Origin of the sequence: Sphingomonas sp. GlSt437 (assembly GCF_048015635.2) — a bacterium.
GTDB lineage: Bacteria > Pseudomonadota > Alphaproteobacteria > Sphingomonadales > Sphingomonadaceae > Sphingomonas.
Genome location: NZ_JBPGYA010000004.1, coordinates 1 through 54021, shown reverse-complemented (window position 1 = coordinate 54021; position 54021 = coordinate 1). Strand labels below are relative to the sequence as shown.

The following is a 54021-nucleotide window of genomic DNA, read 5'->3' as shown; positions in this document are numbered from 1 at the left end:
CTCCCGCCGCGTACTCCACCTTGATATCGACGCCGGCGGCGTTCCAGTCGAGCGTGTCGACCAGGTCGGCGCTGTAGAGCTCGAAGCCTCCAGCCGGCGGCGGATAATGTTCCTCGCCATCAAGCCGCGACCAGTCGTCGAGCGTAAAGGCGACCGGGTCATCGTTCAAATAGTCTGCCAGATCGACATCATGACGCTGCCAGTCGAGAACCACCCGTGGCTGGACATCGTCGAGATAGCCGAACAGGGGGCCGCCGCCTTCAAGCCTGAAAATCAGGTTTGTCGCCACGAGATCATTGGCAAGGCAAATGGCGATATGATGATCGCCCCAGCCTGTGACGTCGAGAGAGAATTCGGTCAGCGGCACGGAATGGTGGGCGCCGGAAGTATCTTGGAAAATCGCCTGCGGCGGCTCTATGTAGATATCGTTGGACCAGATCGCGAACAGCGGCCTGCCGGGGATTTTCCGCACCGTTTCACCGGTCTGGAGCATATCGAGCTTGCTGCCAGTTACCGCCGCCTTCTTGTCATTGATCTTGCGGGCGAGTGTCCGGCACCATCCCAGTAGCTCGGGCAGACTGAGCGTTCTGTTGCTCCAGATCTTCGACGAACTGCTGAGGCCGATCGTCAATCGCTCCTCGCCATCGTAGGCGCTGCCGAAACAATGCCCGCGATCATAGAGACGCGCGTCTTCGTTCCGGATGGCCTCATCGGCATGGGATCCGGCCATTATGCGGTAGGACTCCGCGAGACTGGCTGCCTGCCGCTTCTTCATACCGACCTGGAAGAAGCGCGGATCGCCAAGCTCCTTCAGCGCGCGGCTCACATGGCTGAGCGGAAGGATGCGAGGATCATACCCGGTCAAGTTTCGTGCCAGCGTGCGGTAATAGCCATCGGCGCGTTTCGACGCACAGATGAACAGGAGATTCGCCGCTTCGTCGTAGTAAAATACGAAGATGTCGAACCGAACGTCGAGCAGCCGATCGTCGCTAGCCCATCGCACACCGGTGACTTGCCGGGTGATGTGCACGCTCGCGCGCTGACTGTCGCTCGTCCAGGAAAAGACCGTTTCCCGGTCGCCTCCAAAATTCATGGGCGTTGCTAGATCCGGGGCTTCCCGCAATCGATAGATCTTGACGTGCGCGTACAAGGACAATCCGTAGAGCGAAAGGTCCGCGAGGTCCGGGACGCTCGTTTGCGGCTCGAACGCCTCAAGCGTTTCTCGCACGTCCACTTCGCGGCGAATTCGCGCCTCGCTCAGATTGGGAATGATCTCGGCCCAAACGGCGCCCTCGGCATACAATTGCCGCGCTTCGACTTGAATGGCTGACATCGGAGCGAGGAAGGTTGCACTGCCTAGTCGCTCGCCGACGGTCCGGGCGAAACGACCGATAAATTGAAGTGTCACCGCCAGCGAGCGATGCGGTGCATGGACCGCGGCAATCTTCAGCCGCGGCATGTCGAACCCTTCTCCCATCATATTGACGCAGATAATGCCATCGAGCTCGCCGGTATCCAGCTTGGCCAAAACACGGCGAACATGCGCGAGTGATTGGTCACCCGTCACCAGTTTCAATCTTAGCTCGGTATTGACCGCATAAATGCCCTCAAGCTCCTTCGCGCGCGCTCGGCTATCGGTGCGAACCATCAAAAGATGATCTAGGTTTGCTGCCCGGTCAGCCTTGAATTTGGCTTCCGCAGCAAGGGCAACGGCGCGATCTTCAGCTTCGCGGCCGGTATCACCGGCTTCGGGCTCTGCCGGGATATAGTCGATGTGCCCAAATACACCGTCATCATAGGCTCGCTTCAGATCATAACTATAAACGAAACGACCCTTTATTTCCCGGTCATCTCTACGAAATGGTGTGGCAGTAAACAACACCTTGAGCGCATCTGGAAATCCCTCGATAAGAGTTCGCCACGTCAGAGCGGGACTGTGATGCGCTTCGTCGACCAGGATCAGATCGAACAGGTCGGCTGGTGGTGCCGGGACATCTTCCAAGGACGGGCTGATGCTTTGTACGGTCGCGACGACAACATCGAAGGCCCTCATGGCCTCCCAATCGTCGGCAGTTTTGACCCGTGCGTTGGTAGCCATGACTGCCGGCGCGGCGAGATCGTTCGGTAAGGCATTCAGACGCTTCAGGACTCGCAGTTCGCCAAAATCCTCGGCAATTTGTTCGCGAACAAGGCGGCTCGGAGTCAAGACGAGCACGCGGCTCGCTCGAAGGAGAAAGGCACTCGCCTGCAACACCGCTGTCTTGCCCGATCCCGTCGGCATGGTCACGATTGCGGGATCGGTCCGTGAGGTAAAGTGCGACGCTATAGCAAATAGCGCACCGCGTTGCGCCTCGCGAAAACCGGGCTCCGGAATGTCGTCGCCGCGTTCAACGGGAAAGCGCAGATCTGAATAATGCGATGCGAAATAGGTCACGAGATTTCTGCGATCTCTAACGATGGGATGGGGAAAACTGAAAATCGTCTAGCGAAGCGACGTCCTCGTGTTGGCCTCCGGCAATAAGACCTTTGTCGGAACGGCTACGAGACTTCGACATAGCGGCGATCAACGAATTGCAAGGCTCTGTTGCAAAAATCGTGAAGCTTGAGCATGCTTGGCGGAGATTGGACGGACGGAACGATGACGGATTTCAAGTGGCGCCATTTCCAGGGTGATGTGATCCTGTGGGCGGTGCGCTGGTATTGTCGCTATCCGATCAGCTATCGCGACCTTGAGGAAATGCTGGCGGAACGCGGCATTTCGGTCGACCATACGACGATCTATCGCTGGGTCCAGTGCTACGCCCCGGAGATGGAGAAGCGGCTGCGCTGGTTCTGGCGGCGTGGCTTTGATCCGAGCTGGCGCCTGGATGAAACCTACGTCAAGGTGCGGGGCAAGTGGACCTACCTGTACCGGGCAGTCGACAAGCGGGGCGACACGATCGATTTCTACCTGTCGCCGACCCGCAGCGCCAAGGCAGCGAAGCGGTTCCTGGGCAAGGCCCTGCGAGGCCTGAAGCACTGGGAAAAGCCTGCCACGCTCAATACCGACAAAGCGCCGAGCTATGGTGCAGCGATCACCGAATTGAAGCGCGAAGGAAAGCTGGACCGGGAGACGGCCCACCGGCAGGTGAAGTATCTCAATAACGTGATCGAGGCCGATCACGGAAAGCTCAAGATACTGATCAAGCCGGTGCGCGGTTTCAAATCGATCCCCACGGCCTATGCCACGATCAAGGGATTCGAAGTCATGCGAGCCCTGCGCAAAGGACAGGCTCGCCCCTGGTGCCTGCAGCCCGGCATCAGGGGCGAGGTGCGCCTTGTGGAGAGAGCTTTTGGCATTGGGCCCTCGGCGCTGACGGAGGCCATGGGCATGCTCAACCACCATTTCGCAGCAGCCGCCTGATCGGCGCAGAGCGACAGCCTACCTCTGACTGCCGCCAATCTTTGCAACAGAGCCCGACGCGGCACGTCCACCCGCCCCGCTGACTGCCGGCGTGCTTGCGCGCGATGCGATACAGCGCCCGTTCAAGCCCGCCTGTCAGCAGGAAATAATCGGCGTGCATGGTGAGCAGCGAACGCTCGCTGACAATTCCCTCATAGACCCAGTTCGACAGCGTGATGGTCATCCCGCGCGGCTGTTCGGTCGCCGGATCGACCTCCAGGCTCCACCCGTCCAGCCACCCGAATTGCGCTTCGGTGCGGCGCTTGGGCGCGCGCAGCGACGTGCGGATGGAAGTCGTCTCCAGGCGCGAAAGCGCCGCCTGCAGCTCGGTATAGTCGCGCCCGCCCGTCCCGCGCCGGATGGCGCGCAACAGATCGTAGGTGGTCGTGGTCAGCGTCCTGGGCAGGTCGTTGACCCCCTGTTCTTTCATTCGGTTGAGGACCGACGCGGCCCATATCAGAATATCGGCGTCCCATATCGTCGCCATGCCATAGGCGGGCATCGCCTCGACCTTCACCCACGCCTCGCCGTCCGGGCTGCGATATTCGATCGGCTTGAGGCGCTTGCGTTTCTGGAGCGAGAAAAATGGCCGCTCCATCACCTCCCGCTGATCTTTCAGCGGGAGGTCGTTCATCAGCGGAATGAACAGGTCGAACGTGGGATTGGGATCGCGGCGCTTGCTCACGGGGCGAACCGGGTATGGCCTCGCGACACGAGATATTGCCGCAATAGTCGCTCGGTGACGACGGTCAGCGGCTCGCCCCCTTCCTCGACGCTCAATTGCCGCAGGGTGCGGTGCATATCCTCGGGGATATGGATCAGCACGGGTTTCTTGCCGGGGTGACTGCTGCGCCGTGCCGGCGCAGCGTTGGATGCGTCGCGCGCGCCCTCCCCTGCCCGCTTAGGCCGCGATCGGGCTGCGGGTTCCGGCATCGGGGCCACCGGCTCGGGCGCTGGAACAGGCGCGGGCGCTGCCTCGGGTTCGGGATCATCGAAGATTCCGGCCAGGGCTGAGGATTTCTTGGCCATCAGGCTACCTCGCTTAGTGGCTTATTCGCAAAACCGCTTAGTCGCTTAGCCTCCGCAAAGGCGGCGCGCAACTCGGCCGCCGCCTTGCTGTCCGGCTCCAGCTCGACCGCCGTCTTGCCGATCGGCGTCGCCTTGTAGAAGTCCTTGCGGAAATGAAGCACGCTATCGAACACGGCGACGCCCTTCGCCGCGAAGCCCGCGCGGGCCTCTGCCCCCTCCCCGCCCTGATGCGGCACTTGGGTCAGGATCACGGCGAATGGCGTTCCCGCCTGCTGGACCTGCTTGACGGTTTGCAGCACCGAATGAACGTCGAGGCCGCGCGGCGCGACCGGGATCACCACGAAATCGGCCTGCTCGGCGGCCAGCATGGCGATGTCCTTGGAGTTCGCCGGCGTGTCGATGATGATAAGGTCCAGCTTGCCGCTGTCGCGGCCGCGCGAGACGTGCAGCGGCAAGCCCGCGACGCTGCTGTCCTTCACCATCACATCGTCGGTGTCGCGCCGCTCCGACCAATAGAGCGCGGACCCCTGCCGGTCGTCGGCATCGAGGATGACAACGGCCGCCCCTTCGCGGGCGGCCTCGACGGCGAAGGCGGTGGCGATGGTCGTTTTCGACTGCCCGCCCTTCTGCGCGATGATGGCCCAAGTTTGCATGACGGCTCCTACTAAGCGACTATGCGGCTTATATCGCTTAGTCGCTTAGTAGGCAAGTCGCGCCGCTTAGCAGGTTAGTCGCTTAGTCACTTAGTCTTCGCCGTCACTCTCGTCGTCGTCCAGTGGCTCATGCTGCATCCGCCCATGATCCTCGATCGGGCATAGTGGCGCGCCGGCCTGCTCAAGCCATTTGCGCGCGGTCCTGACGGTATAGCCGCACGTCGCGCACTCGCATTTGAGCATCCGGGCTTTCTGCTTCTTGGGCGCGGTGGATTCGCCGTCCGTGTCGAGGCGGGCATGGGGGAGGGGGCCGACATCGGCGAGGATCGGCGCGACGGCCGCAAGGAAGGCGTCGCCGGGGGTGGTGGCGCGCATCGGCCCGACAAGGCCCAGCCCCAGCGCAACCCGTTTAAACGCCTTCCCGTGCCCTGCCGGGATGCCGACGGCGGCATGGACCAGCTCGTGCGCGAGGATGGCCGCGATCTGCGTCGGCATGGCGTCGGCCGCGTGGGCGAGGTCCGGACGAATGAAGATTTCAAAATGTCCGTCCGCGCTCAGCCGGTTATCCCAGCACTCGCCGATCGCCTTGGCCTTCGCGCCCCTGCTGGTGAAGCCGATCGCCACGCGGACACGCGAGGGCAGTGGAGCGTCCAGCGCCTCGAATAGCGGAGCCATGCCCATCGCCACCGCATTGAGCCAGCTTTCGCGCGTTTCGTGGACCATCTGATTTTCCTCCTTCAAATCGCCTGTCCGGCGATGGCCATGCCATCGGCCGGAACACGGACGCCCAAGAACGCCGGCGAGAGAGGGGGGCAGCGGGATTCGACGGGGGTGGAGCGGCCGCAGCGCAGCGAGGCACGGCCCCGTCTAATCCCGTTGCGGGGGAGAGGCGGCCGGGACCGCCTTTCCCCACTGAACGAACATCGACGCCGGCGCGCGCCGGCACATCGCCCGCGAGATCCGCGCAGCGATCTCGCCCGCCATGTGGATCGTCACCTTGGGCCAAGACCGCTCGCGGGCTTGGGGAGCGAAGCGAGTAGAGCCACGGTGCCGCGCCAGCGGCAGGCGCTTAATCGCTTAGTAGCTTAGTAGCTTGGTGGCTTAGTGCTTAGGCTATCAGGATTTCGGCCTTGAAAATAATGCTATTATGCATTACCTCTGCTCGATACGGAGGTAATAGCCATGACGACTTTAAGCGTAACCGCGCGGGGCCAGGTAACTTTCCGGAAGGATGTTTTGAAGCATCTCGGTATCCGGCCCGGTGACAAGATCAGGCTCGACCTGCTGCCCGATGGCAGGGCGGAGCTGAAGGCCGATGAACCCGATGGCTCCTGGGACGATCTGCGAAACTTTTTCGCCGGAAAGACGAATGGCGCGCGGCTGTCGATTGAAGAAATCAACGACGCGATCGCCGACGCGGGCGCTGCCGCCGGCATGGCCGGCATGGGCAAGAAATGAAGATTACCGCTGATACGAATGTGCTGCTGCGCCTTGTCGTCCCCGGCGATGAGGCGCAACAAAAGCTCGCGATCGAAACACTCAAGGAAGCGGATTCCGTGGCGATCAGCGTCCATTCCCTCTGTGAACTCGCATGGGTGATGGAACGGAGCTACGATGCGGCGCGGCCCGACGTTGCCGCCGCGATCCGCCGTTTTATGAACACCCGCAATGTCGTGGTGAACCGTCCTATAGTCGAAGCGGGCCTTGCTGTCCTCGATGCTGGCGGCGACTTCGCGGATGGGGTGATCGCGTTTGACGGCCGATTCCACGGCGGCGAAACTTTCGTGTCGTTCGACAGGAAAGCGGTGAAGCTGTTGAAAGGGCAGGGGACCGACGCCCTGCTACTGAAATAGCCATGCGGGCCATATTCATCCGCCACGGCGAAAGCACCGGCAACGCCGGCGTGCCGTGTCACGATCTGGCGACGATCGAGCTGACGGAGCGCGGCCAGGAACAGGCGCGTCATGTCGCGGCGAGCTGGGCCGAAGCGCCGTCGCTCATCGTCACCTCGCCCTATACCCGCACCCGGCAGACGGCCGCGCCGACGATCGCCAGATTCCCCGCCGTGCCGGTGGAGACGTGGCCGATCGAAGAGTTCACTTATCTGCAACCGGCGCGCTGGAACGGCACGGCCAGCGCCGAACGGATGCCGCACCTCGAACGCTATTGGAGCGCGGCCGATCCGGATGGCTCTGTTGCAAAAATCGTGAAGCTTGAGCATGCTTGGCGGAGATTGGACGGACGGAACGATGACGGATTTCAAGTGGCGCCATTTCCAGGGTGATGTGATCCTGTGGGCGGTGCGCTGGTATTGTCGCTATCCGATCAGCTATCGCGACCTTGAGGAAATGCTGGCGGAACGCGGCATTTCGGTCGACCATACGACGATCTATCGCTGGGTCCAGTGCTACGCCCCGGAGATGGAGAAGCGGCTGCGCTGGTTCTGGCGGCGTGGCTTTGATCCGAGCTGGCGCCTGGATGAAACCTACGTCAAGGTGCGGGGCAAGTGGACCTACCTGTACCGGGCAGTCGACAAGCGGGGCGACACGATCGATTTCTACCTGTCGCCGACCCGCAGCGCCAAGGCAGCGAAGCGGTTCCTGGGCAAGGCCCTGCGAGGCCTGAAGCACTGGGAAAAGCCTGCCACGCTCAATACCGACAAAGCGCCGAGCTATGGTGCAGCGATCACCGAATTGAAGCGCGAAGGAAAGCTGGACCGGGAGACGGCCCACCGGCAGGTGAAGTATCTCAATAACGTGATCGAGGCCGATCACGGAAAGCTCAAGATACTGATCAAGCCGGTGCGCGGTTTCAAATCGATCCCCACGGCCTATGCCACGATCAAGGGATTCGAAGTCATGCGAGCCCTGCGCAAAGGACAGGCTCGCCCCTGGTGCCTGCAGCCCGGCATCAGGGGCGAGGTGCGCCTTGTGGAGAGAGCTTTTGGCATTGGGCCCTCGGCGCTGACGGAGGCCATGGGCATGCTCAACCACCATTTCGCAGCAGCCGCCTGATCGGCGCAGAGCGACAGCCTACCTCTGACTGCCGCCAATCTTTGCAACAGAGCCCATTTTAGGCCAGCCTGAACAGCGTCAAAAGCGAGACTAGAGGCCATCCCTTCGGAATAGCGTTAATATCGAGCGCAAGCGGCTCGGTTTGTCGGGAGCTGCATGGGCCGGGGCCGGGGCCTCCGTCGCTGCGGGGTGGGCCTCATCCCATAGAGCTTTCCAACGCTCCGCCTCAATGCGGCGCGCCATTGCGCGGTTCTCAACCGCGTGCAGCCTTCGCGCTTCTCCGGGATCGCTATCCATGAATCTTGCGCTGCACGATGAATGGTAAGTTTCCGTTGCACACCATGATTAACAGCCTGCCGACGATAAAGGCTGGGCATATCGCGCGGGCGCAGCTCCTTCGCCTTGCCAGCGCCGTGCCTGCCCGATACGGTTCTGCAACAACTCTGCTTTCGGGTCGCGCACAACCCGCCGTTGTATCCGAAAGTGCGAAAGCCCGGCCCTGTGTCGGGCTTTCTTATATTCGTGCTAGACCACGCTCCAACAAATAGTTCTGGTTCTCATAGACGCCTGCGTCTATGCCGGATCTGACAGAGGAAGCGGGATGGCATTGGAACCTATCAGGGTATTGGAGTTCGCGGACGCCGATCGCGCGGACGTGCAACGGCGCGTGGTCGATGCCGTGCAAGCTGCGCCCGAACGGTTCCTGACAGACTATGCGGCCCGACCCGGCACTTTCGGAGGGCGCTACGTCTGTGCGGACGCCATGAAGGAGCTGCTTCCCGAATATACCGCCTCAAGAGAGGCCCGCGGCCGATACAACGCGCCCGTCCACAATGCCGCGGCCGTTCTGGCGGCCGAACAATACCGGCGCGTAGTAGCCGATAGCTCCGATCCGGCCCGCAACCTGGTGCTGTTCGTAACCGGGATGCCGGGGGCCGGGAAAACCTCTGAAATCCAGTATGCGGCGCTGCATGAAGGAAACCGGCTCGGCCGTGACGTGCGCGCGATCTTTGAGGGCCAGCTTGTCGATCCGCAAGCGAGCATCGCCAAGGTCGAACAGGCATTGAGCGCCGGATGCAGAGTCGGGGTAATAGCGGTGCTGCCTCGGCCAGAGGAGGCGCTTGCGCACACGTTCCAACGCTTTGAGGAGCTAGGCAGGGGCGCGAGCGCGGCCGTGATGGTGCGTATTCAGGAAGGCACGCCTGACGGCCTAGAGGCCCTTCTAGGTCGCTTTGGCGATCAGATTTCGGTTGCGGTCCATGACGTGCGCGATCGTGCGAATGTTCATCGCCTAGAAGGCATGGACGGTGTAAATATCTGGCAGAAGGAATTGGAAAATGGACCTGTCCAAGAAAGGCTTGAAAGAGAGTTCGACCGGCTCAACCAGCTCGGCCGCGTCAGCGCCGATTGCGCCCTCCAATTCAAAGGACAGTCTCCCCACGGGCAACTTTACGCGATTGGAGGCCCTGATGTTGGTGGGAGCCTCGCACATGGCGACGGACGAAAAGCTACGCCGGAAAGTGGCCGAACGTCTCTCCTGAACGCGGCGCGGGGAAGCTCGCTCGCCGGACTCTCCGACGCCCTCAAGACAGGCCAGAGCGAAGGCGACGGCAAAACCAAATCCAACGAAATCGGCCACGGCCTGCCTAAGCCGCCGTCGCCCCGGCGTTCCAGATGAACGCCCCCAGCCCGAACCTTCCGTTTGGTGTTAGCCGGGGAGCGTTGCGAGGGGCTGGCCCCTTGCTGTGGGGGTCGAGCGGGACGCTGGGCGGCCCGATCGCAGGGGGACGCTTCCCCCGCCTGCTCCTTCTTTTCCAGTAGGTGCCATGACCGGCTATCTCGGCTCGAAACAGGTTTCGGGCGCATATCAGGCTGTGATTGCCAATATGCCGCCGCACGATACCTACATTGAGACGCATCTAGGCTCCGGCATCGTCCTCCGGCGCAAGCCTCCCGCTGCCCGCTCGATCGGCCTCGAAATTGATCCGGCTACCTTTGAGTGCTTCGGCTCGATCGCGGCAGAGGAATCGAGCGCGTTCGATGGCGCGGCCGTCGAAACCTACAACGTCGATTGCCTCGCCTTCCTGCGCGATTTCGACTTTTCGGCCGCTGGGCGCGTGCTGATCTATGCTGATCCGCCCTATGTCCTCGCCACGCGCTCCCATCCGGGCACGCGCTACCGCTATGACTATACGGAAGCGGACCATAGGGAACTGCTGGCCGTCCTCGATGCGCTGCCCGCCTCGGTGATGATTTCAGGCTATCCCTCGTCCCTGTATAGCGAGCTGCTGCCCGCGCCGCGCTGGCGCGTCCTGTCCTATCAGGCCATGACGCGAGGCGGGCCGCGCACCGAATGTCTATGGATGAACTATGCGCCCGACGCGGCGCATTGGGCCACACATGCCGGGGTGGATTTCACCGATCGCCAGAGGATCAAGCGCAAGGCGGCACGTTGGAAACGCATGTTTAGCGAGCTGCCTGCGGGCGAGCGAATTGCGATCCTCGCCGCGCTGCTGGAAGTGGACTCATAGCAGGCCAGCGCCGCACTCGTTGCCGTTGTGAAATGATTAACCAAAGCATCCTAGATCAGCCCTGCGACCCGAAGAACCTTTCTCGATCATTTAGGTTCTTTCACTGGACCCGGCTGCATTAGCTGTCGGGTCCATCTTTTTGCGCCGCCAGCTCGTCCACCAACATTTAACCAAGGCGGGCAAGGGTCCGATTACCGCTCCTGTGTCAAAAGAGGCGATGAACGGCGATAACAACAGGCCCTTTTCGCGCGGCGATTTGTCGGCGCTTCTGCTGCTGCTGTTCACGCTCGCCATGATGGCCTATAATTATTCGCATCCAGCGTGGGCGAGCCAAGGCGGCATATGGGCCTACATTGTTCCCCGCCACGGGACAGCATCATAGGCGTGCGCGCCTATCCGATGACTGAACGGACAAAGCGGACGATCGGCGGCCCAACGCCCGCGAGGAAGGCAAGCCCGGTAAGCGCCAGCAATCCCCAAAACTCGATGTGGATAAGCAAGTCGCTGCCGGAATCGTCGTTCGGATCGGGCCAGTCCTTCATGGCACCGGATGATTACGGCTCCGGCTCGATGCTGCAACCTCCTAAGCCAGCAAGGGGCTTCACCGGCCAACATCATAGACGGGAACGTCTATGCCACCGGCGACATAGACGCGGGCGGCTATGCTGCAGCGCATAGACAGCGGCGACTATGCTTCAGCGGCCAACATTTCCGAGACAGGGCAACCGATCGCGTCCGCGAGCTGCGCCATAACATCCAAGGTCGGATTGGCCTTCCCGTTCTCGATAAACGAAATGTAGGAGGCCGTGACGCCGGTTTGCTCATGCAGCATCGCTTGCGACATTTTGAGGGCCTGCCTCCGCGCCCTCAACCGCTTCCCGAATAATTTGCTCAACGGGTGCGCCATATCGTCCAAACGTAGGTATATTGCCATTCTGGAACCTGCTTCGGAGTCGGGTGATGATGGACTTGAACGACGAACAATATCACCGCCTCCAACATGCTATAGCCCTCACGCGCGAAAGCCTCGCTATCGCGGCGGAGCTGGGCGACGATCTATCAGCCTTTCAACTGAAACACGCGCTCCATTCGCTGCATTACATTAGCGAGCTAGAGGCCGAAGGCCATGACGATCGGGAGCCTGTCACCCTGACCGTGGATGAAGCGGAGGCCCCGCGAACTGCGAGAACAATGCGAGACACGGACCTGAGCGATGAACAATATCGCGGCCTCCTCCACGCTATAGACCTCGCGCGGGAAAGCCTCGTTATCGCGGTGGAGATGGACGACGACATAACCGCCTTCCATCTCAAAACCGCGCTCCGTTCCCTCGACTATTCTAGGAAGCTGGTTTCCGCTTGATCTAGCGTCGAACGCTGCGGCGCTGGGCCGGTCGATCGTCTCCGATAACCGGCCCGGAACGCTTCCTTTCGCGTTCGTCGTCCAGCTCGATCCGGGGAGCCTCCCGCTCCTGCTGACGCGGGTTCTCGATCGCCGCCCTGATCTGGCGCACCACGCCTTCACGGCCCAAGCGGCTGTTCTGCTGCAAGTCGTTGAAGTCGGTGAAGCGTGCCGGGTCGGCCTGCTGCTCGCCGGGGGCGAAGGTCGGGAAGACCGGAACGCCGTTCACGGCCTGCGCCGCTTGGGTCGCCTTCTCCTTGCCGGGATTGTAGCCGAATTTCTCCAAGACGCGCTGATCGTCCTCGCCCATGATGAAAATCGGCTTGTCGGGGTAACGCTCGCGCAACGCGGCTGCGACGGCGGGGAGGTTGCCGGAATCGAACGCCGCGACGGTCGCATGGTCCACCACGCTAGAGACGGTCGCCATCGTCGCGTAGCCTTCGCCAATCATAATGCGCGGGGCCTTGTCGAGCGCGGCTAGTGCGGCCTGCGGCGTCACGCCCCCGTTGACCACATGGAAACAGCTTTCCTTGTGGCTCTCCTTCGCAAAACGCTTCGTGCCGTCTTCCTGAATATATTGCGTCGTCCAGTGCTTGCCGCTGGTGTCGATCGCCGGAAGGTGGATTGTAGTATCGCTGGCGCTGGCGAGCGCGCCGATCGTCGGCGCAATACCCTTCCTCTCCATGTAGGGCGTTGCCTGCTCGATCTGACGGCATTGCGCGGCGCGCTGCTGCACGCGCTCGGCCGTCGCATCATATGTCGCCGCCCGCTCCCGCTCGCGCTCCTCTCGCTTGGTGGCGGCCTCGGCGTTCAACCGGGCCTTTTCCTCCTCGCTCAACGTGTAGCCGGTGCTTTTCCATCGCATATCCAGCCCCGAACGGTTGTTCTTGATGTAGCCCGCTGGGTGGCCATCGGTGAAGGCGACATAGAAACCCGCCGCCTCGCCCTTTCCATCGCCCTGTGCCGGAACGCGGTGGGTCTTGCCGTCCATCATCGGGTGCCCTGCGGGAACCTCAAGGCCAAGAGATTTCATCGCGTCGGCAAATTCGACCTCCGGGCTTTTCGCCTCCTTCTGGCGCGGCTGATTGTCTATTTTCCAGCGCGCCAGCTTCTCCGGGTCCGCGCCCTCCGGCGCATACCAGCTCTTGCGAGCGGCATCCCATTTCGCGCCGTTGGCTTTGGCAAGGGTTCGTTCGCCATAAGGCACCGCCAGATATTCGCGTGCCTGTCGCGGGGTTTCGTGCATCGTTTGCCCTTCCTGCGGCTGCTCCGGGGCCGTGGGGCGCTGCGCGCGCTCGCCGGGGAGCGATTGGCCTAGATCTCCTGCGGGTGCCTCTACGGCGCTTGAAAGCCATTTCTGGAACGGCTCGACATTAGCGCCTGCCGGAACATACCACGACTTTTCGGCCTTATCCCATTTCGCGCCCAAGGCTTTCGCCTCGTCCTTTTCCCGATAGGGGACCGCAAGATATGTGCGGGTGGAAGGCTCTGGCGCGGCGTCCCGCTGGTCGGTCGCGGCGATGCCCAAGGGCGGCGAATTGACCGCATAGAGAGGGGCCAAGCCCTGCCGCTCGCGGCGCTCATCGGCATATTGCTCGGCCTTCAAATTGACAAGGCGGGCAACGTCCTCCGGGTTCTGGTCGCGGCCGTCAAAATCGGTGATCTGGTTCGGCCCAAGCGACAAGGCGATATAGCGGCGGCGTTCGCTATCTGCGGAATAGCCCGCCATAAGGTTTCGCTCGCCGTTCGGGGTTATCATCGTGCCGATCGGCCCGACGCCCTCAAATTGCCGTCGAACGGTGTGCATCGGCCCGCCACTATCAACCGGCTCCCAACCGTGCTTGTCGATCAGCGCGCGCAAAGTGCGGTCGGAATAGTGCTGCTGCGGCTCCGGTATAGGATCGCCTATGGCGGCAACGGCCCCGGCTGCGGCGGCCCATCTGTCGCCGCTATGGTCTGTCAGCCGCTCGACCGTAAACCCGGAGGCATTGAGCGCCGCCGCAAGCCCCGGTCTGGCGAAGGCGGCCTTTATACGCTCGTCCAGCTCCATATTGAGGTCGTCGGATATTACTAGGTCCGCTTCCTCGTTCCCCTCGAAATGGGGGCCGTTCTGCCACTCCTCATAGGCTTGAACAGTCTTGGCCATGTCCGCGACCGCAAGCCGATCGCCCTCATCAAGATCATTCTGGCGATACTCCTGCGCCTGCTGGAAGTCTGGCGGTAGAGTAACGCGGAACCTGTCAAAATCCTCGCGCGTGGCAGGCCGGATTTGATCTAGCGGACTGGCATAGAATGGCCCGTTAATCGGGTTGCGCCCGTCTATATTGCTGGCAAGAACGCCCAACATCGCCATGCCCGGCTGCTGATAGCAAAGCGTATTTTCGTTGCTGACGAAATATTGCGTATGGTCGTGTGCCTGCTCGACCTGCTGAACCTGTTTTTGTTCCAGCGCCAGAACATAGGTGTGAATCTTCTCGGCGTCCGATGCGGCACGGACAATCTCAAGCGGGTCTTCCTCAAGGACTTTGATCCATGATCCGACATAGGCCGCGTGCTGCTCCGGGTCGTGGCCGATCTGCAATTCCTGCCCGGTTATGAGGCTCGCAATCTCGGCGCAATATCCTGACAGTCCAGCCCTAATTTGAATTTTTGGGGGTCGAGCGGAGGTGCTGGTCATGCTGCCAACTCCTCGCGCTGGGGCTGCTGCGCCCACATCCAGTCGGCGGCTTGCTGGGCCTTGCTGGCGGCGGTGAAGATCGCCCGTGGATCTTTCTTCAGAGCACTGAGCCACGATGCCACATAGGCGGCGTGATCGGGGCGCGGATGATGGGCAATGCCGAGGTCCGCCAGGACGAACGATGCGGTGAGTTCGGCGCAGGCTTCTTCGATCGGCAGCCAATCGCGCTTGAACCGGTCCTGGAAGTTGCGGTCGAGCCGATGCTTTGCCCCTGTGGCGTGGCCGGACTCGTGTTAGGTCCTGCCCACAGGATGTCCTTTCTGTCCTTTCAGGGCTATCCAGAAGGACACCCTGCACAGGCCCCACTCTCCTTCTTCGCCGAATGGGGTGGGCCCGAGGGCCCACCCCATTCGGCAGCGATCGAGGAGAGGTATGGCGGAGTTGTTGTTCTCGGCAGAAACGTTCAGGCCCGATGGCTCATCGGTTCTGGGCGTGCCGATGCTGCTCGACGCGAAAATGCGACTGATCGAGCCGGCCTGTGCCTGGCTGATGCATGTCGCGCTGGTGCGTGGGCGGACGCGCAGCCCCGAGACCTGGCGCACCTACGGCGAAGCGCTCTATGACTGGTGGCAGACGATTGAGGCGAATGACTGGCGCTGGGACAGTGTCGGCTCTGGTGAGATCGCAGCATACCGGGACAATATGTTGCATCCACCTGATGACGACGAAAAGCCGCTGGCGCGCAGTACGATCAATGGCCGGTTGCGCACCATCGCCCGGTTCTACCACTGGTGTGCCGGGACCGGCCTGATTGATCGAACGCCGTTTACGGCAAGCGACGTCGCACTGTCGCGAAGCCGCCCGCCAGGCTTCTTCGCTCATATCGATGCGAGTGGCGGCCGCGAGCGCGTCAACGAGCTGACCGTGCGCCATGTGACGATGCTGCCGCGTCCGCTGGCGCCGTCGGCGATCCGGCGGATCATAGCGGAAATGCCGGTCAGGGACCGGCTCGTTGTCGAATGGGCGGTCACGACCGGGATAAGGCGCATGGAGATCGCCGGGTTGAAACTCCGCCTTCTTCCGAAGGCCTGCGCCGAACCGATGATGCCGGTGCGAATCGACGCAACAAAGGGCGGAAAAGCCCGCGTCATCTATCCGCCGCCCACGCTTCTGGATCGGACGTGGGCTTATGTGCGGGAGGAGCGCGCCGTCACGGTTAGAAAAATGCAAGCTCGCGCTGGGCCCACTGACCCTGACGCGCTGTTCCTGACCGTAAGGGGGCAGCCGATGACGCCCCGGCGGGTTGGCGCGATGTTCAAAGCGGCGGCAGACGGCGCAGGCGTACCGGCGACGTTCCATGCGCTGCGCCACACGTTCGCGGTAGCGATGCTGAGGTTCCTGCAGCGCGAGGCACAAACCCATCCGGACCTCAATCCGCTGCTCGCGCTGCAGGTGTTGATGGGGCACGCCGATCTTGCGACCACAGCGATCTACCTCCGCGTCGTCGCAACCGACCTCTCGATCATCGAATCCTCAGTCGATGATCTCTATGCGGCACTGCTGTAGTGGCACGCCGCCGGAAGAATTATCGGGTCGCACCATCGCCGATCCCGCTGATCAGCGAGCCCGGTACGCTCGTCGTCAACTTCGTACAAGCAGACGGCACGCTCAAGCGTTCGTTCGATTTTACAATGTTCGGAAAAGTGCCGATGGCGGCCGAGCTGGCGCTGGCGTTCCGACATCATCTTGGCGACAAAGCAGCGTCAACTCGCATCAGCACCTATCGTCGGCTTCCCCTGTGGTTCTCGTTCATCAAGGAACATGATGATGCAATCACGTCGATGCGTGACGTCGATACAGCGGTGCTGCGCGCGTTCATCGCATCGCTCGATACCAAACCCTGGGTGAAGGCGACGAGACATGGGGCATGGTCGTGCATCAAGCAGTTGATCGCATGGTTGCAGCGAAACCGGCCCGAGCTGACCCACTCCGACCTTGATATCCCGTTCAACGCCTTCCCACGCAAGAATGCCGAGACACCGCCTCGAGCGGTGCTGAGCCGAAACGAGATGGAGCGCGTGCTAGCCGCAGCCCGCGCCGATATCACTGCCAGCTGGGCGGTGTTCCAGGCTGGGTGCGCGGCGCTTGCGCGCCTCGACCGTGCCGCGATCGCGGCTGAGGACGATCTGGCGCGGCTTGATCTGGACGATATCGGGGTTCTGCTTGCGATAATCTGCGATCGGTTCGGCGGGATCGTGCCACCGACGCGGGTGATGTCGAAGCCGGGAGCGAAACTGTGGCGCCTTCACTTCGCGATGCTGCGCCATGGCGCCAATCTGAAGGTGGCGGCTCATCTCTACATGATGCCGGAAACGATCGTGCCCTACATGATCGCGATCGGCGCGCAGACCTACGCCAATGCCGAAGCGCTGCGCTTGCTTCGTCGCGACTGCATGAGCGAGCACCTCCTGCTTGACGGCCGCGTGCTCGTCACCTGGAGCAAAGGGCGCTCGAGCCGCGAACAACGGCGCAGCTTCCTCAAGGATAAGAGCTTCTCGGTCCCGACGTTGATCGAGCAAGTGCTGGCAATGACGGCTGCGCTCATCCCGCATGCGCGGCCCGAGGACCGGGACCGCCTGTTCCTGATCGACAATATGAACAGCTCGCGGATCGTCGGCGTGATACCGAACTATCTGGTATCGGCGCATGTCCGGCGCTTCGTGAAGCGTCACGATCTGCGAGACGATCTGGGCAGGCCCTTGCAACTGAGCATCGCCGCGCTTCGGGCATCTGGGCTGACGCTGGCGCATGAGAGGCTGGGCCATGATATCCTGAAAACCCAGGCGCTGGCGAACCATGCGACGCCGGACACCACGCAGCGTTATGTGGATCGGCCGCTCGTCCGACAAGCCCAAGCCATCGCCGTTGGCGCCTTGCAGGCCCGGTTCGTCGAGATCGTGCGGGGGGAGCCGGATGCGGAAATACCCGAACAGCCTGACGTCGACGTTCGCCGTGCGTCGGCCTCGGGCTTCATCTGCGCCGATCCGATGGGTGGGGCGGCGGAAGGCCAGCGTGCGGGCCAACTCTGCACGGCCTGGCTGGGGTGCTTCACCTGCCAGAACGCGGTCATCCCGCTCGATGTGGAGATGCTGGTTCGGCTTAACGCGACGCGATCGGCGCTGATCGACGCGCGAAACGGGATGGTGCCGGGTCGTTGGCGGCTGCTCTATGCCCCCAAACTGGAGATCCTCGAACGCGATATTCTGCCGCGCTTCCCGGACACGCTGCATGATGCAGCGGTCGACCGTGCGCTGCCCGTGCTGCCGCCGATCGAATGAGCGTGCGGCCACAAACGAGGGCGGGGGCGCCGGCCTGGGAAGATATGGCCGTCTCGCCCTGGAGCCGATTCGGCGACGACGAATGGCGCCTCGACATCAGGACGTCGGGTCGCCGCGCCGATCAGAACCGGCTGCGCTGGGTCGTTGCGATGCCAAAGGATGCGAGGATCGGCATCGGGGAGCGCGCGGCCCTGATCCATGCCGCGAAGCACTTCCTCTGGTCGATGCGCGTCGATCCGCCAGCGGGACGAAAGCGATCATCGCTCGCGTCGCTTCATATGAAAGGCCTGATTCTGCGCACGCTGATCGGGTGGATGGCGATCGAGGGGCTGCGCCGCTTCTCCGACATCGACCCGAGCGCTGTCGATCGCCTGTGCGTTTGGTTGCGCGGTCGTCCCGCCCGCAATGGAAAGGCGCGGGTCAGCCCAAGCACGGTGAGCAACTACCTGCTCGCCATAAAGGATCTCTATCGGCAAAGAACCAAGCTGAGCGATGCTCCGCGCGTCGATCCGCTGCCGTTGGACACGACCTTCGAGGCGGCGGGCGTCACGCGCGCGACCAAAGGGACAATCCCGTTCATCCCGGATGAGGTCGCCGTCGCGATCCTTGGCGAAGCGTTGCGCTGGGTGGAGGAGCATGGCGAGACGATCATCGAGGCTGAAACGATCCGCTTACGAGCCAGGGCCATCGGCCTCGCTACCGGCATCTCCCGCCAAGCCTCCTACTATGTGCGCAGGGCGCTGCGGCAAGCGCATCTGACGGGACCGCTGGGGGACAAGTTGGATGGCGCTTACGCCGTCCGTCACGCCGCATGCCACCTCGTCGAAGCCTGCTACATCGTCATCGCGGGCTTCGTCGGGATGCGGGTGAGCGAGATCCTGTCGATGAAGGTCGGGGCGATCGAATACCGCCCGATCGGCGAGACCGGCGTGGATCAGGCCTATGTGGTGGCGCGGTTGTTCAAGACGGTAGACCATCCCGAGGGGCGGGAGGAACGCTGGGTTGCCCCCGCGCCGGTGGTGCGGGCCGTCGATCTGCTCGAACAGCTGAGCGCCCCGCTGCGTGCCGCGTCGGGACGCGATGAAATCTTCCTGGTCAAGAACACGCAATATGGCGAGATCGTGCCGGTGACCCACATGCACATCGGTTGGCGGATCAACGACTTCGCGCGGCACGTCGGCGTGCCCGAACATGAAGGAAAGCCTTGGTCGTTCAGCACGCACCAGTTCCGCAAGACCTTCGCTCGGTTCGTGGCACGGCGGGATCGATCACAGCTTCTCGGGCTGGCCGAGCACTTCAAGCATGCGTCGGTCGCGATGACGGCCCGAAGCTATGTGGGGAACGACTTCGATCTGCACGGCCTTATCGACCATGAGAGCCGCGCCGAAACCGCCGCAGCGCTCGATCAAATGCTGACCAGCAAGCGCCTTGGTGGCCGGATGGGGGAGCGTATCGTTGCCGGCAATGTCCGGTTCCGCGGCCGTGCCGGTGAGCAGGTCCGGCGCGACTATATCGCATTTATCCTCGCGGAGACCGATCTCCGGGTGCATGCCTGCGATTATGGCTGGTGCGTGTTCCAGCAGGAAACGGCGCGCTGCGGCGGTGAGGCCGGGCCGAGCGAAGCCGGGAGGGCGCCAGCGGTGTGCCTGTCGTGCGCGAATATGGTCGTTGAGGAGCAGCATGCCGGCTACTGGCGAGATCGGCGTGCGCGCAATGCTGCCCTGCTTCCCCGAGCCGGAGCGATGACAGCGGCGGTGCTGACCGAGGCGATCGAACAGTGCGACGGCGTGCTGGCAAAGATCGGAGGGCAATATGAGGGGAACTGATGCGTTGCGCCGATCTGACGCGGTCGCAAGGAGCTACCGGGCTGCACTCGCCAGACTTGTGCGCGGCGAAGGGCGGCATGCCGATCATGCTGGGCGCGTCGTGCGGATCAGCCCGGCTTCGGTCGCGCGCGAGGCTGGGCGTAGCCGCAATCCGCTCTACACGACCCATCGCGACATCCTCGACGAGATCGAGGCGGCGGCGGGTGGCCCAACACCGGCGACCGATCTGGCAGCGCGCATCGCCGAGCTTGAATCCGATCTGGCGGACCTGAGGGCAGCCGCGCGCCGTCATGCGGAAGAGAAGCGTCTTTTGGCGAGCGAGAACCTGACGCTGCTTCATCGCGCGAGGACGGCCGAGGACCGGCTCGCCGGCAGCCTACGGCGGATGCCGGACGCACCCGCCGCAATCCCAATTACGCCGCAGCGCTGAGTTGCAGCGCCGGCTGCTGTGCGTGCATCCAGTCGACCCCCGCCTGGGCTTTGCTCGCCGCAGTGAAGATGGCGGAGGTATCGTTCTACAGCACCCTCGCCCGCGCCGCCCGCGACAAGGACACTTGCGATGTTACCTACTTCATGGAGCGCCGTGGCGTAGAACCGATCCGCGCTCGGAAACTGGCTCCGCAACGGCAAGGTGATGCTGTCGGTCGAAGGCCGATAATAGGCGCGGTCGCCCGCTTCCTCGGTGATTTTCGCGCCCGACGCCCGCAAGATGGCCTCGGCCCGCTCCACCGGATTCCATTCGTGCGTAGTGGTGACGATCGGGGCAAGCCCGTCGATCTGCTCGGCGTTGAACACCACGGCATAAAACGCACGGGGCCGCTCAAGCTCGACCTTCTCTTTCCTCTGGCGACCCTCGGCATCCAGAACGGGCTTACCGCTCTCGTCCCGAACTACCCGCTCCTCCTCGAACTGCCAGTATTGGACAAGGGAGCCTTTCTCGCCCTTCCGCACCTGTGCGCCTTGGGCTGCGGCCTGCTTGTATGTCAGCCAGCGATTATCAGCCCGGCCCTCGGACATGAGATTGAGGACATTGACGCCGCGATAGCGTTTCCCCGTGGTGGGGTTGAACGGCAACCCGCTGCTGCCCGTCGCCTCCCAAGGCTTTTGCCAAGGGGCGGTGCCCTGCTTCAACTGCTCTATCAGCTTGTCGGCAACGCGCTGGTGAAAAGGTATCTTGCCCTCGGCCATATCCTCGCCTCCTCCCGATTAGTCGGCGTTGCGCGCTGCCGCGATCAATTCGCCGCGTCCCGTGGCGATCGGCTCCGCGTCACCATCAAGCCCTTCCTCGGCCTCGCGCGCGTCGGCCTCGCTCATGGCATCCTCAACAAAGGCCCCCGCCCGCTCCGCCTCCTCCGGGTCGAACTCCACAACCGCGCCGGGAGTCTCGGCGTCGGCAAGTTTGCGCGTCACCAGCTCGTCAAGGGTGGGCACGTCCTGCGCATTGGGTTGATCCGTCATGCTCGTTCTCCTTTGCTGAAATCGGGCTGTCCCTTGTTGTCGAAATAGGTCTGTTTGCAGCCGGGATAGGCGCTGCAACTCCACCAGAAGGCCCCCTTCTTTTTCGCGGAAGGACGCCGCACTAGGCCAGCGCCGCACGCTTGGCATTTGTGCTGCTGCGACGGCACGGGCGCGGGAGCCTTCACCAGCTCCGGCTTGCCCGCCTTGTCATTGGCGGTGAATTTACAGCCGTCGGCATAGCCGGTGCAGGACCAAAAATAGCCCTTGCTCCCTTTGATCCGGCGCAGCGGCTTGGAACATGACGGGCAAGGCGGCGCGTCGATCGCTATGGCAAGGCCCTGCTCTTTCACCCGCGCGACCTCGCGGCCGACATAATCGGCCAGTCCGCGAACGAATGTCATGGCATCGCTCTTGCCCTCGGCAATCGCGCGCTGCTGTTCGTGCCAAATGGCGGTCATGTCGGGAAATTTCGCCTGATCCGGCAAGGCGTCATAGAAGCCGCGCGCCTGCGGGGAGCTGATGATATTCTTGCCCTTCTCGATCAAAAAGCCGCGATCGAAAAGCGTGGCTATGATGCTGTCGCGGGTCGCCGGGGTTCCAATTCCGCCATGCTCGCCCGCCTTCCCCTTGTCCTTCTCGATCAGGAGTTTCCTAAGCCGCTCGTCCCGAACATATTTGGCCACCCGCGTTAGGTCGGTCAAAAGCGTGGCCATCGTATAGAGCGGCTTGGGCTTGGTTTCCTGCTGGTCGGCGCTGGCGGAAAGGCATTGCCCGGCCATGCCCGACGCGATCGAACGCAAATCGGCCGCAAGGGTGTCCTCGTCCTCGGCAATGTCCTCATTGCCTACATCGTTCTTATAGAGAACCGTCCAACCCGGCTTGGTCACAACCTTGCCCCGCGCGGCAAAGGCGTGACCCGCAACCTCTATCTCGATTTCGGTCTGGTCATATTGGTTCGCGGGCCAGAACTGCGCGACATAGGCGCGCGCGATCAGCATATAGGTTCGCTGCTCCGGCTCTGTCAGCGCGGCAAAATCGGCCGTGGCTTCGGTCGGAATGATGGCGTGATGCGCGGAAACCTTCTGCGAGTTGAAGGCACGGCTTTTTATCGCCGGGTCCGCGCGCTGCGCGATCGCCGCCAGCATCGGGACCGTCGCGGCGACGGCCGCCAGCACGCCGGGGGCGTCCGCGTGCTGCTCATCACTCAAATATTCGCTGTCGCTGCGGTTGTAGGTGATAAGGCGATGCTTCTCCCGCAACGCCTGCGTAATGTCCTTCACCTGATTGGGCTTATAGCCGAATTTCCGTGCGGCATCGGTTTGCAGCTTCAAGAGGTTGTAGGGCAGCGGCGGCGCTGCCTCTTTCGCCGTGGTCTTGGCGCTGGCGATGCGAGCCGGTTGCCCCTGCACCGCCCCGGCTACCGCCGTCGCAAAATTGCGGTCGATCAAGCGGCGCTGCTCATCAACCGGGTCGCCCTCTCCGATCTGGTAGCGCGCGGGAAAGGTCAGCCCGGCGAAACTGAACTGGCCCGAAACCGTGTAATAATAGCTCTTGGTGTGCGCCTCAAAATCGCGGTCACGGCGGACGACAAGGCCCAAGATAGGGGTCTGCACGCGGCCGACGCTAAGAACGCCCTGAAACCCCCGCGCCTGCGCCGCGAGGGTATAGGCGCGGGTCATGTTCACGCCATAGAGCAAGTCGCCCACGCTGCGCGCCTCGGCCGATGCGGACAACCCGGCAAATTCACGGTTATCCCGCATGGACGCCAAGGCCCGCTGCACAACCTTTAGATTGTTGTCATTGATTAGCAGGCGTTGGACCGGCAACCGGCTCCCGGCCCATTGCAGAATCTCGTCAACAATAAGCTGGCCCTCATCGTCGGGGTCGCCCGCGTGAATGACGCTCCGCGCCGATTTGAGGAGTTTGCCGATCGTGCGGAGCTGGGCGCTCGTCTTGGCGACGGGCCGCTTTTCCCACGGGATGAAGCTGATCGGCAGCGCGGCCATGTTCCACGGGTCTTGCGGGTCCACCAGCTCAAGCATGTGGCCGATCGCCCATGTCACATAATGACGGCCGCAATCTATGAAGCCGTCTTGTCGCGCCCCTCCCCCAAGGCCCTCGGCAATGGCCCGCGCGAGTTCGGGCTTTTCAGCAATGACAATGATCTCCCCGCTCATGCCGTCACCACGTCACTACGGGTTTGATAGGGGCGGTCACTTGCCGCGCGCTGATCGGCCCGAAATAGCGGCCGTCGAAAGAGGCCGCGCCATCGCCAAGGACAAGGATTTCCCCGTCGCCTAGCGTCCAATCGGCATTGAGCCGGGGCAAGGCCCGCCCTGCCCCATCGGCAAGCTGCGGAGCGCTGTCGGGGACAAGGCGGCCGTTGATCCGCACGCCCTGCCCGCCAATCTGAACGCGGTCGCCTTTAGCGGCTAAAATCCGCTTCATCATTTCATAGCTTCCGCTGGGGCAGTCGCCGGGTTCGATGTAGCGCCTACGCAACGCCTCCAAAAAGGGCGGCGCTGCGGGCGGACAGAACGCCACAAGATCGCCCTTTTGCGCGGTCCCGCCCGTCGCCCGATAGACGCCTAGCGGGATGCTCGGCGTAGCGTTGAAGCGAAGGCCCGCCGCCTTCGCGCCAAGCATGGCGATCATGGCCCCCGCCACGCCACAAACCGCATAGCGGCTGACCTTGGCGAAGCTCGGCCGCTTCATAGTTTGATCCTCCGGCCCCCTTCGGGCGGCTTCGGCGCTTGATTGCCCCTGATCGTGTCGCTCCGATCCGGCGCGGGAATCTTGGCGCGGGCACTAAAGGTCGGGTCTTGGAAATAGAGGGGCTGACGGCCGTAGATCATGGGATAGCCTGCGACATAAATCAGCATGTCGCCCGCTTCCGAAATATCTCCGTCCGGGGTCTTCTTCGGCCCCGGCATCCTCATGCACTCATCCGGCGTCAAAAGCGGGCGCTGGGTTTCCTGCACGGTCTTGGACACGGTGCCACCAAAGAACCCCCCGCCCCCGCGTCCCGTGCTTTTAGTGATTTGCTCTTTAAGAACGGTGGTCTGCCCGGTGAGTTTGGAAAGATGCTCGGCCGTCTCAACGCGGTTGGGCGGATAGGCGTTCTGGATATGAGCATTGGAGGTTATCAGCTCATCCGGCCCATAGCCGGTTTCCCGGCTCCTAAGCTGGTTGGTGTCCTGACAAATGAGATAGAATTTCAGGCCGTAGCCTGCGGCGAACGCCAAGGACTCCTGAATGATTCCAAGTTTCCCAAGGCTGGGAAACTCATCAATCATAAATAGCGCGCGGTGCTTGTAGCTCTGAACTACGCGGCCCTCCTCGAACTCCTGCTTGGGCGCGAGGATACGCACCATCATGTTGAGCATGACGCGGACAAGCGGGCGCAGCCGGTCCTTATCCGTGGGCTGGGTGATGATGTAGAGGCTAACCGGCCTCTCGCTGTTCATCAGGTCACGAATGAGAAAATCGGAAGTGGCGGTATTCGCGGCCACAACCGGGTCTTGATATAATTCTAGATAGCTCTGCGCGGTCGATAGAACCGATCCGCCCTCATCATCGGGGCGATTGAGCTGGGCGCGTGCGGCTTTGCCGACAACGGGATGATTTTTGCCGCCCGGCAAATGGCCGAACGTAAGCATTTCCTCCCAAACTTCCTGCGCGGGCCGAACCGGATCGGCCAATACGGCATCCACTTCGGCCAAGGTCGCCGCGTTGCCGCCATGCTTGGCTTTGTAGATGACATGCAGGATCACGCCTACCAGAAGCGCCCGCGAGGTCTTTTGCCAATGGCTTTCGACCCCCTTCCCGTCCGGGTCCACTATCAGCGTAGCGAGATTCTGAACGTCTGCGACTTCGTTGTCAGTCCCTACCCTGATTTCGTCCAGCGGGTTCCAGTGGGCGGAGCCGCGCGAGCTGGCCGGTTCAAACCGCATGACGATCTGGTTGGCGTGCTGCTTCCTCCAACCGGCGGTCAACGCCCATAGCTCGCCCTTCAAATCGGTGATGACGGCGCTATGCGGCCACGAAAGCAGCGTCGGGATGACAAGGCCCACGCCCTTCCCCGATCGGGTCGGGGCATAGGTTAGGCAATGCTCCGGGCCGGAATGGCGTAGATAGACCGTCTTCCCGTTCTTCTCCTGATATGCGCCAATATAGACCCCATCATTTTCAACGAGGCTGGCCGCGCGAATGTCCTCCATGTCGGCCCAGCGGGCCGATCCATGCAGATAGGCATTGCCCTTCCCGGCGTTCGATTTCGCCAGTTTGACAGCAGCGGTTATCAGGACGCCCACGCCGAAAACCACGGTGCCCACGCCCACGGCTTGCCCGAAGGCGGGTTTCAGCGCCGGAACCTCGCTCCATTTGCTGAACCATTGCAGGAAACGCCACGGGGCATAGATATGGCCCGCGTTCGGCCCCAAGGTAGCCTGATAGGCCATCTGGTGCGCGAACATCTGCGTTGCGCTCCATAAGCCTCCAAGGGCGGAACCGGCCACAAGGGCCGCCAGCAACGGGCGATTATCGCCCTTGCTTCCGCGCTCCCGCACTTGCGGCCCGATGGCTGTATTGCGCTTCTTTGCCATGCTTTGCCCTTCTCGCGGCCGTTACCGGCTGCGCCCCTTGCTTTTGACGGTGCCGTTGCTGGCAATCTCGATCGGCTCGCCAATCGCCAGCTTGCCCGCGCGGGCGGCGCTGCGCGCGTCCACGGGCAGCACAAGCATGTCAGCGCCATCTCTTAGGAGTATCAATTTCTGCCCTTCGATTTGTCGCGTCCCGGCGTAAATCAGCGGCCCATGATCGCCAGTGAACAGCCGATGCGCCGGTATATCCATTCCAATGTGACGCTTCGCATTACGTTCCGCAATGTATTTATCCGCTGCTCTGGCCTGATCGTCGCTCATTCGCGGCCGATCGTCGTCCCGTCGCACAAGACGATCTGGCCGGGCTTTTTGGTCGTCCACGTCTGAATGAACATGACGCGGCAATAGCAAGCTACCTCGCTCGGCGTGCTGAACCAGACCGAGTTTGGACAGGTCGCGCAAACTACCTCGGCTTTCGGGCGGCGGCTCTCGTCCAACGCGGCCAATGTTGGGCTTAACGGCGCGCTCGCTGGGGGCCTCGGCTCCTCCGGCGCTAGAATGTCCATTTCTGGCGGGCTGTGCGTGACCAATTCCAACGGCGGCGATGCTGGCTCCTCCGGCTGCAAGGCCGGTTCCGGCGTTGGTTCCTCCGGCGCTGACGGCTCCGGGTCGGAATGTCCCGTTTCGACCTGGTGCTGTGGCGCTGGCGTCTCGTCCAGCGCCATTGACGGCGTTTCGCCCAACAACGCCAGCGCCGCCTCTATCTCCTCGTCCAATGATTTGTCTGTCACGCGCACGCTCCTCTTGCCTGATATTTTGACGGCGGGCCTCTAGATCGGGGTCCGCGAAAGTGATGGGCATGGCCGAACGGGCGGCGGCTTCCACCACAAGGGCCTTGAATTGATCGCTGCCGCTGATCGCCAGCCTGTCGCCATAGCGTTCGTGCGCAAGCCGCAAGGCGGCAACAACGCCCTCGATCTGCGCCCCGCGCGATACATGCAGGCGCTGGCCATCATCGCGCACCGCTGCATTGGCGGTGCGGTAGATGATCGTCCCGCGCTTAGTGATGTGGTCTTGCCTGATCGCTGCGGGATGCGCTGCGGTCGGCATGGCGGCTATATGCAGCGCGTCATTGGGGGCTGTGCGCCGCCCCTCCCGCGCGCGCAGGGCCTCAAGGGCGGTCTGGTCGCCTGCCTTGGCCTGCTCCTGTAGCCAGTCATTCCACCCGCGCCGGGAATTGCGCGACGCAATGCGCTCCCGTTCCCGCCCGTGGGCGGCGACAATCTTGGCAATGGCGGCCTTGGTGGAGCGGGCCGCCAATGCGTAATTGAGGCGCTTAACAACCGGGCCGCCACCTAGCAGCTTTATCGCCGCCCGCTTCGTCCTCCCGATGCGCTTCACCTGTTCAATGGCCGCGCGGCGCTTGGCTGCGGCCTCGGCCAGCTCGACCTTTCGGCGCGTGGCGCGTGTGCCCTGCTGCTCGCGGTAGGCGGAGAATAGGGCGCTGGTGTCGATACGGGAGGGCACGGGGCGCTTTTCATAGGTCTGACGGGCCTTCGGTGCCCCCTCCCCTCCCTGTGCGCTCTGGAAGGCTCCCAAGCGTTTCTCTAGCGCCCCTTTTGACAGTTCGCGCGCGATGGAGCTGGCCTTTACGGTCGTTCCGTCCATCGCCGCAAATATCAGGCCGTTGCCGCGCGCCTGCACCGACAAGCCGAAATTGGCCGCGATCTGGTGCAACTCGGCCCAACTCGCGGCGGCCTTCAATGGCTCGGCGCAATTCCGCTGCGCCCAACCTATCAGGCTTTCCGTGCCCGCGATCTGCTCCATGTCGCGCGCGCGTGCTTCTCCCGCGCGCTGCCGGGCCGCATGATTATCCGGCTCTAACCCGTGCTTGACCTCTAGCCGCTCACAAACAGCGGCAAGGGTTTGATAATCCCGCAACGGCGCGTGGATCGTGTGCCGGACAGGGTGAATCTTGTTGATCGCTAGATGAATATGCGTGTTGTCGGTGTCGTGGTGGACGGCGCTAACCCGTTGATGCTCGGCAAAGCCCAACGCGGCGCATACCGCCTCCTCTATGTCACGCATAACCTCGGCGCTGGGATTCTCGCCGGGCCGGAAGGAAATAATCAAGTGGTAGGTCTTATCCGACGCCGCCCGCTGGTTGGCGGATTGGACAAGCATAACGTCCTGCGCAGCATCTTCTGGCGTATGGCCGTTGCAGTTGGTGACAGTCACCAGACCCACGCGCTCGTCACGTCCCTGCGCGCTGGTGATGTATCGCACCAACCCGCCAAAATCGCTCTTGGAAGTCGCCTTCATGGGGACGTGTTTTGCGATCATCGGCGCGGCCCCTTTTTTAGCCGCTAAAATCTTGCCGGGAGCGCAAGACCTTCCGAATGATGCCGGATAACTCCTCCTGATTGGCCTCGATTTTGGCCAGCACGCCCCGGATGATAACCGGCATCCGCTCCGGGGCCATCTCCTCCAACTTGGCGTCGTCGGTAAGCCATAGCTTCAACAGGCCGCCAAGGCGGCCAAGGTCGCCATTCACGCGCACCAACTCGCGCCCCTGTTCTATGTCGATCAGAGGGCGCGGCTCATGCCCTAATCCAAGGACGCGGAGATAGGTGGATGCGCTCAAGCCGGTTGCCTGCGCGGCGGCTTCGATCTCCGCTTTCTCCTCCGCGCTGCACCATATCTTGACGTGGTGCCGCTCGCGTTTGGCCTTGGGCTTGTCGTTCAACTCTCTCCCTTTCGACGCGGTAGCGGCGGGCCTCGCAGAGCAGGATTCCCGTTGAGCGCCCCCGGTGCGAATAAGGGGAGTAATGGGGGTGTCCGCGCTTGCGTGGATGCCTCCATTACCTATCCTGCCCCGTCTTCGACGTTTAGACGCCAAATAGAAACTGTTGCTGGAACGATCATATATCGTTCACCCCCGAAAATATCTAGCGCCACACGGCCTAATCTGGCAGAAAAATACGATATAGCGGGAGTTCATCGGTTCGTGGCCGGTTTATGAACGCTTTATAGCCGATTATGCGCCGAAAAATATCGTAGGTGGAAATGACAGACAGCGGGAAATCCTTCACGGAGCGATTGCGCGAACGGGCGGCCTCACGGGAGCCGGGGGGCAAAAACCGGAACCTCGCGCAATTCCTCGCCGCTCGATCGGACATAGATGCAGCCCTTGCGGAAGGATGGCCGGTGCGCGGCATATGGGAGCTGCTGACGGAGGAAGGCCGCATTAGCTTCGGCTATGCGTGGTTCGCCAAATACGTTCGCCGGTATCGCGCGCCAGCTACCGGGGAACCGCCCAAGGCACCTCCAGCGCCCCCCTCCCCTTCCCGATCAGCAACGGCCTCGGCCGAAGCTGATCCGCCGCCCCGGCCCAAACCGGCGCGCTTCAATCACCCGGCCACTCCGAACAAAGAGGATTTGGTATGAGCAACGTCCACATAGTTTTGCAGGGCAAGGGAGGTGTGGGCAAGTCGCTCGCCGCCTCGATGCTGGCCCAATATCTGACCAAGCGAGGCGAAAGCCCGCTCTGCATTGATACCGATCCGATCAACGCCACCCTTGCCGGGTTTCAGTCCCTCAACGTGTCCAAGGTCGAGCTGCTGGAAAACGGCGACATAAACCCGCGCAAATTCGACGCCATGATGGAAATGATCGCCGGTTCCAAGGAATCGGTGGTCATTGACAGCGGCGCGAGCAGCTACAGCGCCCTATCCTCCTATATGTTCGACAACGGTGCGCCTGACGTGATTGCCGATCTGGGCCATAAGCTCGTCCTGCATACCATTATCGTAGGCGGGCAATCGCTGATCGACACGCTTCAAGGCTTCGCCTCGGTAGCCGAAGCCTTCCCCGATCCGGCTGCAATCGTCGTGTGGCTCAACCCCTATCATGGGCCTGTCGAGGCAGAGGGTAAGAGTTTTGAACAGCTCAAAGCCTACCGGGAGCTAAAGGATCGGGTCGCCGCGATCGTCACCCTCCCCGATCTGAGAAAGGAAACCTTCGGGGCGGACGTTCGGGACATGCTGGCCGCACGCAAGACTTTTGAGGAAACGCTTGCCGATGGCGACATAGCCCTGATGCAGCGTCACCGCCTCGGCCGCGTTCGTGATGCGGTCTTTGCTGAACTCGACAAGGCTAAGGTCGTGTAATGGCCGATCACGAAAAAATCGCGGCGCTGATCGCGGAAATCTCGCGCCAGCACGGGGTCACGCTGTCCGCCGATGATCCCTTGATGATCCTGCAAACCATCAACGCGATGTTGCTGGGCGAAAGCGCCGATGCGCAGGAGGAGCAACTAAAGGCGTTCAAAAGCGAGCTGGAAGACATGAGCAATCGTTGGTCGATTGCTATCACCGACAAGGCGGAATCGGTGCTGAACGCGGCGCTGGACGCCTCGGAAGCCGCCATGAACGAGCGTATGGGGGCCGCAGCGAAGGCGATCATCAAGGAAGTGGGGGAGCATATCGGGACGGGGCTGCAAAAGCCCCTAAACGATGGCCGGGCCGTCGCTAACCGCAATCTCCTAGCGTCGGGCCTGACGCTGATCGCGGCGCTGGTAGTGTTGGCCGCCGCCCTGTTCCATCATTGACGCCAGCGAAGGCCCCTCCCCCATGTCGCACTATCCCCCATCTCTCGCCAATCCGCGCGCGAGCGTGCGGCCTGCCGGTTTCCGATCGTCCGCGCCGCGCTCGATCGTCTTTTCCCTGATCTGTTCTTTCTCCCGCTCCGCGCGCATGTGCAGCTCATGCAACCGACGTGCCTGCATCAGCTCCTCGAAATCATCGACAAGTTTCGGCTCTCGATATTCGAGCTTGGCCGCTGCGATCGTCTCCACGCGCGGGCCGTGAACGGCCATGCCGTCGCGGATTTCGCGCACGGCTTCCAGCCTTACCGCGATCCGCTGCACGGCCGCTTGCGCGTTGGCAATCCGGGCCTGCCATGCTTGGCGCTTGCCGGGCAGGGACAGGAAGCCGGGGGGCTGCTGCTGGATTTGCTGCAAACGGGCGGTTTGCTGCTCCATCATGCTTTCTAGGCGGTCCTCGATCTGGTTCGCCTGTTCAACCTTCTCCTCAATGACCGTCTGTAGCTGGGCGTTATAGGTTTCCTCGGTTGGCGCGGTGGCGATAGCTGCCGTTTCCTGACTATCCAGCGTGCGCGCCTCGTCTAACAGCCGGTCGGCGTCGGCCTGTGGGTCGCCCGTTCCCTCGTCCAGTGAAAACTTGTCCGGGTCTGCAATCGGCGTGTCCTGCATGGCCGTTCCTTTAGCGGCTAAAATTTCTAGCTTGCACTATATCCGATTTTCTTACCTCTCGCGCCATAAAAAAGGCCCCGCACAAGCGGGGCCTGTAAGGCTGGGCAGGGGAGGGGACTATCCTTCAAGAAGCGCAAGAAGCTGCACTTTTCCAAGATCGGCCTCGGTTTCCTCGCCGCTGTCTTCATACTTGATCCACGCCACGCCATCGCGCGAGGGCCGCTTATTCAGGATCAGACGGGCAGGGCGCTTGTTATGAGAAACCTGCACAATGGCCTTTTTCAGCTTTAGCGGGTCTTCCTCCTTCGGTTCCTTCTCCTCTCCGGCCCCGGCGTCGTCACTAGCGCCGCCGTTGCCCTCGTCGTCGCCCGATTCCTCCTCGGCCTCGCCGCTCAAGCCGGACTCAAGGAACTCCTTCAAGAGCCGCACCGATCCGCGCGTAATCTCCTGATCGGCATCGGCCAGCCAGCGCGCAACGCCCTCGCTATGCTTCTTGTGGAGGCCCACAAGGTCATAGATCAACGTCACGTCCTTGCAACGCCCGCTCTGGAACGCCTTGGCGATCGGCTCCGGCAAATCGAGCAATGCCGCGTGCTGGGTGACAAAGGCCGGGGATTTCCCGATGGCCTTGGCAATCTCGCCCTTCTTTTTCCCGTTGGCCAGCTCGCGGCCGATGTAGTCGGCAATCTCGCGGGCCGTGAGAGCGTCCCGCTGCAAATTCTCAATGACCTGATCGGCCTCGGTATAATCGGGGTCGATGAAGCCCGGAATTGTCACTTTCTCGGCCAACAGGGACGCGCGATAGCGGCGCGCGCCGTGGTTGATGAGATAGCGCCCCTCCACCTTGGGATTGGGCCGAACGGAAATAGGCGTCTTCACGCCGCGCTCCCTGATCGTCTCGGCCATTTCCGCCAGCGAATTTTCGTCAAACTGCTTGCGGGGCTGGTTCGGGTCTTCGTCAATCAGCGCCAGCTCCAATTCGAGCGGAGCGCCAGAACCGCCCTCCGGGGCCGCAGGAGAGGCTAGGAGGCTCGAAAGGTCGCCCAACCCCTCCAACCCTAGCCCCGCGTTCTGCGCGGGCTTCTGCGCGGCTTTGGTGGACGATTTGCCCGGCTTCTTGTCCTCGGTGTTGTCGGCCATCGTCAAATCTCCATCTTTTCTTGAATGTGGCGGGCCATCGCTCGCATTTCCTGCGCCGCTTTCCGCGCCGAAGTCCGTTTGATCGACCAAACCGGCAAGCCCGACGCCAGCGCGTCCGCAACGCTGCTCCGGTTTCCGATCGGCGTCGGAATGACCAACTGGGGATAAGCACGGGTCAGCTCGTCAAGGTGCTGCCCGTGCCGGGGATTCCGGCCATCAACCTTGCTCGGTATCATGCCAAGGAATTGCAGCGCCGGGTTCGCGCGCCGGATATTGGCGATCGTCGTCACCATCTTCTCAATGCCCTGCAAACTGTAGGCTTCAAGCTCGATGGGCGAGGCCGCAAAGTCGGCCGATAGCAACGCCGCTGCCATTCGGACCCCAAGGGACGGGGGGGTATCTATCAGGCACACGTCAAAGCCTTCCGCCTCGATCACGGCCAGACTGCGCTTGAACGCGCCAGCAGCCGCACCGAGATCTAGTTTCTCAAGATCGGCCAACCGCGCGTCGGCGGAAAAGACAGCAATCCCCTCGGCGTTAGCCAGGTCGAATTGTGACACGGCATCGAAAAGGCCGCTCGCCAAGGCTCCGCTATCATATTCGCCAAGGGTGAAGCTGGCATTTCCTTGGGTGTCCAAGTCAATAACTGCGACCTTCAACCCCTGTTCTTTGAAGTAATAGGCAAGATGAACGGTCGTTGAAGTTTTACCAACGCCGCCTTTCTGGTTCGCTATGACAAGTGTTTTCATCGTTTGGCGTCCAATCTTTCCACCGCCTCGCGCTGCCATTGCCGCACAAGGAAGGCTTTATGTTTCGGTAAAATCGCCGTCACACGCTCGAAACCTTCGGGAACCTCGCTATGCGCGTTCCAAATCCGGTTGACCGCCAGACAAACGGCATTGCGGGACACGCCTTCGCGCTTCGCCACGGCCGATTGGGCCTCGCCGTCCACCAGAACGGCGCGCGCCATGTCGAGCGGACGCGCCGCGATATTGAGCCGTCCAGCAGCTTGCTCAAAGGCCGACGCGCTCAAGCGTTTATCCATTGCGCCTGCCGCGATTCTTCTCGCGGTATAGCTTCGGCTCATAGACGCCAAGGAAGATGTAGAGGGCGATATAGACCGCATAATAGGCGAGGAACTGCCAACCGGCATGAACATCCGGCGTGTTCCAATACCAGAGCATCCGGCAGAACTGCCAGAAGACGACAAGCGGGATGATGAAACGCGCGACGGTCCAGATCAGGACTCCGAACGTCCAGACGGCCGCAATGACGTAATCCACGCGGTTGCCCTCCCATGCGGGTGGAGGATTGGGAAGCCGCATGACCGCAAAACGTGCGGGCAGCGGGGGAATTTTCGCCTTCATCGGAATACTCCGGTTTCGACCTTGGCGGGTTGCCCGGTCACAACCGATATAATGACAGCATCCCGAACCGTGTCAAGCCCCCGTAAAGTCTGAACGGCAATAATTTTAGCCGCTAAAATCGTCGTTCTGGTGTTCCCAAATATTTCCCAAGCCCGCAGCCGCGCACAACAGCGCCCATGCCGAATAGGGAATCTGATCGTCGCCGCCCGTCCAGCGCCGAATAACGCGGGTATTGCTCAAGCCTAGAAACTTGGACGCGCTGCCCCCTGTCATGTCCGCTGCTTTGAGGACCGCCCTTACCTCATCCGGCGTCGGCTGCTGCCACCCCTGATCGGCGGGCAATAGGCAATCTGGCCGAACATCAATCATGCGCGCGTCTGTTCCTTCGCTGGCGTTGCTCCTCATGGCGGCCGAATGAGGAATATGCCCGATAGGCAGGGAAGGGAAGGGGGGCACGCTGCCCCCCTGTGGCGCTAGTCGAGCGCGGCACCGATCGGCCCCGCTTCCGAATGTTGGGCGGCATAGGCAGATGCCCACGCATAGAGCTGGGCAAATTGATCCTCGCCGTATTTTTCGTGCATATGCCCCAGCATGAACAGGGTGGCTATAAGGCCCGCCGCGTCGGCCGAAACGTCGCCAGAGAAGCCGTTGCCGTCCCATTCCAGACGATATTGGGGCTGATCGCCGGGGGCCATGTAGAACCCGCCGTTCGATAGGGTGTAGAAATGCCAATATGCGCCCGTGTAGTCGGCGGATAGCTTGGACATATAGCCATAGGTGACGGCCTCGACCTCGATCATGCGCGCCAGCCCGAACAGCCGGGGCAGGCACATAATCCGGTCTTCTTCGCCAACCAGCACGGCGGCAATTCTCTCTCTGTTGCTCATCGGACTTCTCCGGTTTCGACCTTGGCACCATAGCCCGGCCATATCCGATATATTGGAAGTTTCCCGGTTGCTGTCAAGTTACGCTCGCCCGCCATGAAAATCTTTTAGCCGCTAAAATGGCCTCCATCGCAAGGCATATTTGGTCGCTGCCCCGCAGTTTTACAGAGTGCCGCTATCCGCGCCCCGAATGGACACGCATGTCAGCTCCCCAAATCGGAGCCTTACCCCCTTTTTGGTGTTCAAACAGTCTCAATTAAGCGTTGCGCGACTAGCGCAACTCCGCATCACCTTAGATAAATAAACTCAAGGGGAGGTTCAGAACCATTATGAGACTCACGGCTAGGCAACAACGCCATCACGGGCGCAAATGCCGTTCCATAGGCTGATTAGGGCCTCCGCTGTGGCCTTGCATGTCGTCGTCTCCCGTATGTAATCGGCCTTGCTCAACCGGGAGAGCATCCAAGCCTCATCTTCAAGCCGGTCCTGTAGGCGCTGGGCCTCGTCGTCGGGCACCGGGGCAGGGCGCTTGCGCCGGTCGAGCAATTCGAGAAGCATCCTCGGCAATTCCACCCGATAGGCATTGGAGGTCTGCTCTGATCGCGCCCCGTCCTCTGTGACGGTGTGGACGTAGCGCCGCAGGCGCGCCAGCAAGCCGATGCTGGTAAGGGCGTTCAAGGCCCTTGCGACGGTGGCCCTAGAGACGGTCGCCCATTCGGCTATCATTTCATAGCTGGGCACCACGTTGCCCCTGAAACGCTCCTCCATCCGCAACAGGGCTTGATACACCCGGATCGTGGAATTGGTGATGCTCATGCAATAGTGCTCGAACTGCGTTATCTCGCGCGGCTCGCGCCGCAGCTCCGCGCGCAGGGCGCGGCCCTTTTCAAACGCCAGATTGATCGCACGCCAGCATCCCTTGCGCGTCTTGGTGTCTCGCGCCGCGAGGAAGCCCTTTTCTACGTCGCTCCCGGCTTCCTTGCTGCCGCCGCGCACGCGGGCCTTGGTGATGTGCTTCCCGCCCCGGCTACGGTCGCCATAGGCTCGGCCGAAAAGCTGCTGGGTCAGCTCCCCGATCGCCAGCGGCCCTTTTCTTCTGGTGTCACTCATCGTCGTCCCTCCTTTGCGAAGGGCCGGGAGACAGGCAAAAAAATCCCGTTGCGCGAATCAAGCGCCCTTGAACCGAAGTCCGAAAACCGCTAAGTGGGAAATTGTCTGTAGGTTCAGTGTTGGCGCACTGTCCCACTAAGCGGTTTTGAGGGTGCCCGGCTTCGAGCCGGGCATTTTCTTATCCACTCACGGCCAGAAACTCCTGTTGCAGAAACATATCGTCCCCGATCCGCTCTAGGATCGCGTTGATTGCAGCCTCGCGGGACGTGAATCCCTTGCTGGCTTTCACCCTCTCCACGATCTCGACGGCTTTAGGGGACAAGGCCAAACTCATGCGCTTAAAGCCCTGCTCGCTCTGTGCCTTGGCGCGTTTGCGCTGGGACAGCGTGGAGGGTTTGAGTTGCGTATGATTCGCCATAATGCCCCGGCTTAAAGGACATTAAAGGTTCTGGCAATTCAGTGCTGAAAAAATATGCTGGCGACTGAAAGACATATATAGAAAAGCGGTCTGCGTTTACGTCGAAGTCCGCAGTTCAAGAGCATCAACGAGTGGCTTCTTGGGCCTACCAACTGAAAGAATCGAAGCTATAGCCTTACATTATCGAGCTACGCGCTACAGCCGTAATTTTCAAAATTGGTCGCCGCGATCTGATCGGCAATTAGCATCTTGGGGCCTGCGCTCGATCCTGCGAGCATTTACGGAATGGACGCCAAAGAGAATTACGCGGAAGCCTGATCTTGTCTCTCGCGCGTCACTTTCTTCTTTCAATCCGTTCGCTGCCACCCGTTATGCGCGCTCGCGCGCTCGGCCCGGCTCGTCCAAAAATGATGCTATAAACAATCATATTCGGCGTCATACCGCTTCCTTTCTCGCGCGCTCCGGCATATCCTCCGCAGCTACCCGGAATTTTAGCGGCTAAAACCAACCCCCTTGCGGAAGAAAGAAACCGAACCTGTGTATCGGAAGGTTCTCGCGATTAACATTAACCGCTTCTTGGCCTTAAGACGGCTCAAGAAAAAAGACCTCGCGGAGAACGCGGGGCTGTCTGTGTCCTTCGTATCTGACGTTACAGCCGGTAAGGGAAACCCGTCGCTCGAAACAATCGCCGCCATCGCAAATGCTCTGGAAGTCCCGCTTGTCGCGCTACTGGAACCGCCGCCTATCGGCACCGATGGCTGGGACGCCAGCCTAGCCGATACCTTATCAAAAGAAGATAAAAAGCTGGGGCTTCCTCCCGGTTATAAGCGCGTTTCCGCTATCGTCACGGATCATCAAGCGTTTCAGATAGCACAATGGCACAAGGCTGCCCACGCTAAGTTGCGTCGGTCCTGACAATCCCCCCAATCTGAACCTAATTCTTTGCAATCGTTCTGGTTGCCTCCATGAAAATTCCGGTATATCCCTTGCGTCCATTTTGTTTTGGCAGGGACGGTGCTTCATGGAGGCCAAGGGGGAACCCGCTCAAGATACGGTAAAAGAGCGTGCGAAGGAGATGCTTCGCCGCTCCATGCAACCGCTTATGTTGGATGCGCTTGCCGACCCCAAAACCGTTGAGCTGATCCTGAACGCCGATGGCAAGCTATGGCTGGAACGCCTTGGCGAACGCATGATCTGCATCGGTAAGGTCGCCCCAAGCCGGGCCGAGGCGATCATCAAGGCGGTCGCTGGCTATCATAACAAGGAAGTGACGCGGGCCTCCCCGGTTCTGGAAGGCGAGTTTCCTATAGATGGCTCGCGCTTCGCCGGACAGATGCCCCCGGTCGTGCCCGCGCCGACCTTCGCCATCCGAAAACGCGCCGTGGCGATCTTTACCCTCGAACAATATGTGGAGGGCGGGATTATGACGGCGGAGCAATGCAGCCTCATCCATGAGGCTATCCGCGCGCACCGCAACATTCTGGTGATTGGCGGCACCGGCAGCGGCAAAACAACGCTAGTGAATGCCATTATCAACGGGATGGTGGACGCGGACCCGACCGAACGGCTCGTAATCATTGAAGATACCGGCGAGATTCAATGCGCCGCTGAAAACTACGTCCAGTTCCACACGTCCCCGCAAATCACCATGACGGCGCTGCTCAAAACCACGCTGCGGATGCGGCCCGATCGTATCCTAGTGGGCGAGGTGCGCGGCCCGGAAGCCCTCGACCTGCTCATGGCGTGGAACACCGGCCACGAGGGCGGAGCGGCCACGCTGCACGCCAACAACGCCGAAGCGGGCCTTAGCAGGCTCCAAATGCTCATCAGTATGCACCCCGATTCACCACGGCCGATTGAGCCGCTGATTGGTGATGCGGTGCATTTGATCGTCCACATCGCGCGCACGCCAGAGGGTCGCCGCATTGAAAGCCTGCTGGAAGTCGGGGGCTTCGTGGATGGGAAATACATTTTGCGCAAACTGTGAAGGAGCATGACATATGACGTTGTTTTGGAATGACGCCGCCGCCCGCCGTAAGGCGCTCATATGGGGTATGCTGGGGCTGGCGCTCGTCATGCTCCTGCTCTGGCCTCACGCGGCTTGGGCCTCGGATACCACGGGCGGCCTGCCTTACGAATCCTATCTGACCAAGGTGCGCCAGTCGATGACCGGCACCGTCGGTTATACCTTCGCCCTCGTCGGCATCGTCGTTGCCGGTGGTGTCCTGATCTTCGGCGGCGATCTCAACGGCTTTGTGCGAACGCTGTTGCTGATCGTCCTCGTCGCCTCGATGCTCGTCGGCGCTAACTCGGTCCTGTCCTCCATCACGGGCGGCGGTGCGGTGATTACCGGCACCGCTTCGCCCGCGCTGGCAGGCTAAAGGGGAGGGCCGGTCAACATGGCTCTGCGATCAGTGCCTATTCGCCGCTCTGGCGTCCGCAACAATCTGTTTTTGGGTGGGGACCGCGAGCTGGTCATGCTCACGGGCCTAGCGTCGATGGCGCTGATCGTTCCGGCCATCAATTCCTTGAAGGCGTGGGCCGCTGGCCTGCTGATCTGGTTTGCAGGCGTGTGGGCCTGTCGTCTCATGGCGAAATCGGACCCGCTGATGCGGTTCGTTTACATGCGGCACCGCACCTATCGCCCCTACTACCCGGCCCACTCCACGCCCTTCCGCAAGAACGGCCGCCTGCAATTCCGCCGCTACCGGCAACCGGGGAAGAAAAAATGATCCAGACAATCGCTGTCGTCATAGCGATCTTCGGGGCGGCCCTGCTCGCGGTCCTCGCCTTTGCGTCCTTCGCCAACGCGGCCGAACGCAAGCTGGCCCGGTATCGCTCCAAGGATGAAGGGCTTGCCGATCTGCTCAACTATGGGGCGATGGTCGATGATGGCGTAATCGTCGGCAAGAACGGCTCGTTCATGGCCGCGTGGATTTATGAGGGCGACGATAACGCCAGCTCCACCGACCGCCAGCGCGATATGGTCAGCTTTCGGATCAACCAAGCTCTCGCCGGGCTGGGCAATGGCTGGATGATCCACGTTGACGCGCCGCGCCGCCCTGCTGCCGCCTACTCGGCTGCGGGTCTGTCGCATTTTCCTGACCCGGTGACGGACGCCATAGATCAGGAAAGGCGCGAATTATTCCAGTCCCTCGGCACCATGTATGAGGGCTATTTCGTCATTACCGCGACCTATTTCCCTCCGGTCATAGCGGAGCAAAAGTTTGTCGAGCTGATGTTTGACGACGATCGGGAGCGGCCGAACAACAAGCAACGCACGGCCGACCTGGTTGAACGCTTCAAGCGCGAAATCACCACATTTGAAAGCCGTCTGTCCTCGGCCGTGAAGCTGACCCGCCTTCGCGCTCACAAGGTCGAAAATGAGGACGGCTCGACCGTGACGCACGACGACTTTTTGCGGTGGCTGCAATTCTGCGTCACCGGCAAAAATCAGCCGGTCGTGCTGCCCTCGAACCCGATGTATCTCGATTCCATCATCGGCGGTGTCGAAATGTGGACGGGCGTAATCCCGCGCATCGGCAACAAGTTCGTCCAGACGGTAGCGATCGAAGGTTTCCCGATGGAATCGACGCCGGGCATCCTCTCGGCGCTGGGCGAGCTGCCGATTGAATATCGCTGGTCCACGCGGTTCATATTTATGGACCTCCATGAAGCTGTGAAACACCTTGAGGATTTCCGCAAAAAGTGGCGGCAAAAGGTTCGCGGCTTCTTCGATCAGGTTTTCCAGACCAACAGCGGCAAGATAGATCAGGACGCCCTTTCGATGGTGGCCGATGCCGATAATGCGCTGGAGGAAGTCAACTCCGGCCTTATCGCACAAGGATACTATACCGGCGTCGTCGTCCTGACGGACGAAAGCCGCGATAAGGTAGAACAGGCCGCGCGCCAGCTTGAAAAGGCTATCAACGCACTCGGTTTCGCGGCCCGTATCGAGACGGTGAACAACCTAGAGGCGTTCTTGGGCACGCTGCCGGGGCATGGCGTCGAAAACGTCCGCCGCCCGATCATCAACACCATGAACCTAGCCGACCTGATGCCGACCAGCTCGATATGGACCGGCCTCGATCATGCGCCGTGCCCGATGTATCCGCCCAGCTCGCCCCCGCTCATGTCTGGCGTCACCAACGGCTCCACGCCGTTCCGGCTCAATCTCCACGTCCGCGACGTGGGGCATAGCTTCATCTTCGGCCCCACGGGCGCAGGCAAGTCAACGCTGCTCGGCCTGCTCGCCGCCCAGCTCCGCCGCTATCCCGGCATGTCCATTTTCGCGTTCGACAAGGGCCTGTCGCTCTACCCGCTGGCGAAGGCGGTGGGCGGGGCGCATTTCACTGTCGCCGGGGATGACGAAAAGCTCGCCTTCTGCCCGCTCCAATTCCTCGAAACCAAGTCCGATCGCGCATGGGCAATGGATTGGATCGACACAATCCTAGCCCTCAACGGCGTGGCGACCACGCCCGCGCAACGCAACGAAATCGGCAACGCCATCGTCAACATGCACGCCAGCGGGGGCAAAACCCTCTCTGAATTTGTGGTCACGATTCAGGATGAAACGGTGCGCGAGGCGATCCGCACCTACACGGTGGACGGCTCTATGGGCCATCTTCTCGATGCGGAACATGACGGCCTGAGCCTGTCGGAATTTACCGTGTTTGAAGTCGAGGAGCTGATGAACCTCGGTGAAAAATACGCGCTGCCGGTCCTCCTCTATCTTTTCCGGCGTATCGAGCGATCTTTGAAGGGCCAGCCTGCCGCGATCATCCTTGATGAAGCATGGATTATGCTGGGGCATCCCGCCTTCCGGGCCAAAATCCGCGAATGGCTCCGGGTGCTGCGCAAGTCCAACTGCCTTGTTCTCATGGCAACGCAAAGCCTGTCTGACGCCGCAAATTCGGGCATCCTTGACGTTATCGTGGAGTCCACCGCGACCAAGATTTTCCTGCCGAACGTCTATGCGCGCGATGACGATACCGCCCAACTCTACAGACGCATGGGCCTCAATACACGCCAGATTGAAATCTTGGCGACGGCCATCCCCAAGCGCCAATATTACTATCTCTCGGAACAGGGGCGGCGGCTCTTTGAGCTGGCGCTAGGCCCCGTGGCCCTGTCCTTCGTCGGCGCGACCGACAAGGAATCCATCGCCACCATTAAGGCCCTTGAAGCGGCCTATGGCCCGGCATGGGTCAACGAGTGGCTGGCCATCCGTGGCGTCGAATCCACCATCAATATCGGCCGCGCGGCGGCGGCCCCCTATACCTCGGAGAAGCTGCATGAGTCTGTTTGACAAGCTGCGGGGGCGGCGAGCTGCGGAAAGCGCCCCGGTTGATCCCAACCCCTACCTGAACGCGCGGCGGCAATGGAATGAGCATGTGGGCGGCATCGCTGCCTCGCGGCGCTTGTGGCAGACTATGGCAATCCTTTCGATGCTGATCGTCCTCGCCGCTGTCGGCGGCATCATAGCGATTGGCAGTCAGTCGAAATTCATCCCTTACGTGGTCCGCGTGGACTCGCTGGGGGACGCGATAGCGACCCAGCGGGCCGATGTGGCTTCGCCGGTCGATGCGCGCGTGGTGCAAGCGCAAGTCGGCTCCTTCATCCAGTCGGCCCGCATGGTGACGGCTGACGTTGAACTCCAAAAGCAAGCCATTTTCCGGGTCTATGGGATGCTCGCGCCGAACGATCCGGCGTTGGCAAAGATGACCGACTATCTCAACGGCAATCCCGACAATACGCCTTTCGCCCGCGCGGCGCGGGAAACCGTGTCGGTCGAAATCGCCTCGGTAATTCAGCAAACCAAGACCTCTTGGCAGGTCGATTGGACCGAGACGGAGCGCGATCGGCAAGGCCAGCCTATCCAGCCTCCGGCGAAAATGCGCGCGCTCGTCACGATCCGCGTTGCGCCGCCCAGCTCGGCCACCACGGAGGAACAAATTAAGCAAAACCCCTTGGGCGTGTTCGTCCAAGATTTCTCTTGGTCGCGCACACTCTGATGGGAGGGACAATCAACATGAAGAAGATCGCCTATTTCGCCGCCGCCCTCGCGGCGCTGCCTTCGATCGCGTCCGCGCAGGACGGCCCGCCGCTTCCCGACGACATGCCGCCCGCGAACGCGCCCATGCCTGCCGGGGGAGGGGCGCAAGTAGATCCCAATGCCTATATCAGCCCGCGCAATCCGAACCTGACGCGCACCCAGCGCGAGGGTCTGTCGATCGCGCGGCGCTGGCAGGCGGAAAGCGCCGAAGGCATCAAGCCGGTGCCGGGCACCGAAGGCGCGGTATTGTTCGCCTTCGGCACCTCCGAACCCTCCGTGGTCTGTGCTGTGCTGCAAATCTGCGATGTGCAGTTGCAGCCGGGCGAGAACATCAATTCGGTCAACGTGGGCGATAGCGCCCGCTGGCTGATCGAACCGGCCGTTTCCAATTCCGGGCCGAACGAAACCCAGCATCTTATCATCAAGCCGCTCGATGCGAACTTGAATACAACGCTGATCGTGACGACCGATCGCCGCACCTACCATATCCGGTTGGTGTCGCACCGGACGCAATTCATGTCGCGGGTGGCGTTCACCTATCCCGATGAAGCGCAAGCCAAATGGGCCGCTTTCCGCGCTCGATCGGACACGGCGCGCGCCGAAAACACGATGGCGGTGCCCGATGGCGCGCGCGGGACGGGCAGGGGAGGGAGCGAATATCTCTCCAATCTCGATTTCCACTATAGCGTTGACGGCCGCGCACGCTGGAAGCCCGTCCGGGTTTACAATGATGGCGTCAAAACCATCATCGAAATGCCGCACGCGATGGAGCAGACGGAAGCGCCATCGCTGCTGATCGTCCGGGCCGGGGGCAGCGTCTCCAAGGCGGCTGATACCTCCATCGTCAATTACCGGCTCCAAGATGGCCGCTACATTGTCGATCAGATTTTTGACCAAGCGGTCCTCATCTCCGGTGTCGGCAAGCGCCAAGAGCGCGTCACCATCACAAGGGGGGGCTGATCGTGCGCGGTGCGATTTTTGTATCAGTGGCTTTCCTGCTTACGAGCTGCGCGGGCGTTTCGCACCGGGACAGCTTCGCCGTTCCGGCTCCTCCCGATCAGGCCCAAGCCCTCGTTGACGATTCCGTGGCGGAGCTGGTGAAACTCTACCCGCCTGCGATTAGCCGGGTGCTGATCCCGACTACCGGGGGCGGGGCCTATGGTGACGGCTTGCGCTCCTCGATGCGCCAAGCAGGCTATGCGGTGATTGAGGCGGGCAAGGGCGTGAAGCCCGATCCTGCGGCCACGCCGTTGCGCTATTACGTCGATCAGCCAATTGCCGATTCCTACCGCGTGACGCTGCGGGTCGGCGCGCAAACTTTCTCCCGCATCTATGGCGTGGATGAAAAGGGTATCTACCCGTCTGCCGGGTGGGCGCTCGATCTGACCGGCGCAACGCCGGAGCTGATCGAACGGGCGAACCGGCCCGTAGCGCCTGCCGCACCTCCTCCCGTTCCGTCGCCCGTCGCCAGCACGCAACCCGGCTTCGGCGGCAATGGAACAGAGGCCGGAACGTGGTCTGTCAGCCTGACGGGCTTCTCCTCCGAAAGCGCAGCACGCGCCTATTGGCGCGCGACGGCGCGCCTTCGCCCTTCGTGGGCGAGCGTGACGCCGCGCTTTGTCCAAAACGGACGCTCTCACGGCATCCAATTCGGACAGTTTCAATCCAGCGCGACGGCGCGCGCCAAGTGCAAGGGCATCCGTGCCGCGCGCTGTGGCGTCGTCAAGGCCGGGTAAGGGGGTAAGTTTATGTCTGATGCTGATAGCATGTCGCCGGAAGCCTCGCCGGGCGGTGCAGCGGACGGGAATAGCGGACGCTTGGTGACAGGTGTTCGCAGGGTCAATAATGCGCCGCTGCTGATCGTCCTTGGCATCGTGGCGCTGTTCATCGCCATCGTAGTGTCGATTATGATTGATCGCTCCTCGGACAATGCGGCGACCAAGGTTCAACCGGCTGTCGGGCAAAGCTCGGCCGATGTTGCGAACAAGGTTGCGGGGACAGCGCCAAGCGGCGCTGCGGAAGTTATGGCGAACGCCCCCCCGCTGCCGCCCGCCGATGGTATTCCGGTCGCGCCGGTTGATCCCAACGCGCCGCCAACCGTCACCGCCTCGCCAGCGCAACCTAACGCCCCCACGGCGGCCGATCTGCGCCGCGCACGCATGGAAGCCATACGCGAAGCACGCCTTGCCCAATTCGGTAGCGCCGTGCGCTCTCCTACCGCCCTGAAATGGCAGGACGGCCGCAATGGGGCATCCTCTGGCGCTGGCGGCATGAGTGGCGGCGCTGATCCGGCAAGCCAGCTCGTCGCCCTCCAACAGCAAATGGCCGCTGCGATGGCGCAGGGCCGCCAGCCCTCGGCCTCCGACATTGCCACCCTTACGGCCCTGTCAAACCAAGTGGCCGGGGGAGGGGCCGGAGCCGCGCCGGGAGCGTCCAATGCCCGTCCGCCTGCCAACTATGGCCAGTTCGCCAACAATGCGGGTGGCAATCGCTGGGCCTCGAACAGCCAAGTGGAAGCGCCCTCGCGCTACCAGCTCCGCGCGGGCTTCGTCATTCCCGGCACGCTGATCTCCGGCATCAACTCGCAAATACCGGGGCAGATTGTGGCGCAAGTTTCCCAAAACGTGTTCGATACCGCCACGGGCCGCTATCTCCTGATCCCGCAAGGCTCGCGCCTTGTCGGCGCGTATGATTCCAACCCGGTCTTTGGGCAGACGCGCGCGCTCATCGCGTGGCAACGGATCATCTTTCCTGACGGCAAGGCGATCGACCTTGGCGCTATGCCGGGGTCGGACAGCGCGGGCTATGCCGGGTTCCATGACCAAGTGAACGCGCATTGGTTCCGTATCTTCGGCTCCGCGCTGCTCATGTCGGGTGTGACCGCTGGCGTAACCCTTAGTCAGCCGCAAACCGGCCTGAACGCCAATGGCACTATGTCCGCCAGCCAAGCCCTTAGCCAAGCTCTCGGCCAGCAGCTCGGACAGACCACGGCGATGATGATTGAGCGCAATCTGAACATATCGCCCACGCTGATTATCCGTCCCGGCTTCCGCTTCAATGTGGTTGTCGTGAAAGACCTCACGTTTTCAAAGCCTTACCGCTCATTCGATTATTGACGCCAGATGAAAGGGAGCAAGCAAAATGAAGTCTCGATTTTTAGCCGCTAAAATTTCTTTGGCGATCACCCTCGCGCTGGCGGCTCCGTCCGCCAATGCGCAAATCTCGGTCATCGACGTTGCGAACGTCCGCCAGACAACCGTTTCCGCGCTGCAAAATGTCGCCACGGTGGCGAAGCAAATCCAGCAGTATCAGACGCAGCTACAGCAATACCAAAATATGATTCAGAACACGGTCGGCGCGCCGGTCCAGCTCTGGCAGCAGGCTACGCAAACGATCGACAGCCTGCAAAGTCAGGTCAATCAAATTAGCTCGTTCGCGCGCCAAGCTGGTGACGTGAACACCTATATGAACCAATTCAAAAATCCGTCTTACTATCAGACCAACGCTTGCACCTCCGGGAATTGCTCGGCCGCGCAAAGGACAGCGGCTTTGTCTGCCGCGCGTGCCCGCACGACTAGCCAGATGGCCGCAAATGCCGACGCTATGAACGGCATCAACAGCGCCATGACGACGCTCGCGTCTGACGGCCAGCGCCTCGACCAATTGCAAGCCAACGCCACGGGTGCCAGCGGTCAAATGCAAGCTCTGTCCTATGCCAACCAATTCGCGGCGCAACAGGCCAGTGAGTTGCAGAAGATTCGCGGCGTGCTGCTCGCGCAAAGCGCCGCGCTGACGGCCCAATCGCAATATCAGCTCGATCGGGATGCTGCGGCAATGGAAACCGGGACGGCGAAAATGGGCACCAAGCCAACCCCGGTAGGAACCTACCAGAATTAAGGAGCAACTATGTCTCGAACTCTAATCATTAGTCTGGTCGCCATTGCGCTGATCGTCGTCGCGGTGGTCGTCGTAGTCAAAAATGAAAAGCCTGCCCCCGTCACCGTGGAAACTCCGCCAAATGTGACGATTGAGGCCCCCTCCAACAAAATGAAGACCAAGCCAACGCCGATCGGCAATTACCAGAATTAAGGACCGCACTATGAAGGCTCTAGCTCGCCTGCATCTGTCCGCCTTGGGGTTGGCGCTCACGTTCGCCGCGACCCCTGCCTATGCGCAATCGCAAGGTATGCTCGATAATGTTCTGAACAGATATAAGGGCATGGCGGCGGCGTGGGCGAGCGTCTTCACAACGCACGCGACAATTCTGTTCGGCGCTCTGGCCGCGATCAGTCTCATATGGACTTTCGGGCAAATGGCGCTGCGCCGCGCCGATCTTGGCGAATTTGCCTCCGAGACAATCCGTTTCGCTGTCTTCTGCGGTGTCTTTTGGTGGCTCCTCATCAACGGCCCGGCGATCGGCATTGCAATCATTGAAGGCTTGCGCTCGCTGGGTGCCCAAGCATCGGGCCTTCCTAATAACCTCGCCCCATCGGGGATTGTCGATATTGGATTCGACATTTTCCGCCAAACCAATGAAGAATTTTCGATAACCTCGCCGTTCCAATCTACGATTCAGGTTCTCATCGCGCTTGGCGTCCTGATCGTCTTGGCGCTCGTCGGCGTGAATATGCTGCTCCTCTTGGCGTCCGGCTATATCCTTGCTTATGGCGGGGTTATCTTCTTGGGCTTCGGCGGTTCCCGTTGGACCTCCGACATTGCGCTGAACTATTTCAAAACGGTGGTCGCGGTCGGCGCGTCTCTGATGACGATGGTTCTCATCGTCGGCGTCGGGAAGACGTTCCTTGACCAATATTATGCGCAAACGGGTGCGGGGGCGACCGTTCAAGACTTGGGCACCATGCTTGTCTTCGCGGTCGTGCTTCTGGCGCTCGTAAACAAGGTTCCCGCAATGGTCGGGGGCGTTATAAGTGGCGGCTCGATCCACGCGGCGGGCGGTATCGGAGCCTTTGGGGCAGGGGCCGCGCTGGGTGCTGCCGGGATGGCCGCTGGGGCGGCGGCCACGGGTGGAGCTATGATCGCTGCTGGCGCGATGAACGCTGCGGGTGGAGCCAGCGCGATCAAGGCCGCCTTCGCTGCCGCTGGTGGGAGCGGTGGTGAAGGCGGCCAAACCGGCATGGGAGGCGGGCAACCGCTTTCGTCGGCGGGCGACATGCCGGGAGGCGGCGATAACGGCGGCGGCGGTGGCGGTGGGGGCGGCGGCACGCCCCTTAGCGTCGCTATGGGCGGCGATGGCGGTTCCCCCCCGGCCAATGACAACAGCGGCCTTCAAGGCGGCTCGGAAGCCGCCAGCGCGGGCGGCGGCACGGCTACTAGCGCCGCTGCGGGTAGCGAGGCGGCCGATCGTGAAGACGGCAACGGCGGCGGCGCTGCCGGTGGCTCGCCTGCGGGGGAGGGGGAGGCCAGCTCCGCCAGCTCGCAAGGTGAAGGCACGCCCGAAAGTGGCGACACTGGCGGCACGCAACGCACCGGCCTTAGCCGTGCGGCGAAAACCGCAAGCATCCTCGGCGGCGCTGCCGCTGGTATGGCGGTGGGCGCTTTGAAAGAGCGGGTGGGAAATACGGTGGGCGGCCGACTGGCGGCCAATATCCGCGCGTCGGCCGCCTCGGCATCGTCGGGAAGTGAAACGCTCGCTCCCGCGACCGGCGCGGGCAGTCCCGCCAGCTCGTCCGATTCATCGCCACCCCCCACGGCGCAATTCGCGGGCGATACCATTTCGGCCGCCCGTGATGCGGGCGACATGGAGACGCCAGAGGATGAAGTTGCGGCCTTCGTCCAGAGAAGGGGGGACAGCTAATCATGGCCGCTGATCTGCCTCCGGTTGTCATAGAAGAACGGGTGCAATGCTCGATCGCGGCGGCGCTGCGCTATAACATTCCGGCGAACGTCATGCTGGCGGTCGCGGAACAAGAGAACGGTCGGCCCGGCGCGCGCGTCCAGAACACCAATAACACCGCCGATCTTGGCTCGATGCAGCTCAATTCCAGCTATATTCAATCGCTGGCACGCTACGGTATCCGGCCCGAATATGTGCTTGCGGCGGGGTGCTATCCCTACAACCTCGCTGCATGGCGTATCAGAAACCATATCCGGGATGACAAGGGCGACCTGTGGACGCGGGTTGCCAATTATCATTCCCGAACGCCGGTCCATAATGCCCGCTATCGGGCGCTGATTATGGCGAAAGGTGCGCGCTGGGAGGCGTGGCTTTCCTCGCGCTATAATACCTACAGCGTGAACGGCATCCCGGTAAGCGGCGGCGCTCCTGCTGCGCGATCGGCCTCGATCCCGCTCACGATCACGGCGGCCGACGCGACGGGCGGGGGCCAGCTCGCGGCGCAACCGGCGATCGTCCAGCCCCAAGGCAGCGCCGACGCCTCGGCGGGCTATGTCGCCTCGATCTTGGCCGCTGCGTTCAATGCTCGCATAACCGATACGTGGCGGGCGCTGGAAGCCAATTACGGGGCCGCCAACAGCTTTCACAAATATGGGCAGGCGGTCGATTTCGTGCCGCGTGCCGGGCTGCACACGATCACGCGCGAGCAAATCCGCGCCGTGATGGCGCAACATGGTATTCGCGTGGCGGAGCTGCTGGGGCCGGGGGACCGGGGCCATGCCGATCATTGGCATCTGGCGTTCTATACCGGCGATCAGACTCGGCCGCTCGATCGCGCTCAAATTGTCGTCGCCAGAGCGGAACGCGGGGTAGGGGGTCTAACCTCGGCGGCCGTGCAGCCGATGGCCAGCTATGAGGCTGCGCCAGCTCCACAAGCCCGCATCATGGCGGCTCGGCCGAACGCCGCGCCTATTTCCGTTGCGGTCAATTTCCGGCGCGACATGCTGCATCCTTCGCCTACCGATCCCACGGCGGACCCGCGATTTATTCCGCGCACAATCACCGCCAGCAATTGAAGCGACGGCGCGCTAGGCGCTCAATTCGGCAAGCCGGTGTGGGCGCTGATTCCCATCCCGGCCAGCTCCTCAATGAGCCAGTCTCGAAAGTCCGAAATGGATTTCGCGCCTTCGGCCCGCAAGGCGGCAACGTCTTCCTCTTTGAAACTCCAATCGTCCTTGCCGATGTGGCGCAAGGCGCGCCTGACGCAATGTTTCTGATAGCTGTAGATCGCGCAGCGGAGATACCCGCGAATGATCTTTTCCATAGCCGCATCGTCATTGCGGTGGCGATCTAGCATTGCGTCAAGGTCAGCTATGGACGGATTGGGATCAAGCATGGTCGGCCTCGATCTGTAGGGCGAGCTGGGCGAGGCGATCGGGGGCAAGCAAGTCGTCGGCCGCTAGGTCGATGGCGAAGGGTTCGCCGGGTTCGAGCGGCCGTCGATCGGCGGCGAACGCGGCAAGATAGGGTTGCGCCGCGTCGGTTTCGATCCAGCGCCAGAAGGCAGGCCCTTGGCCGAATAGCCCGGCCTCGAACATATCGAGCCGGGCTTGCGCGAAATCATCGCACATTAGGCGAAGTGGATCACGGCCGATTCAGTGGTCCGCCCCTGCGGACGCACGACAATATCGACCTTACAGCCAAGCCGGGTGAGCATGGCCAGAAGCCGCTCAACCGAGACGCTGCGGAACTGGCCTCGCAGGATGCGCGACAATTCCGGTTGGGTAGATCCCGTAACCTTGGCGGCGGCGATCTGCGTCAATTTACGTTCCTGCATGGCCTCGGCTACACGGGTAACGAGCTGGGCTTTCAAAAGGTGGGTGTCGGGGTCGGCAAAGCCTAGATCGGCAAAGACATTGCCGCTGCCTTCCTCAATGATTTCGTCCTGTGCGCTCATGCTGTGCCTCGCGGGGTCTGGTGTTGCCGGTGATGCTCCTCGGCGGATTTCAGCCGCGTTCGGATCAAATCCATATCGGCCTGCGGCGTGGCCTTGCCCTGCTTGGATTTCTTCTGGAAGGCGTGCAGGACATAGACCGCCTCCGCGAATTTGACCGTATAGACCGTGCGGAACGTATCGCCTTGGTGGTCGTCTATGATCTCGACCACGCCAGCGCCGCCAAAGCCCTTCAACGGCTTAGTGCTGGCGTGCTGCCCGCCTTGCTGCGCAAGGTGCAGGGCATAGCCCATTACGTCCTGCACATCGTCCGGGAACTCCCGAAAATCGCGCTTTGACGATGCCACCCATCGAACCGGCCGTTCCGTATCCATCGCGGCTATTATGCACAAATATACATAGCCCGCAAGCGGAAATTATGCGCGTATGTGCATATTGCCAGCTCGCTATGCCGATTGAGGCGACCGCGATCGGGGCGGCTCAATCGAGCGCCCTGCGCGACGAATGTATCAACGCCGGGGATGCAGGGCCGTAATTTTAGGCTCTGTTGCAAAAATCGTGAAGCTTGAGCATGCTTGGCGGAGATTGGACGGACGGAACGATGACGGATTTCAAGTGGCGCCATTTCCAGGGTGATGTGATCCTGTGGGCGGTGCGCTGGTATTGTCGCTATCCGATCAGCTATCGCGACCTTGAGGAAATGCTGGCGGAACGCGGCATTTCGGTCGACCATACGACGATCTATCGCTGGGTCCAGTGCTACGCCCCGGAGATGGAGAAGCGGCTGCGCTGGTTCTGGCGGCGTGGCTTTGATCCGAGCTGGCGCCTGGATGAAACCTACGTCAAGGTGCGGGGCAAGTGGACCTACCTGTACCGGGCAGTCGACAAGCGGGGCGACACGATCGATTTCTACCTGTCGCCGACCCGCAGCGCCAAGGCAGCGAAGCGGTTCCTGGGCAAGGCCCTGCGAGGCCTGAAGCACTGGGAAAAGCCTGCCACGCTCAATACCGACAAAGCGCCGAGCTATGGTGCAGCGATCACCGAATTGAAGCGCGAAGGAAAGCTGGACCGGGAGACGGCCCACCGGCAGGTGAAGTATCTCAATAACGTGATCGAGGCCGATCACGGAAAGCTCAAGATACTGATCAAGCCGGTGCGCGGTTTCAAATCGATCCCCACGGCCTATGCCACGATCAAGGGATTCGAAGTCATGCGAGCCCTGCGCAAAGGACAGGCTCGCCCCTGGTGCCTGCAGCCCGGCATCAGGGGCGAGGTGCGCCTTGTGGAGAGAGCTTTTGGCATTGGGCCCTCGGCGCTGACGGAGGCCATGGGCATGCTCAACCACCATTTCGCAGCAGCCGCCTGATCGGCGCAGAGCGACAGCCTACCTCTGACTGCCGCCAATCTTTGCAACAGAGCCCATCCGATTGCCTCCCGAAAAACTTTGTGCCTCAGCCGAACGGCGCGACGCCGCTCAGCACGCGGATGCCATGCGGGAATGGCGTGTTGGGAGCTTGCGGCTGCCCGTGAACCTCCACCGCCATCGACGCTTGTCCTAGCGATAGCAGCAGGCAGAAAAGCGTCGCGTTCTCGCCTTCGATCGCATCCAGCGGAAAAGGTTTGAGATAATCGAGTATCGCTGGCGCGCGCTCGACCATGACGTCGTAAAGGAGCATGATGTCTTCCATCGAAGCTTCGCAGCGCGCCTTGGTGCGCGCCTCGATGGTTCGCCCCGCCCAACGGTCCACCAGCGGCTCGAGATCCTTGAACCCGGCGGGCAGGGTGGTCGCGATCTTCGCGTCGGTCATGCCAGCGCCTCCCGCACGGTGCTCGCCTTCACCCATTTATCGAGGGTTGAATGGAGATGGCGAATGGCGACCTCATTTTCCTGCAGATACATGAAGCCCTTTGCGCGCGATTGCATGCCTTTCTGGGTACGGGCGACAATGGTCAGATCCTCGAGCACCACCTCGACGATCCGGCTGATGAAAAGCTCCTGCCGGAAGCGTTCGGCAACGGTCGCCGCAGGCGGCGCGTAGAAGCGCGCTTCATACCGCGTGGTCTTGTGCGACGTCGGCCAGAAACTATGTGTCCAGAAACCGCCCGGCCCGAAGTCGATATGGACGTGCGGAAAGACATGGTAGACGTCCTGCGCCCAACTCGTCGATTTGGTGGGATTGACCGCCGGATGCTCGAGAAAGCTAACCAAGGCAGGATCGTTGCTGCACGAGGTCACGCTCGCGGTGCTATGCGTATCCTGCCCCAGCCGTTCGACCTTGTTCGATGGCTTGGCAGCATAATTTGCGTTGCCATAGGTCGATATCAGCCTGTGCGCGCCGAGCATCCGCGCATCGAGCATGTGCGCGAACGGGTTTTCGGGAGAGGCGTAGGTCGTCCCGATCGTCTCGGCGTGGAGCACGGGGATGTGATAGGTCTCTTGGCCGGCATCGCAGATCGCCTTCCAGTTGGCATCGATATCGGCCTGGATGACGATCGGATGGCCTGCGGCGGGATATGGTATGCCCGCCATCAGGTCAGCGAGCGGACCCAGAAACTCTCGCAACGAAACCTGCGGCTCGGGCGACAGGTTGATGAAGACCCATCCTTCCCAGACCTCGGCTGCGATCGGGGTAAGTCCGCAGTTCTTCTTGTCGAAATTGAAGAAGGAGGACTCATCGGGCACGCCGACCAAGCTGCCGTCGTTCTTGTAGGTCCAATTGTGATAAGGACAGACGAACTTCCCGGCATTGCCTGATGGCTTGAGGACGACATGGCTGCCACGATGCGAGCAGACATTGTGGAAGGCCCGCACATGGCCTCCCTTGGAGCGCGTGATCAGGACATTCGCATCGCAGACATCGATGTCGCGGGTGACGAAGTCCCCCGCATTTGGGATTTCCTCCTCCCGGCCCAGCAGCAGCCAGGCGCGACGGAACACCTGCTCCTTTTCCCGCGCATAATGTTCGGGCGAGATATAGGATTCGACCGATACCGGGCCGGTCGACAAACCCGCTTCCACCGTCACGTTGGATGGCGATAACTTGAAAAGCTGCTCGTTCATGTCGACTTCCTCTCTGTCCGCTCTGCTCGCAATGGGTTATCAGTGTTGAGTTGCACTGAGAAGTGACCCGGGATTTTCATTGAGAAGTGACCCGGGATTTTCATTGAGAAGTGACCCGGGTGGGCGTGGATGATGTACTGCCTGCGACGAGCAGGGTCAAGCGGGTGATTTGTCCTTTCTGGATTTTGGGGCGGCGGAACTGGCTCTGAAGCGGAAGCTGTCATTGCCGGTTTCAAGGATATGGCAATGATGCGTGAGGCGATCCAGCAGGGCGGTGGTCATTTTGGCATCGCCAAAGATACTGGACCACTCGCTGAAGCTCAGGTTGGTGGTGATAACAACGCTGGTCCGCTCATAGAGTTTGCTGAGCAGATGGAACAGCATGGCCCCGCCTGAAGGGCTGAAGGGTAGATATCCCAGCTCATCAAGGATGACGAGGTCGAGGCGCAACAGACGCTCGGCCAACTGGCCCGCTCTGTTTGCGGCCTTTTCCTGCTCCAACGCATTGACCAGATCGACGGTGGAGAAGAAGCGGATCTTTTTGCGGTGATGCTCAACCGCCTGGACGCCCAAAGCCGTCGCGATGTGGCTTTTGCCGGTGCCTGGTCCGCCGATCAGTACGACGTTGTCGGCGCTATCCATAAAGTCACCACGGTGAAGTTGACGCACGAGCGCCTCGTTGACCTCACTGACGGCAAAGTCGAAGCCTGCCAGATCCTTGTAGGCCGGGAACCGGGCTGCCTTGATCTGGTAAGCAATGGACCTGACCTCCCGCTCGGACATCTCCGCCTTGAGAAGCTGTGAGAGGATCGGAACGGCAGCATCAAAGGCTGGCGCGCCCTGCTCGATCAGATCACCAGCGGCTTGCGCCATGCCATACATTTTGAGGCCACGTAGCATGACAACCACAGCGGCGCTGGCCGGATCATGACGCAT

At 61.6% G+C, this 54021-nt stretch carries 58 protein-coding genes and 4 pseudogenes (1 of these 62 only partly in view); 30 read left to right on the top strand and 32 right to left on the bottom strand.

The features are described from left to right. Positions 1–2434, bottom strand: partial view of a DEAD/DEAH box helicase gene (locus ACLB0R_RS16465; RefSeq protein ID WP_226019289.1) — the 5' portion only. The gene continues 500 nt to the left of window position 1, outside the view; 2434 of the gene's 2934 nt are visible here — the first part of the coding sequence; the start codon lies at positions 2432–2434; its stop codon lies off the left edge, out of view. Between the two features lie 204 nt (positions 2435–2638). Here ACLB0R_RS16465 and ACLB0R_RS16460 point away from each other — a divergent pair, with 204 nt between their 5' ends. Continuing rightward, the gene (locus ACLB0R_RS16460) at positions 2639–3403 is read left to right on the top strand and encodes an IS6-like element IS6100 family transposase (protein ID WP_001389365.1); all 765 of its coding nucleotides are present in this window, start codon (positions 2639–2641) and stop codon (positions 3401–3403) included. 49 nt (positions 3404–3452) lie between these two features. On the opposite strand, the pseudogene ACLB0R_RS16455 reads toward ACLB0R_RS16460, so the two are convergent. The 4 genes and pseudogenes from ACLB0R_RS16455 to ACLB0R_RS16440 form a co-directional block, all read right to left on the bottom strand. After that, a pseudogene (locus tag ACLB0R_RS16455) lies at positions 3453–4127 on the bottom strand (replication initiator protein A); the annotation flags it as partial. After that, on the bottom strand, positions 4124–4471 hold the full coding sequence (locus ACLB0R_RS16450) for a hypothetical protein (RefSeq protein ID WP_416644403.1): 348 nt from the start codon (positions 4469–4471) through the stop codon (positions 4124–4126). The pseudogene ACLB0R_RS16455 and the gene ACLB0R_RS16450, both read right to left, overlap by 4 nt. Next, a complete protein-coding gene (locus tag ACLB0R_RS16445; RefSeq protein WP_434953876.1) occupies positions 4471–5124 on the bottom strand; it encodes a ParA family protein in 654 nt (217 codons plus the stop codon). Before ACLB0R_RS16445 ends, ACLB0R_RS16450 begins: the two co-directional genes overlap by 1 nt. A 90-nt stretch (positions 5125–5214) precedes the next feature. After that, positions 5215–5847, bottom strand: a complete 633-nt coding sequence (locus ACLB0R_RS16440) for a transcription elongation protein SprT (protein ID WP_434953875.1) — start codon at positions 5845–5847, stop codon at positions 5215–5217. Positions 5848–6306: 459 nt separating this feature from the next. On the opposite strand from ACLB0R_RS16440, the gene ACLB0R_RS16435 reads away from it, so the two are divergent. The 7 genes from ACLB0R_RS16435 to ACLB0R_RS16405 all read left to right on the top strand — a co-directional run bounded on the left by ACLB0R_RS16435 (position 6307) and on the right by ACLB0R_RS16405 (position 11051). Continuing rightward, a complete protein-coding gene (locus ACLB0R_RS16435; RefSeq protein WP_272800827.1) occupies positions 6307–6582 on the top strand; it encodes an AbrB/MazE/SpoVT family DNA-binding domain-containing protein in 276 nt (91 codons plus the stop codon). Then, the gene (locus tag ACLB0R_RS16430) at positions 6579–6977 is read left to right on the top strand and encodes a type II toxin-antitoxin system VapC family toxin (RefSeq protein ID WP_272800826.1); all 399 of its coding nucleotides are present in this window, start codon (positions 6579–6581) and stop codon (positions 6975–6977) included. Before ACLB0R_RS16435 ends, ACLB0R_RS16430 begins: the two co-directional genes overlap by 4 nt. 2 nt (positions 6978–6979) lie before the next feature. Continuing rightward, positions 6980–7408: a phosphoglycerate mutase family protein gene (locus ACLB0R_RS16425; RefSeq protein ID WP_434953874.1), complete on the top strand. Its 429-nt coding sequence runs from the start codon at positions 6980–6982 to the stop codon at positions 7406–7408. Beyond that, positions 7374–8138, top strand: a complete 765-nt coding sequence (locus tag ACLB0R_RS16420) for an IS6-like element IS6100 family transposase (RefSeq protein WP_001389365.1) — start codon at positions 7374–7376, stop codon at positions 8136–8138. The genes ACLB0R_RS16425 and ACLB0R_RS16420 overlap by 35 nt, the downstream gene beginning before the upstream one ends. A gap of 601 nt (positions 8139–8739) precedes the next feature. Beyond that, entirely contained in the window at positions 8740–9816 is a 1077-nt protein-coding gene (locus ACLB0R_RS16415; RefSeq protein WP_106000989.1) for a hypothetical protein, read from the top strand. A gap of 148 nt (positions 9817–9964) precedes the next feature. Beyond that, complete coding sequence (locus tag ACLB0R_RS16410) at positions 9965–10669, top strand: DNA adenine methylase (RefSeq protein ID WP_006954176.1); 705 nt, start codon at positions 9965–9967, stop codon at positions 10667–10669. 139 nt (positions 10670–10808) lie between these two features. Beyond that, positions 10809–11051 (top strand): hypothetical protein, encoded by a 243-nt coding sequence (locus ACLB0R_RS16405; RefSeq protein ID WP_158258151.1) that lies wholly within the window; start codon positions 10809–10811, stop codon positions 11049–11051. A 10-nt stretch (positions 11052–11061) separates the two neighbouring features. Here ACLB0R_RS16405 and ACLB0R_RS16400 read toward each other — a convergent pair whose 3' ends face one another. Both ACLB0R_RS16400 and ACLB0R_RS16395 read right to left on the bottom strand, forming a co-directional pair. Next, complete coding sequence (locus ACLB0R_RS16400; RefSeq protein ID WP_172668332.1) at positions 11062–11211, bottom strand: hypothetical protein; 150 nt, start codon at positions 11209–11211, stop codon at positions 11062–11064. Positions 11212–11357: 146 nt separating this feature from the next. Further along, on the bottom strand, positions 11358–11576 hold the full coding sequence (locus tag ACLB0R_RS16395) for a helix-turn-helix domain-containing protein (protein ID WP_226998764.1): 219 nt from the start codon (positions 11574–11576) through the stop codon (positions 11358–11360). Between the two features lie 53 nt (positions 11577–11629). Here ACLB0R_RS16395 and ACLB0R_RS16390 point away from each other — a divergent pair, with 53 nt between their 5' ends. Next, positions 11630–12031, top strand: a complete 402-nt coding sequence (locus tag ACLB0R_RS16390; protein WP_044663218.1) for a hypothetical protein — start codon at positions 11630–11632, stop codon at positions 12029–12031. A gap of 1 nt (position 12032) precedes the next feature. Here the strand turns inward: ACLB0R_RS16390 and ACLB0R_RS16385 are convergent. Next, positions 12033–14702: pseudogene (locus tag ACLB0R_RS16385) on the bottom strand (DUF5710 domain-containing protein); the annotation flags it as partial. A gap of 41 nt (positions 14703–14743) precedes the next feature. Continuing rightward, positions 14744–15040: pseudogene (locus tag ACLB0R_RS16380) on the bottom strand (zincin-like metallopeptidase domain-containing protein); the annotation flags it as partial. Between the two features lie 139 nt (positions 15041–15179). On the opposite strand from ACLB0R_RS16380, the gene ACLB0R_RS16375 reads away from it, so the two are divergent. The 4 genes from ACLB0R_RS16375 to ACLB0R_RS16360 are packed head-to-tail and all read left to right on the top strand — an operon-like array spanning position 15180 to position 20341. Further along, complete coding sequence (locus tag ACLB0R_RS16375; protein WP_184107147.1) at positions 15180–16313, top strand: tyrosine-type recombinase/integrase; 1134 nt, start codon at positions 15180–15182, stop codon at positions 16311–16313. Further along, positions 16313–18085: a site-specific integrase gene (locus tag ACLB0R_RS16370; RefSeq protein ID WP_184107145.1), complete on the top strand. Its 1773-nt coding sequence runs from the start codon at positions 16313–16315 to the stop codon at positions 18083–18085. Before ACLB0R_RS16375 ends, ACLB0R_RS16370 begins: the two co-directional genes overlap by 1 nt. Before the next feature lie 44 nt (positions 18086–18129). Beyond that, the gene (locus ACLB0R_RS16365) at positions 18130–19911 is read left to right on the top strand and encodes a hypothetical protein (RefSeq protein WP_240456262.1); all 1782 of its coding nucleotides are present in this window, start codon (positions 18130–18132) and stop codon (positions 19909–19911) included. A 58-nt stretch (positions 19912–19969) separates the two neighbouring features. After that, the gene (locus ACLB0R_RS16360) at positions 19970–20341 is read left to right on the top strand and encodes a hypothetical protein (protein WP_298674892.1); all 372 of its coding nucleotides are present in this window, start codon (positions 19970–19972) and stop codon (positions 20339–20341) included. A 131-nt stretch (positions 20342–20472) separates the two neighbouring features. Here ACLB0R_RS16360 and ACLB0R_RS16355 read toward each other — a convergent pair. From ACLB0R_RS16355 to ACLB0R_RS16325, 7 genes and pseudogenes are all read right to left on the bottom strand, one after another. Next, a pseudogene (locus ACLB0R_RS16355) lies at positions 20473–21099 on the bottom strand (ArdC family protein); the annotation flags it as partial. 18 nt (positions 21100–21117) lie between these two features. Then, entirely contained in the window at positions 21118–21369 is a 252-nt protein-coding gene (locus tag ACLB0R_RS16350; RefSeq protein ID WP_006954184.1) for a hypothetical protein, read from the bottom strand. Continuing rightward, positions 21366–23546 (bottom strand): DNA topoisomerase 3, encoded by a 2181-nt coding sequence (locus tag ACLB0R_RS16345; RefSeq protein ID WP_006954185.1) that lies wholly within the window; start codon positions 23544–23546, stop codon positions 21366–21368. The genes ACLB0R_RS16350 and ACLB0R_RS16345 overlap by 4 nt, the downstream gene beginning before the upstream one ends. Positions 23547–23550: 4 nt before the next feature. Next, positions 23551–24084, bottom strand: a complete 534-nt coding sequence (gene traF / locus ACLB0R_RS16340; protein ID WP_006954186.1) for a conjugative transfer signal peptidase TraF — start codon at positions 24082–24084, stop codon at positions 23551–23553. Continuing rightward, the gene (locus ACLB0R_RS16335; protein ID WP_006954187.1) at positions 24081–25973 is read right to left on the bottom strand and encodes a type IV secretory system conjugative DNA transfer family protein; all 1893 of its coding nucleotides are present in this window, start codon (positions 25971–25973) and stop codon (positions 24081–24083) included. Before ACLB0R_RS16335 ends, traF begins: the two co-directional genes overlap by 4 nt. A 21-nt stretch (positions 25974–25994) precedes the next feature. Further along, positions 25995–28313, bottom strand: a complete 2319-nt coding sequence (gene traI, locus ACLB0R_RS16330; protein ID WP_006954188.1) for a TraI/MobA(P) family conjugative relaxase — start codon at positions 28311–28313, stop codon at positions 25995–25997. A gap of 16 nt (positions 28314–28329) precedes the next feature. Further along, entirely contained in the window at positions 28330–28716 is a 387-nt protein-coding gene (locus ACLB0R_RS16325) for a plasmid mobilization protein (RefSeq protein ID WP_006954189.1), read from the bottom strand. A gap of 320 nt (positions 28717–29036) precedes the next feature. Here ACLB0R_RS16325 and ACLB0R_RS16320 point away from each other — a divergent pair, with 320 nt between their 5' ends. From ACLB0R_RS16320 to ACLB0R_RS16310, 3 genes are read left to right on the top strand one after another with little or no spacing between them, the layout of a single operon-like run. Further along, positions 29037–29417, top strand: a complete 381-nt coding sequence (locus ACLB0R_RS16320) for a TraK family protein (protein ID WP_196805621.1) — start codon at positions 29037–29039, stop codon at positions 29415–29417. Continuing rightward, positions 29414–30139 (top strand): ArsA-related P-loop ATPase, encoded by a 726-nt coding sequence (locus ACLB0R_RS16315; protein WP_006954191.1) that lies wholly within the window; start codon positions 29414–29416, stop codon positions 30137–30139. The genes ACLB0R_RS16320 and ACLB0R_RS16315 overlap by 4 nt, the downstream gene beginning before the upstream one ends. Continuing rightward, the gene (locus ACLB0R_RS16310) at positions 30139–30579 is read left to right on the top strand and encodes a conjugal transfer protein TraM (RefSeq protein ID WP_006954192.1); all 441 of its coding nucleotides are present in this window, start codon (positions 30139–30141) and stop codon (positions 30577–30579) included. Before ACLB0R_RS16315 ends, ACLB0R_RS16310 begins: the two co-directional genes overlap by 1 nt. A 30-nt stretch (positions 30580–30609) precedes the next feature. Here the strand turns inward: ACLB0R_RS16310 and ACLB0R_RS16305 are convergent, their stop codons facing one another. From ACLB0R_RS16305 to ACLB0R_RS16265, 9 genes are all read right to left on the bottom strand, one after another. Then, the gene (locus tag ACLB0R_RS16305) at positions 30610–31242 is read right to left on the bottom strand and encodes an IncP plasmid survival protein KfrC family protein (protein WP_006954193.1); all 633 of its coding nucleotides are present in this window, start codon (positions 31240–31242) and stop codon (positions 30610–30612) included. Positions 31243–31359: 117 nt separating this feature from the next. After that, the gene (locus ACLB0R_RS16300; RefSeq protein ID WP_006954195.1) at positions 31360–32382 is read right to left on the bottom strand and encodes a ParB/RepB/Spo0J family partition protein; all 1023 of its coding nucleotides are present in this window, start codon (positions 32380–32382) and stop codon (positions 31360–31362) included. Between the two features lie 2 nt (positions 32383–32384). After that, positions 32385–33131, bottom strand: coding sequence for a ParA family protein (locus ACLB0R_RS16295; protein ID WP_006954197.1), 747 nt, complete (start codon positions 33129–33131; stop codon positions 32385–32387). Beyond that, entirely contained in the window at positions 33128–33427 is a 300-nt protein-coding gene (locus ACLB0R_RS16290) for a TrfB-related DNA-binding protein (RefSeq protein WP_019053944.1), read from the bottom strand. Before ACLB0R_RS16290 ends, ACLB0R_RS16295 begins: the two co-directional genes overlap by 4 nt. Continuing rightward, positions 33420–33749 (bottom strand): KleE stable inheritance protein, encoded by a 330-nt coding sequence (gene kleE, locus ACLB0R_RS16285; protein ID WP_006954201.1) that lies wholly within the window; start codon positions 33747–33749, stop codon positions 33420–33422. The genes ACLB0R_RS16290 and kleE overlap by 8 nt, the downstream gene beginning before the upstream one ends. A gap of 105 nt (positions 33750–33854) precedes the next feature. Beyond that, a complete protein-coding gene (locus ACLB0R_RS16280; RefSeq protein WP_019053946.1) occupies positions 33855–34154 on the bottom strand; it encodes a hypothetical protein in 300 nt (99 codons plus the stop codon). 68 nt (positions 34155–34222) lie between these two features. Then, the gene (locus ACLB0R_RS16275; protein ID WP_006954205.1) at positions 34223–34636 is read right to left on the bottom strand and encodes an antirestriction protein; all 414 of its coding nucleotides are present in this window, start codon (positions 34634–34636) and stop codon (positions 34223–34225) included. 339 nt (positions 34637–34975) lie between these two features. After that, positions 34976–35743, bottom strand: coding sequence for a helix-turn-helix domain-containing protein (locus ACLB0R_RS16270; RefSeq protein ID WP_006954207.1), 768 nt, complete (start codon positions 35741–35743; stop codon positions 34976–34978). Between the two features lie 178 nt (positions 35744–35921). After that, positions 35922–36161: a hypothetical protein gene (locus ACLB0R_RS16265; RefSeq protein WP_019053948.1), complete on the bottom strand. Its 240-nt coding sequence runs from the start codon at positions 36159–36161 to the stop codon at positions 35922–35924. A 513-nt stretch (positions 36162–36674) separates the two neighbouring features. Here ACLB0R_RS16265 and ACLB0R_RS16260 point away from each other — a divergent pair. The 13 genes from ACLB0R_RS16260 (at position 36675) to ACLB0R_RS16200 (ending at position 49146) form a co-directional block, all read left to right on the top strand. Beyond that, complete coding sequence (locus ACLB0R_RS16260; RefSeq protein WP_019053950.1) at positions 36675–37076, top strand: helix-turn-helix domain-containing protein; 402 nt, start codon at positions 36675–36677, stop codon at positions 37074–37076. Positions 37077–37182: 106 nt separating this feature from the next. Next, a complete protein-coding gene (trbB, locus tag ACLB0R_RS16255; protein ID WP_026149853.1) occupies positions 37183–38148 on the top strand; it encodes a P-type conjugative transfer ATPase TrbB in 966 nt (321 codons plus the stop codon). Positions 38149–38161: 13 nt separating this feature from the next. Then, positions 38162–38542, top strand: a complete 381-nt coding sequence (locus ACLB0R_RS16250) for a TrbC/VirB2 family protein (protein WP_006964400.1) — start codon at positions 38162–38164, stop codon at positions 38540–38542. A gap of 18 nt (positions 38543–38560) precedes the next feature. Further along, positions 38561–38893 carry a conjugal transfer protein TrbD gene (locus ACLB0R_RS16245; protein ID WP_026149854.1) on the top strand — a complete coding sequence of 111 codons (333 nt, stop codon included), beginning with the start codon at positions 38561–38563 and terminating at the stop codon, positions 38891–38893. Further along, positions 38890–41469, top strand: coding sequence for a VirB4 family type IV secretion/conjugal transfer ATPase (locus ACLB0R_RS16240; RefSeq protein WP_006964396.1), 2580 nt, complete (start codon positions 38890–38892; stop codon positions 41467–41469). Before ACLB0R_RS16245 ends, ACLB0R_RS16240 begins: the two co-directional genes overlap by 4 nt. Then, positions 41456–42175: a VirB8/TrbF family protein gene (locus ACLB0R_RS16235; RefSeq protein ID WP_006964394.1), complete on the top strand. Its 720-nt coding sequence runs from the start codon at positions 41456–41458 to the stop codon at positions 42173–42175. The genes ACLB0R_RS16240 and ACLB0R_RS16235 overlap by 14 nt, the downstream gene beginning before the upstream one ends. A 17-nt stretch (positions 42176–42192) precedes the next feature. Continuing rightward, positions 42193–43176, top strand: a complete 984-nt coding sequence (gene trbG, locus ACLB0R_RS16230) for a P-type conjugative transfer protein TrbG (protein WP_006964392.1) — start codon at positions 42193–42195, stop codon at positions 43174–43176. 26 nt (positions 43177–43202) lie between these two features. Further along, on the top strand, positions 43203–43952 hold the full coding sequence (locus tag ACLB0R_RS16225) for an SPOR domain-containing protein (RefSeq protein ID WP_158011143.1): 750 nt from the start codon (positions 43203–43205) through the stop codon (positions 43950–43952). Between the two features lie 30 nt (positions 43953–43982). After that, positions 43983–45332: a TrbI/VirB10 family protein gene (locus ACLB0R_RS16220; RefSeq protein WP_006964383.1), complete on the top strand. Its 1350-nt coding sequence runs from the start codon at positions 43983–43985 to the stop codon at positions 45330–45332. A 25-nt stretch (positions 45333–45357) separates the two neighbouring features. After that, the gene (trbJ, locus tag ACLB0R_RS16215; protein ID WP_006964381.1) at positions 45358–46113 is read left to right on the top strand and encodes a P-type conjugative transfer protein TrbJ; all 756 of its coding nucleotides are present in this window, start codon (positions 45358–45360) and stop codon (positions 46111–46113) included. Positions 46114–46122: 9 nt separating this feature from the next. Beyond that, a complete protein-coding gene (locus ACLB0R_RS16210; RefSeq protein ID WP_006964379.1) occupies positions 46123–46305 on the top strand; it encodes a hypothetical protein in 183 nt (60 codons plus the stop codon). 10 nt (positions 46306–46315) lie between these two features. Next, positions 46316–48031 carry a P-type conjugative transfer protein TrbL gene (gene trbL / locus ACLB0R_RS16205; RefSeq protein ID WP_006964377.1) on the top strand — a complete coding sequence of 572 codons (1716 nt, stop codon included), beginning with the start codon at positions 46316–46318 and terminating at the stop codon, positions 48029–48031. A 2-nt stretch (positions 48032–48033) separates the two neighbouring features. Beyond that, entirely contained in the window at positions 48034–49146 is a 1113-nt protein-coding gene (locus ACLB0R_RS16200) for a transglycosylase SLT domain-containing protein (RefSeq protein WP_006964375.1), read from the top strand. A 20-nt stretch (positions 49147–49166) separates the two neighbouring features. Here the strand turns inward: ACLB0R_RS16200 and ACLB0R_RS16195 are convergent, their stop codons facing one another. Genes ACLB0R_RS16195 through ACLB0R_RS16180 form a run of 4 tightly spaced genes read right to left on the bottom strand, consistent with a single transcriptional unit; the run spans position 49167 to position 50398 of the window. Then, on the bottom strand, positions 49167–49466 hold the full coding sequence (locus ACLB0R_RS16195; protein ID WP_006964373.1) for a hypothetical protein: 300 nt from the start codon (positions 49464–49466) through the stop codon (positions 49167–49169). Then, on the bottom strand, positions 49459–49701 hold the full coding sequence (locus tag ACLB0R_RS16190; RefSeq protein WP_006964372.1) for a hypothetical protein: 243 nt from the start codon (positions 49699–49701) through the stop codon (positions 49459–49461). Before ACLB0R_RS16190 ends, ACLB0R_RS16195 begins: the two co-directional genes overlap by 8 nt. After that, positions 49701–50027, bottom strand: a complete 327-nt coding sequence (locus ACLB0R_RS16185) for a helix-turn-helix domain-containing protein (protein ID WP_006964370.1) — start codon at positions 50025–50027, stop codon at positions 49701–49703. Before ACLB0R_RS16185 ends, ACLB0R_RS16190 begins: the two co-directional genes overlap by 1 nt. Continuing rightward, entirely contained in the window at positions 50024–50398 is a 375-nt protein-coding gene (locus tag ACLB0R_RS16180; protein ID WP_013041565.1) for a type II toxin-antitoxin system RelE/ParE family toxin, read from the bottom strand. Before ACLB0R_RS16180 ends, ACLB0R_RS16185 begins: the two co-directional genes overlap by 4 nt. A 227-nt stretch (positions 50399–50625) precedes the next feature. Here ACLB0R_RS16180 and ACLB0R_RS16175 point away from each other — a divergent pair, with 227 nt between their 5' ends. Further along, complete coding sequence (locus ACLB0R_RS16175) at positions 50626–51390, top strand: IS6-like element IS6100 family transposase (protein WP_001389365.1); 765 nt, start codon at positions 50626–50628, stop codon at positions 51388–51390. Between the two features lie 85 nt (positions 51391–51475). Here ACLB0R_RS16175 and ACLB0R_RS16170 read toward each other — a convergent pair whose 3' ends face one another. The 3 genes from ACLB0R_RS16170 to istB form a co-directional block, all read right to left on the bottom strand. Then, the gene (locus ACLB0R_RS16170) at positions 51476–51832 is read right to left on the bottom strand and encodes a hypothetical protein (protein ID WP_086486214.1); all 357 of its coding nucleotides are present in this window, start codon (positions 51830–51832) and stop codon (positions 51476–51478) included. After that, a complete protein-coding gene (locus tag ACLB0R_RS16165) occupies positions 51829–53085 on the bottom strand; it encodes an aromatic ring-hydroxylating oxygenase subunit alpha (protein WP_416644396.1) in 1257 nt (418 codons plus the stop codon). Before ACLB0R_RS16165 ends, ACLB0R_RS16170 begins: the two co-directional genes overlap by 4 nt. A gap of 156 nt (positions 53086–53241) precedes the next feature. After that, on the bottom strand, positions 53242–54021 hold the full coding sequence (gene istB / locus ACLB0R_RS16160) for an IS21-like element ISRsp3 family helper ATPase IstB (RefSeq protein ID WP_006955904.1): 780 nt from the start codon (positions 54019–54021) through the stop codon (positions 53242–53244).

Coding starts and splice junctions, on each gene's coding strand:
- ACLB0R_RS16460 (WP_001389365.1), top strand. CDS start 2,639: ATGACGGATTTCAAGTGGCGCCATTTCCAGGGTGATGTGATCCTGTGG.
- ACLB0R_RS16450 (WP_416644403.1), bottom strand. CDS start 4,471: ATGGCCAAGAAATCCTCAGCCCTGGCCGGAATCTTCGATGATCCCGAA.
- ACLB0R_RS16445 (WP_434953876.1), bottom strand. CDS start 5,124: ATGCAAACTTGGGCCATCATCGCGCAGAAGGGCGGGCAGTCGAAAACG.
- ACLB0R_RS16440 (WP_434953875.1), bottom strand. CDS start 5,847: ATGGTCCACGAAACGCGCGAAAGCTGGCTCAATGCGGTGGCGATGGGC.
- ACLB0R_RS16435 (WP_272800827.1), top strand. CDS start 6,307: ATGACGACTTTAAGCGTAACCGCGCGGGGCCAGGTAACTTTCCGGAAG.
- ACLB0R_RS16430 (WP_272800826.1), top strand. CDS start 6,579: ATGAAGATTACCGCTGATACGAATGTGCTGCTGCGCCTTGTCGTCCCC.
- ACLB0R_RS16425 (WP_434953874.1), top strand. CDS start 6,980: ATGCGGGCCATATTCATCCGCCACGGCGAAAGCACCGGCAACGCCGGC.
- ACLB0R_RS16420 (WP_001389365.1), top strand. CDS start 7,374: ATGACGGATTTCAAGTGGCGCCATTTCCAGGGTGATGTGATCCTGTGG.
- ACLB0R_RS16415 (WP_106000989.1), top strand. CDS start 8,740: ATGGCATTGGAACCTATCAGGGTATTGGAGTTCGCGGACGCCGATCGC.
- ACLB0R_RS16410 (WP_006954176.1), top strand. CDS start 9,965: ATGACCGGCTATCTCGGCTCGAAACAGGTTTCGGGCGCATATCAGGCT.
- ACLB0R_RS16400 (WP_172668332.1), bottom strand. CDS start 11,211: ATGAAGGACTGGCCCGATCCGAACGACGATTCCGGCAGCGACTTGCTT.
- ACLB0R_RS16395 (WP_226998764.1), bottom strand. CDS start 11,576: ATGGCGCACCCGTTGAGCAAATTATTCGGGAAGCGGTTGAGGGCGCGG.
- ACLB0R_RS16390 (WP_044663218.1), top strand. CDS start 11,630: ATGATGGACTTGAACGACGAACAATATCACCGCCTCCAACATGCTATA.
- ACLB0R_RS16375 (WP_184107147.1), top strand. CDS start 15,180: ATGGCGGAGTTGTTGTTCTCGGCAGAAACGTTCAGGCCCGATGGCTCA.
- ACLB0R_RS16365 (WP_240456262.1), top strand. CDS start 18,130: ATGGCCGTCTCGCCCTGGAGCCGATTCGGCGACGACGAATGGCGCCTC.
- ACLB0R_RS16350 (WP_006954184.1), bottom strand. CDS start 21,369: ATGACGGATCAACCCAATGCGCAGGACGTGCCCACCCTTGACGAGCTG.
- ACLB0R_RS16345 (WP_006954185.1), bottom strand. CDS start 23,546: ATGAGCGGGGAGATCATTGTCATTGCTGAAAAGCCCGAACTCGCGCGG.
- traF (WP_006954186.1), bottom strand. CDS start 24,084: ATGAAGCGGCCGAGCTTCGCCAAGGTCAGCCGCTATGCGGTTTGTGGC.
- ACLB0R_RS16335 (WP_006954187.1), bottom strand. CDS start 25,973: ATGGCAAAGAAGCGCAATACAGCCATCGGGCCGCAAGTGCGGGAGCGC.
- traI (WP_006954188.1), bottom strand. CDS start 28,313: ATGATCGCAAAACACGTCCCCATGAAGGCGACTTCCAAGAGCGATTTT.
- ACLB0R_RS16320 (WP_196805621.1), top strand. CDS start 29,037: ATGACAGACAGCGGGAAATCCTTCACGGAGCGATTGCGCGAACGGGCG.
- ACLB0R_RS16315 (WP_006954191.1), top strand. CDS start 29,414: ATGAGCAACGTCCACATAGTTTTGCAGGGCAAGGGAGGTGTGGGCAAG.
- ACLB0R_RS16310 (WP_006954192.1), top strand. CDS start 30,139: ATGGCCGATCACGAAAAAATCGCGGCGCTGATCGCGGAAATCTCGCGC.
- ACLB0R_RS16305 (WP_006954193.1), bottom strand. CDS start 31,242: ATGCAGGACACGCCGATTGCAGACCCGGACAAGTTTTCACTGGACGAG.
- ACLB0R_RS16300 (WP_006954195.1), bottom strand. CDS start 32,382: ATGGCCGACAACACCGAGGACAAGAAGCCGGGCAAATCGTCCACCAAA.
- ACLB0R_RS16295 (WP_006954197.1), bottom strand. CDS start 33,131: ATGAAAACACTTGTCATAGCGAACCAGAAAGGCGGCGTTGGTAAAACT.
- ACLB0R_RS16290 (WP_019053944.1), bottom strand. CDS start 33,427: ATGGATAAACGCTTGAGCGCGTCGGCCTTTGAGCAAGCTGCTGGACGG.
- kleE (WP_006954201.1), bottom strand. CDS start 33,749: ATGAAGGCGAAAATTCCCCCGCTGCCCGCACGTTTTGCGGTCATGCGG.
- ACLB0R_RS16280 (WP_019053946.1), bottom strand. CDS start 34,154: ATGAGGAGCAACGCCAGCGAAGGAACAGACGCGCGCATGATTGATGTT.
- ACLB0R_RS16275 (WP_006954205.1), bottom strand. CDS start 34,636: ATGAGCAACAGAGAGAGAATTGCCGCCGTGCTGGTTGGCGAAGAAGAC.
- ACLB0R_RS16270 (WP_006954207.1), bottom strand. CDS start 35,743: ATGAGTGACACCAGAAGAAAAGGGCCGCTGGCGATCGGGGAGCTGACC.
- ACLB0R_RS16265 (WP_019053948.1), bottom strand. CDS start 36,161: ATGGCGAATCATACGCAACTCAAACCCTCCACGCTGTCCCAGCGCAAA.
- trbB (WP_026149853.1), top strand. CDS start 37,183: ATGGAGGCCAAGGGGGAACCCGCTCAAGATACGGTAAAAGAGCGTGCG.
- ACLB0R_RS16250 (WP_006964400.1), top strand. CDS start 38,162: ATGACGTTGTTTTGGAATGACGCCGCCGCCCGCCGTAAGGCGCTCATA.
- ACLB0R_RS16245 (WP_026149854.1), top strand. CDS start 38,561: ATGGCTCTGCGATCAGTGCCTATTCGCCGCTCTGGCGTCCGCAACAAT.
- ACLB0R_RS16240 (WP_006964396.1), top strand. CDS start 38,890: ATGATCCAGACAATCGCTGTCGTCATAGCGATCTTCGGGGCGGCCCTG.
- ACLB0R_RS16235 (WP_006964394.1), top strand. CDS start 41,456: ATGAGTCTGTTTGACAAGCTGCGGGGGCGGCGAGCTGCGGAAAGCGCC.
- trbG (WP_006964392.1), top strand. CDS start 42,193: ATGAAGAAGATCGCCTATTTCGCCGCCGCCCTCGCGGCGCTGCCTTCG.
- ACLB0R_RS16220 (WP_006964383.1), top strand. CDS start 43,983: ATGTCGCCGGAAGCCTCGCCGGGCGGTGCAGCGGACGGGAATAGCGGA.
- trbJ (WP_006964381.1), top strand. CDS start 45,358: ATGAAGTCTCGATTTTTAGCCGCTAAAATTTCTTTGGCGATCACCCTC.
- ACLB0R_RS16210 (WP_006964379.1), top strand. CDS start 46,123: ATGTCTCGAACTCTAATCATTAGTCTGGTCGCCATTGCGCTGATCGTC.
- trbL (WP_006964377.1), top strand. CDS start 46,316: ATGAAGGCTCTAGCTCGCCTGCATCTGTCCGCCTTGGGGTTGGCGCTC.
- ACLB0R_RS16200 (WP_006964375.1), top strand. CDS start 48,034: ATGGCCGCTGATCTGCCTCCGGTTGTCATAGAAGAACGGGTGCAATGC.
- ACLB0R_RS16195 (WP_006964373.1), bottom strand. CDS start 49,466: ATGCTTGATCCCAATCCGTCCATAGCTGACCTTGACGCAATGCTAGAT.
- ACLB0R_RS16190 (WP_006964372.1), bottom strand. CDS start 49,701: ATGTGCGATGATTTCGCGCAAGCCCGGCTCGATATGTTCGAGGCCGGG.
- ACLB0R_RS16185 (WP_006964370.1), bottom strand. CDS start 50,027: ATGAGCGCACAGGACGAAATCATTGAGGAAGGCAGCGGCAATGTCTTT.
- ACLB0R_RS16180 (WP_013041565.1), bottom strand. CDS start 50,398: ATGGATACGGAACGGCCGGTTCGATGGGTGGCATCGTCAAAGCGCGAT.
- ACLB0R_RS16175 (WP_001389365.1), top strand. CDS start 50,626: ATGACGGATTTCAAGTGGCGCCATTTCCAGGGTGATGTGATCCTGTGG.
- ACLB0R_RS16170 (WP_086486214.1), bottom strand. CDS start 51,832: ATGACCGACGCGAAGATCGCGACCACCCTGCCCGCCGGGTTCAAGGAT.
- ACLB0R_RS16165 (WP_416644396.1), bottom strand. CDS start 53,085: ATGAACGAGCAGCTTTTCAAGTTATCGCCATCCAACGTGACGGTGGAA.
- istB (WP_006955904.1), bottom strand. CDS start 54,021: ATGCGTCATGATCCGGCCAGCGCCGCTGTGGTTGTCATGCTACGTGGC.